The sequence below is a fragment of the Dehalobacterium formicoaceticum genome (assembly GCF_002224645.1).
Taxonomy (GTDB): Bacteria; Bacillota; Dehalobacteriia; order Dehalobacteriales; family Dehalobacteriaceae; genus Dehalobacterium; species Dehalobacterium formicoaceticum.
This window is the reverse complement of the sequence record NZ_CP022121.1, coordinates 2045245-2102915: the sequence shown is the minus strand read 5'-3', so window position 1 is coordinate 2102915 and position 57671 is coordinate 2045245. Positions and strand designations below refer to the sequence as shown.

The 57671-nt window shown below is 44.2% G+C and carries 54 protein-coding genes and 2 pseudogenes (2 of these 56 only partly in view); 14 read left to right on the top strand and 42 right to left on the bottom strand.

Annotated elements, in window-relative coordinates:
- The 7 genes from CEQ75_RS10190 to CEQ75_RS10160 form a co-directional block, all read right to left on the bottom strand.
- Positions 1-1942: the 5' portion of a PAS domain S-box protein gene (locus tag CEQ75_RS10190; RefSeq protein ID WP_089610356.1), read on the bottom strand. It extends 1430 nt beyond the left edge of the window; only the first 1942 of its 3372 coding nucleotides appear in the window; its start codon is at positions 1940-1942; its stop codon lies beyond the left edge, outside the window.
- A 919-nt stretch (positions 1943-2861) separates the two neighbouring features.
- Complete coding sequence (locus tag CEQ75_RS10185; RefSeq protein WP_089610355.1) at positions 2862-4769, bottom strand: tachylectin-related carbohydrate-binding protein; 1908 nt, start codon at positions 4767-4769, stop codon at positions 2862-2864.
- A 239-nt stretch (positions 4770-5008) separates the two neighbouring features.
- Positions 5009-5392: an aspartate 1-decarboxylase gene (panD, locus tag CEQ75_RS10180; protein WP_089610353.1), complete on the bottom strand. Its 384-nt coding sequence runs from the start codon at positions 5390-5392 to the stop codon at positions 5009-5011.
- 270 nt (positions 5393-5662) lie between these two features.
- Complete coding sequence (panC, locus tag CEQ75_RS10175; RefSeq protein ID WP_089610351.1) at positions 5663-6526, bottom strand: pantoate--beta-alanine ligase; 864 nt, start codon at positions 6524-6526, stop codon at positions 5663-5665.
- Between the two features lie 207 nt (positions 6527-6733).
- A complete protein-coding gene (panB, locus tag CEQ75_RS10170; protein WP_089610349.1) occupies positions 6734-7567 on the bottom strand; it encodes a 3-methyl-2-oxobutanoate hydroxymethyltransferase in 834 nt (277 codons plus the stop codon).
- Positions 7560-8441 carry a Rossmann-like and DUF2520 domain-containing protein gene (locus tag CEQ75_RS10165; protein ID WP_157677411.1) on the bottom strand — a complete coding sequence of 294 codons (882 nt, stop codon included), beginning with the start codon at positions 8439-8441 and terminating at the stop codon, positions 7560-7562. Before CEQ75_RS10165 ends, panB begins: the two co-directional genes overlap by 8 nt.
- A 427-nt stretch (positions 8442-8868) precedes the next feature.
- Positions 8869-10311, bottom strand: coding sequence for a TrkH family potassium uptake protein (locus CEQ75_RS10160; protein ID WP_089610346.1), 1443 nt, complete (start codon positions 10309-10311; stop codon positions 8869-8871).
- 420 nt (positions 10312-10731) lie between these two features.
- Between CEQ75_RS10160 and CEQ75_RS10155 the strand changes: the two genes are divergently transcribed.
- The 3 genes from CEQ75_RS10155 (at position 10732) to CEQ75_RS10145 (ending at position 12892) form a co-directional block, all read left to right on the top strand.
- Positions 10732-10917, top strand: a complete 186-nt coding sequence (locus CEQ75_RS10155) for a hypothetical protein (protein WP_089610344.1) — start codon at positions 10732-10734, stop codon at positions 10915-10917.
- A gap of 174 nt (positions 10918-11091) precedes the next feature.
- A complete protein-coding gene (locus tag CEQ75_RS10150; RefSeq protein ID WP_157677410.1) occupies positions 11092-11658 on the top strand; it encodes a zinc dependent phospholipase C family protein in 567 nt (188 codons plus the stop codon).
- Positions 11659-11677: 19 nt separating this feature from the next.
- Complete coding sequence (locus tag CEQ75_RS10145; protein ID WP_089610340.1) at positions 11678-12892, top strand: glycosyltransferase family 4 protein; 1215 nt, start codon at positions 11678-11680, stop codon at positions 12890-12892.
- A 272-nt stretch (positions 12893-13164) separates the two neighbouring features.
- On the opposite strand, the gene CEQ75_RS10140 is transcribed toward CEQ75_RS10145, so the two are convergent.
- The 9 genes from CEQ75_RS10140 to CEQ75_RS10100 form a co-directional block, all read right to left on the bottom strand.
- Entirely contained in the window at positions 13165-14403 is a 1239-nt protein-coding gene (locus tag CEQ75_RS10140; RefSeq protein ID WP_089610338.1) for a uroporphyrinogen decarboxylase family protein, read from the bottom strand.
- A gap of 325 nt (positions 14404-14728) precedes the next feature.
- A complete protein-coding gene (locus CEQ75_RS10135; protein ID WP_089610337.1) occupies positions 14729-15724 on the bottom strand; it encodes a hypothetical protein in 996 nt (331 codons plus the stop codon).
- 78 nt (positions 15725-15802) lie between these two features.
- Entirely contained in the window at positions 15803-17209 is a 1407-nt protein-coding gene (locus CEQ75_RS10130) for an MBOAT family O-acyltransferase (RefSeq protein ID WP_157677409.1), read from the bottom strand.
- A 100-nt stretch (positions 17210-17309) separates the two neighbouring features.
- Positions 17310-18026, bottom strand: coding sequence for a twin-arginine translocase subunit TatC (gene tatC / locus CEQ75_RS10125; RefSeq protein WP_089610333.1), 717 nt, complete (start codon positions 18024-18026; stop codon positions 17310-17312).
- Positions 18027-18256: 230 nt separating this feature from the next.
- Positions 18257-19027: a polyprenyl synthetase family protein gene (locus CEQ75_RS10120; RefSeq protein WP_089610331.1), complete on the bottom strand. Its 771-nt coding sequence runs from the start codon at positions 19025-19027 to the stop codon at positions 18257-18259.
- 267 nt (positions 19028-19294) lie between these two features.
- Positions 19295-19672, bottom strand: a complete 378-nt coding sequence (gene speD / locus CEQ75_RS10115) for an adenosylmethionine decarboxylase (protein ID WP_089610329.1) — start codon at positions 19670-19672, stop codon at positions 19295-19297.
- A 123-nt stretch (positions 19673-19795) separates the two neighbouring features.
- The gene (locus CEQ75_RS10110; protein ID WP_089610327.1) at positions 19796-22141 is read right to left on the bottom strand and encodes a hypothetical protein; all 2346 of its coding nucleotides are present in this window, start codon (positions 22139-22141) and stop codon (positions 19796-19798) included.
- Positions 22134-23336, bottom strand: a complete 1203-nt coding sequence (locus CEQ75_RS10105; protein WP_089610326.1) for a glycosyltransferase — start codon at positions 23334-23336, stop codon at positions 22134-22136. Before CEQ75_RS10105 ends, CEQ75_RS10110 begins: the two co-directional genes overlap by 8 nt.
- 164 nt (positions 23337-23500) lie before the next feature.
- On the bottom strand, positions 23501-23995 hold the full coding sequence (locus CEQ75_RS10100; protein ID WP_198306506.1) for a helix-turn-helix domain-containing protein: 495 nt from the start codon (positions 23993-23995) through the stop codon (positions 23501-23503).
- A gap of 243 nt (positions 23996-24238) precedes the next feature.
- Between CEQ75_RS10100 and CEQ75_RS10095 the strand changes: the two genes are divergently transcribed.
- From CEQ75_RS10095 to CEQ75_RS10080, 4 genes are all read left to right on the top strand, one after another.
- Entirely contained in the window at positions 24239-24736 is a 498-nt protein-coding gene (locus CEQ75_RS10095; RefSeq protein WP_089610323.1) for a helix-turn-helix domain-containing protein, read from the top strand.
- Positions 24737-24858: 122 nt separating this feature from the next.
- The gene (locus CEQ75_RS10090; protein ID WP_157677408.1) at positions 24859-25899 is read left to right on the top strand and encodes a polysaccharide deacetylase family protein; all 1041 of its coding nucleotides are present in this window, start codon (positions 24859-24861) and stop codon (positions 25897-25899) included.
- A gap of 239 nt (positions 25900-26138) precedes the next feature.
- A complete protein-coding gene (locus CEQ75_RS10085) occupies positions 26139-28490 on the top strand; it encodes an endospore germination permease (RefSeq protein ID WP_089610319.1) in 2352 nt (783 codons plus the stop codon).
- Positions 28487-29596 carry a Ger(x)C family spore germination protein gene (locus CEQ75_RS10080; protein ID WP_089610317.1) on the top strand — a complete coding sequence of 370 codons (1110 nt, stop codon included), beginning with the start codon at positions 28487-28489 and terminating at the stop codon, positions 29594-29596. The genes CEQ75_RS10085 and CEQ75_RS10080 overlap by 4 nt, the downstream gene beginning before the upstream one ends.
- 168 nt (positions 29597-29764) lie before the next feature.
- Here the strand turns inward: CEQ75_RS10080 and CEQ75_RS10075 are convergent, their stop codons facing one another.
- Positions 29765-30067, bottom strand: a complete 303-nt coding sequence (locus tag CEQ75_RS10075) for a hypothetical protein (protein ID WP_089610315.1) — start codon at positions 30065-30067, stop codon at positions 29765-29767.
- Between the two features lie 180 nt (positions 30068-30247).
- Between CEQ75_RS10075 and CEQ75_RS10070 the strand changes: the two genes are divergently transcribed.
- Positions 30248-30907 (top strand): ATP-binding protein, encoded by a 660-nt coding sequence (locus CEQ75_RS10070; RefSeq protein WP_420838527.1) that lies wholly within the window; start codon positions 30248-30250, stop codon positions 30905-30907.
- 298 nt (positions 30908-31205) lie between these two features.
- Here the strand turns inward: CEQ75_RS10070 and CEQ75_RS19650 are convergent, their stop codons facing one another.
- The 10 genes from CEQ75_RS19650 to CEQ75_RS10025 form a co-directional block, all read right to left on the bottom strand.
- A complete protein-coding gene (locus tag CEQ75_RS19650; RefSeq protein ID WP_089612589.1) occupies positions 31206-32216 on the bottom strand; it encodes a sensor histidine kinase in 1011 nt (336 codons plus the stop codon).
- A gap of 11 nt (positions 32217-32227) precedes the next feature.
- Positions 32228-32908, bottom strand: a complete 681-nt coding sequence (locus CEQ75_RS10060) for a response regulator (RefSeq protein ID WP_198306504.1) — start codon at positions 32906-32908, stop codon at positions 32228-32230.
- The gene (locus CEQ75_RS10055; protein ID WP_089610309.1) at positions 32895-34988 is read right to left on the bottom strand and encodes an FtsX-like permease family protein; all 2094 of its coding nucleotides are present in this window, start codon (positions 34986-34988) and stop codon (positions 32895-32897) included. Before CEQ75_RS10055 ends, CEQ75_RS10060 begins: the two co-directional genes overlap by 14 nt.
- Positions 34978-35757 carry an ABC transporter ATP-binding protein gene (locus CEQ75_RS10050; RefSeq protein ID WP_089610307.1) on the bottom strand — a complete coding sequence of 260 codons (780 nt, stop codon included), beginning with the start codon at positions 35755-35757 and terminating at the stop codon, positions 34978-34980. The genes CEQ75_RS10055 and CEQ75_RS10050 overlap by 11 nt, the downstream gene beginning before the upstream one ends.
- 179 nt (positions 35758-35936) lie before the next feature.
- Positions 35937-36812: an ABC transporter permease gene (locus CEQ75_RS10045; RefSeq protein WP_089610305.1), complete on the bottom strand. Its 876-nt coding sequence runs from the start codon at positions 36810-36812 to the stop codon at positions 35937-35939.
- A 74-nt stretch (positions 36813-36886) separates the two neighbouring features.
- Positions 36887-37435, bottom strand: a complete 549-nt coding sequence (locus CEQ75_RS10040; protein ID WP_089610303.1) for a hypothetical protein — start codon at positions 37433-37435, stop codon at positions 36887-36889.
- A gap of 49 nt (positions 37436-37484) precedes the next feature.
- Positions 37485-38006 (bottom strand): hypothetical protein, encoded by a 522-nt coding sequence (locus CEQ75_RS10035; RefSeq protein WP_089610302.1) that lies wholly within the window; start codon positions 38004-38006, stop codon positions 37485-37487.
- 160 nt (positions 38007-38166) lie between these two features.
- The gene (locus CEQ75_RS18670; RefSeq protein WP_198306503.1) at positions 38167-38304 is read right to left on the bottom strand and encodes a hypothetical protein; all 138 of its coding nucleotides are present in this window, start codon (positions 38302-38304) and stop codon (positions 38167-38169) included.
- A gap of 15 nt (positions 38305-38319) precedes the next feature.
- Positions 38320-38652: a zf-HC2 domain-containing protein gene (locus tag CEQ75_RS10030; protein WP_089610300.1), complete on the bottom strand. Its 333-nt coding sequence runs from the start codon at positions 38650-38652 to the stop codon at positions 38320-38322.
- On the bottom strand, positions 38649-39122 hold the full coding sequence (locus CEQ75_RS10025; RefSeq protein WP_089610299.1) for an RNA polymerase sigma factor: 474 nt from the start codon (positions 39120-39122) through the stop codon (positions 38649-38651). Before CEQ75_RS10025 ends, CEQ75_RS10030 begins: the two co-directional genes overlap by 4 nt.
- A gap of 395 nt (positions 39123-39517) precedes the next feature.
- Between CEQ75_RS10025 and CEQ75_RS10020 the strand changes: the two genes are divergently transcribed.
- The 3 genes from CEQ75_RS10020 to CEQ75_RS10010 all read left to right on the top strand — a co-directional run bounded on the left by CEQ75_RS10020 (position 39518) and on the right by CEQ75_RS10010 (position 41631).
- Positions 39518-39724: a helix-turn-helix transcriptional regulator gene (locus CEQ75_RS10020; RefSeq protein WP_089610296.1), complete on the top strand. Its 207-nt coding sequence runs from the start codon at positions 39518-39520 to the stop codon at positions 39722-39724.
- Positions 39721-40170: a hypothetical protein gene (locus CEQ75_RS10015; protein ID WP_089610294.1), complete on the top strand. Its 450-nt coding sequence runs from the start codon at positions 39721-39723 to the stop codon at positions 40168-40170. The genes CEQ75_RS10020 and CEQ75_RS10015 overlap by 4 nt, the downstream gene beginning before the upstream one ends.
- A 300-nt stretch (positions 40171-40470) precedes the next feature.
- The gene (locus CEQ75_RS10010; RefSeq protein ID WP_089610293.1) at positions 40471-41631 is read left to right on the top strand and encodes a HipA domain-containing protein; all 1161 of its coding nucleotides are present in this window, start codon (positions 40471-40473) and stop codon (positions 41629-41631) included.
- Positions 41632-41938: 307 nt separating this feature from the next.
- Here CEQ75_RS10010 and CEQ75_RS10005 read toward each other — a convergent pair whose 3' ends face one another.
- From CEQ75_RS10005 to CEQ75_RS09995, 3 genes are all read right to left on the bottom strand, one after another.
- Positions 41939-43465 carry a DUF4153 domain-containing protein gene (locus CEQ75_RS10005; protein WP_089610291.1) on the bottom strand — a complete coding sequence of 509 codons (1527 nt, stop codon included), beginning with the start codon at positions 43463-43465 and terminating at the stop codon, positions 41939-41941.
- 90 nt (positions 43466-43555) lie between these two features.
- The gene (locus CEQ75_RS10000) at positions 43556-43765 is read right to left on the bottom strand and encodes a helix-turn-helix domain-containing protein (RefSeq protein ID WP_089610289.1); all 210 of its coding nucleotides are present in this window, start codon (positions 43763-43765) and stop codon (positions 43556-43558) included.
- 14 nt (positions 43766-43779) lie between these two features.
- Positions 43780-44229, bottom strand: coding sequence for a DUF2975 domain-containing protein (locus CEQ75_RS09995; protein ID WP_089610287.1), 450 nt, complete (start codon positions 44227-44229; stop codon positions 43780-43782).
- Between the two features lie 445 nt (positions 44230-44674).
- On the opposite strand from CEQ75_RS09995, the gene CEQ75_RS09990 reads away from it, so the two are divergent.
- Positions 44675-45442 carry an acyl-CoA dehydratase activase gene (locus CEQ75_RS09990; RefSeq protein ID WP_089610286.1) on the top strand — a complete coding sequence of 256 codons (768 nt, stop codon included), beginning with the start codon at positions 44675-44677 and terminating at the stop codon, positions 45440-45442.
- Positions 45443-45720: 278 nt separating this feature from the next.
- Here CEQ75_RS09990 and saoL read toward each other — a convergent pair whose 3' ends face one another.
- From saoL to saoT, 11 genes and pseudogenes are all read right to left on the bottom strand, one after another.
- Entirely contained in the window at positions 45721-46209 is a 489-nt protein-coding gene (saoL, locus tag CEQ75_RS09985) for a MerB-like organometallic lyase SaoL (protein ID WP_089610284.1), read from the bottom strand.
- 271 nt (positions 46210-46480) lie between these two features.
- On the bottom strand, positions 46481-46729 hold the full coding sequence (locus CEQ75_RS19535) for a putative Se/S carrier protein (RefSeq protein ID WP_420838526.1): 249 nt from the start codon (positions 46727-46729) through the stop codon (positions 46481-46483).
- 71 nt (positions 46730-46800) lie between these two features.
- The gene (saoX, locus tag CEQ75_RS09975; protein ID WP_089610280.1) at positions 46801-48063 is read right to left on the bottom strand and encodes an ABC transporter substrate-binding subunit SaoX; all 1263 of its coding nucleotides are present in this window, start codon (positions 48061-48063) and stop codon (positions 46801-46803) included.
- Positions 48064-48328: 265 nt separating this feature from the next.
- On the bottom strand, positions 48329-48985 hold the full coding sequence (locus CEQ75_RS09965; protein WP_089610277.1) for an ABC transporter permease subunit: 657 nt from the start codon (positions 48983-48985) through the stop codon (positions 48329-48331).
- A gap of 5 nt (positions 48986-48990) precedes the next feature.
- Positions 48991-50163: a double-cubane-cluster-containing anaerobic reductase gene (locus CEQ75_RS09960; RefSeq protein WP_198306719.1), complete on the bottom strand. Its 1173-nt coding sequence runs from the start codon at positions 50161-50163 to the stop codon at positions 48991-48993.
- Between the two features lie 83 nt (positions 50164-50246).
- Entirely contained in the window at positions 50247-50579 is a 333-nt protein-coding gene (saoD, locus tag CEQ75_RS09955) for a DsrE-related protein SaoD (RefSeq protein WP_089610273.1), read from the bottom strand.
- A gap of 44 nt (positions 50580-50623) precedes the next feature.
- Positions 50624-51496 (bottom strand): ABC transporter ATP-binding protein SaoA, encoded by an 873-nt coding sequence (gene saoA, locus CEQ75_RS09950; RefSeq protein ID WP_089610271.1) that lies wholly within the window; start codon positions 51494-51496, stop codon positions 50624-50626.
- 17 nt (positions 51497-51513) lie between these two features.
- Positions 51514-52311, bottom strand: coding sequence for an ABC transporter substrate-binding (seleno)protein SaoB (saoB, locus tag CEQ75_RS09945; RefSeq protein ID WP_338031960.1), 798 nt, complete (start codon positions 52309-52311; stop codon positions 51514-51516).
- 26 nt (positions 52312-52337) lie between these two features.
- Positions 52338-52856, bottom strand: a complete 519-nt coding sequence (gene saoC, locus CEQ75_RS09935) for a Cys-Cys-COOH (seleno)protein SaoC (protein ID WP_089610267.1) — start codon at positions 52854-52856, stop codon at positions 52338-52340.
- Positions 52857-52863: 7 nt separating this feature from the next.
- Positions 52864-53967: an efflux transporter SaoE gene (saoE, locus tag CEQ75_RS09930; RefSeq protein WP_089610265.1), complete on the bottom strand. Its 1104-nt coding sequence runs from the start codon at positions 53965-53967 to the stop codon at positions 52864-52866.
- A pseudogene (saoT, locus tag CEQ75_RS09925) lies at positions 53964-54164 on the bottom strand (thioredoxin-like (seleno)protein SaoT); the annotation flags it as partial. The pseudogene saoT and the gene saoE, both read right to left, overlap by 4 nt.
- A 325-nt stretch (positions 54165-54489) precedes the next feature.
- On the opposite strand from saoT, the gene CEQ75_RS09920 reads away from it, so the two are divergent.
- Positions 54490-55659 (top strand): double-cubane-cluster-containing anaerobic reductase, encoded by a 1170-nt coding sequence (locus CEQ75_RS09920; protein ID WP_198306501.1) that lies wholly within the window; start codon positions 54490-54492, stop codon positions 55657-55659.
- A gap of 124 nt (positions 55660-55783) precedes the next feature.
- Here CEQ75_RS09920 and CEQ75_RS09915 read toward each other — a convergent pair.
- Positions 55784-56134, bottom strand: a pseudogene (locus tag CEQ75_RS09915) (DUF2975 domain-containing protein); the annotation flags it as partial.
- Between the two features lie 342 nt (positions 56135-56476).
- On the opposite strand from CEQ75_RS09915, the gene CEQ75_RS09910 reads away from it, so the two are divergent.
- Positions 56477-57671 carry the 5' portion of a citrate/2-methylcitrate synthase gene (locus tag CEQ75_RS09910; protein WP_089610259.1) on the top strand. It continues 194 nt past the right edge of the window, so only the first 1195 of its 1389 coding nucleotides appear in the window; its start codon is at positions 56477-56479; the stop codon falls past the right edge of the window.

The following is a 57671-nucleotide window of genomic DNA, read 5'->3' as shown; positions in this document are numbered from 1 at the left end:
TAACTTTCGGGAAGCCATTACGCACATAGTTATCTTCGATATGGAATGTTTTGCCGTCGTCGGTAATTTCGTAGTACATAACACGGTCAACTTCCAAATGCTCACCAATAATTTGCATTGCCGTTTCTTGGATTTCTAAGGCGTCAGACAGCGGCCGCAGTGCGTCAGACAGCTTCAGCAGGAACGTCTTTCGTACATCGCTCTTCCGCAGCGCTACTTCGGCACGGGCGTGTTCCAGGCGTATCCATATACGGTTAGCAATTTCCCACAACAGGGCAGCTTCGTTGTCACGCCACTCACGAGGTTTGTTGTCTATGATGCTTAACAGGAAGCGCCACTGCCCGTCGACGCTTATTGGAACCATGATGAAGGACATAATTCCCAGTTTGCCACAGGATTCGGCGCTTACCCGCGGATCCGTCTGCGTATTGCGGACGATGCTGAATTCTCCGGCGTTATGCATCGCTAACTGCTCATCCGTGAGGAAATCCCGCATCCGGTAATTACCTTTCAACGAAATAGCACCTTCTGCATTCCAGCCGTAAGAGGCTGCAAGGTATTCGGGGTCTATGATAAGTTCGGAAAACGTGCACCAGGTCACCCCGAAATATGCTGCGATCATTTCGCTGAGGCGGTCCATCGTTTCCGGTATCTGATCAAGCTTGGCAAGCTCATTCGAAATTTTTAAAAGCAATGTCTGCTGTTGTTCATGGCGTTTGCGTTCGGTGATATCTTTTGCTACCGAGGTTCCGCCGATTATCCCGCCCTCCTTTGAAAGCAACGGTGCTGCTGAAACCGTTATCCAGTGCTCCTGTCCATCTTTTTCTGTGTAGGTAAATTCTATTCCGGGAACCACAGTATCGCCCCTCAAAGCCCTGGCCCCAGGCCACTGGTCAGGCGGAATCTCATTACCTTCCGGATCAAGGGCACACCATTGTTTTATTCCCCGCAGGTCCTTCGAAGGGATTATCCGGGGCATGTATAAATCCATTAATTCATTTTTAAGCAAAGGCTTTCCGCCTTTATCAAAAACCGCCACCCCGACAGGCAGTTGCTTCATTATAGATAGAAGATGACTCCGCTGTTTTTCCGTCTCTGAAAAAAGCCATTCCCTTTCTCCCTCGGCCTGTTTGCGCTCGGTGATGTCTGAATGTGTTCCAATATATTTTACCGGTCTGCCTGCTGCATCATAAAATATTTTAGCTTGCCCCAATACCCAAATATAGCCCTTGTCCGTCTTCAGCCGAATCTCCATCCTGACCTTAGGCCTTTGGCTGCTGCACGCTTCTTTATATGCCCTTAGAGCTATGTCCAAATCATCAGGATGAATCAGTTCCGCGAATGATTCCGCTACCTGCTTCGGGGACAAATGCTCCATGCCCAGTCTCTTTTTCCATTCCCTTGAATAGTATGTTTCACCTTTTTCAATGTCGTGAATATATGTACCTTCTGCAAAGCTGTCTATGATCTCGAGATATTCTTTCTCCTTGTTCTCCAATTCCTCAGCGCGGCAGCTCAGGGCATTCTCCAATTTCTTGCGTGCCGAGATATCCTGGGCGATGGTAATAAACAGCTCTCCCACACCCAGGGGAAATATTTGAACCTCGTACCATAGGCAGTCTGTAGAGATATGCTGGACAGATTTAAAGCTCTCGCCTGAGCGCAGAGCTTCCCCGCATATTTCGATCCATTTAAGATAGGCATAAGGAAATAGTTCCGTAATATGCTTATTGATAACCTGATCCCTTTTAAGCCCAAATGCTTTTTCAAAAGCCGGATTTACATCCAAGACAAGATAGTTGATTGGGTCACCATGATCGTCAAAAACCATTTTTGACAAGCACATTTGATCCGGGGTGTTGTTCCAGATTAGCCTAATGAATTCTGTTTCTGCTTCTCGAAAAAGGCCGTTGATGTTACCATTCTTTTGGTTATTGTTCATAAGATATTTGTCCCCTCACTCTACATATGAGGACAACATTCGGCTATTTGGCGCAAAATCCCTTTGGAGATAATGTCAAATAATGTCGAAAGAGTTATTTTTTAATTATCCCCGACGGAAAAATGATTTCTAACTCTCCATTAATATAATCCAGCATATAATCCAGCATTCCAAACCTTTTCTATCCTCTTCCGTGGGTTATATTTTAATTTCCATGGACCTGTTAAAGTTGCCCCAAACCTAGGTTTTCAAAGGCAAACAGGGGACGGTTCCTTGCAAACAGGGGACGGTTCCTTGCAAACAGGGGACGGTTCTTTGTTCTGGCATCAGTAAATCTTATTAACAGTAAAATCAGTAAATCTGGATATCTGCGTCGAACAAAGAAGCCTCCCTGTTTCGCATCATACCTGGATGCAGCCTGTGTCCCTCTGTTAAAGTTCTCCTTAAATTGTACTTTCTGCTTTCTCCAAGATAAATAATTTCCTTTAGTTTCCCCATATCCAATTGTTGTGCACTCCTTTCATTTTTATCTAAACCTTTGCCAGCAAATTTAATAGTCTGCCTTATAGTTTCATTTTTCTCTATTATTCATATACCTATTATATCGCCTTTTACCCTGAAGCAACTGGGGAAGTAATGTTTAACCGGGACAAGGTGCCTGTCCCCGTGTCCCCCCAATGTCCCTCTGGGCAAGAAAATAGCCCAACAATCAGTGTTTATCTGACTGTTGAGCCTTTTTGAAAGGTACTTCATTTTATTTTTTTGATGAAAAGATGGAACTGCTTACGCAGCTAACTTTTAGTTAGTTGTGCAACAGCCTCAAAATGGCTCCTCAAGATGAGAATACTTTCATTTTATTGATAAAAATCTTTTTTATGCTCTTGGGACAGTTGTTATGTTGAGATTGAACTTATCGGTATCATCTGGGTCCTTGATACGGAGCATCCATCAGCGTGAACACTTTCCGGAAAGCAGGCAGGTTACGTTTAATTTCTACTGGACCTTCCCAGACAGTGACAACCGACCATGCGGTTGGCCCTCCCGTTCCTGCCGAGGTTCCCGCGCCTGCTCCCCCCGCGGTAGGAATTTTCCGCTCACCGTATCGGTACCATAGGACCCTGCCGTCTCGTGTAAAGGCATAAAAAACGCCATTCGCTGCAGCCACGACCTCCTGGAATCCATTCCAGCCCGTTCCGATCTGTTCGTAGGGGGCCCAGTCAAGTGAGCCGGTCAGGTAGCCACGATGATGGTAGCGAAGGAGTACTCCATCCTCACGGACCGCATAAATAATTCCATCCCCTCCAGAAAAGACCTTGGCAAAATGTGCCCAGCCATTTCCGACCTTGATTTGGCCGGTCCATGTGGTAACGTCGCCACCGGACGCGGCGGCATGATGCCGATACCAGAGCAAATCACCATTGGGCTGGATCCCATATACTACGTATTCGCCACCTGAAAAGATTGACTTGAAGCCATCCCAGCCCCAGCCAACCTTGTGCGGTCCTTTCCAGCGGGGTGTGCCATCCCAGTAGCCATCATGCCCATACCAAAGCAGGTCACCATTGGGCTGAACTCCATAAATCGCAACACCGCCCCCGGAAAAGACAGAGGTAAAGCCGCCCCAGCCAGTACCGACCACTTTGGGACCCAGCCAATCAGTCGAGCCGTTCGGTCTGCTCGCCTCATCGTTGCGGTACCAATGAAGCTCTTCGTTTTGTGCGATCACATAGAGAACTGCTGGTGGGTAAACCTCTGTGATAGGGAACTGCCCAATAAACTGCTTCCGGAGCGATCCTGTGGCTGCGATGTGGGCAAGCGTCTCAGACATCTCATGCAATAGGTCAACACCGGCTTCAACTTCCGCTTCAAGCTCCAGGGCGGGCGCTCCAAGGCTATTAGGATCAATCGTGCACAGAACGTTGCCGCTTCCTATGTACTTATCAAAGAAGTCGCCGCGCTTCCGTTCACCATTCATCCAGTTTTGAACATCGTAATAAAAATAGCATCTACCGTCCGTTGGATACTTATTGCTGGAAACAACGTATGCATGAATTCTCCATTTAATGTGCTCAGCGATAGATTTCGGTATACTTGTAATGTATTCAGACTCTTCGTCAGCATATTTGTCGAATATAGGACGAATGGAGACAGCAGCCAGATGGCGTTCAATCCGCCCTTTATCATCGTCAAGCCGCCCAACTTCATTCGTCCGCACGACCCTTTCACGTGCAGACAGCCAGGTAAGGACAGCCGTCTGGTATATGGGCAGCGTCGGCTGATTCTTAAATTTTCCTTGCGCTGGATAGAGTTCTTTTTCTACGTACCCAGTTTGTGGGTTAACAACGTTTCTAGCCTCTACGTCCGTCCATTTCCAGATATCATAGTCATTCCGAAGGAATTTATCGATTAAAATACCAGCGTCATTGGCAAGGCGTACTGCTGCGATCACATCGTCTGCTGGGGTATTGATCAGATCCAGACTGATTCTCTTTGCTTCGTCGTTATAGTCCATCAATCGGTTTATTGTAGCCCGGTTTTCTGCAGTGGCAATCGCTAGGGTTAGATCATTCAGCCTGTTTTTAACTCTTTCGAGAATGAATTGAATATCGTTGATTTGCTTTTGAATAGACTGCAATGCTTGCTGCATAGTTGTTTCTTCCGTCATCCAACCTATAACCTCTGCAACGAAAGCCACTGCTTTAATTCCTACTGCGATGGCTGGACCATAGGGCGGCGGGGCAGCGGCCGCGATCGCTGCCACTGTATCCACGACAGAAGTTTCTAGTTCGGCATCGCCGTCTGTAAGCTTAATATCTTCATCTGGCATGAAATATCCTCCTTACCTTTTAAAAAGATGTGTGATCAATTCATATATTTTTTTAAAGAATTTCTTTTCTTTTTTCAAAATAGGAATTGTGACCACATATTTAAATTTATGTGATTATACCACTGCAATCGGATTAACCCCTCCCTTTTTGGAAATAAATTTAGACGCGCTTCCATTAGCCCTGACTTTTTTTCATTACTCACTTTTACCGTCGCTTTTCACCCTCTTTCTCTCTTTTTCTATTCCGTAGTACCATGGACTTCTTCATGCTTGATGCGGACGATGCTGTTTTTTTCATCCAGCACCAGCACCGTGGGTTGAAAAGCTTTGGCTTCCTCTTCATTCATCATGGCATAAGCGATAATGATGACCCGGTCCCCTACTTGCACCAGCCGGGCCGCGGCACCATTAATGCACACAATTCCGCTCCCTGCCTCCCCTGGGATGGTATAGGTCTCAAAACGCTCCCCGTTATTGATATTGACGATTTGCACCTTTTCTCCGTGCAGGATTCCCGCCTGCTTGAGCAGGTCGGAATCGACGGTCACGCTACCCACATAATTGATCTCGGCCTGGGTAACCGTTGCCCGGTGCAGCTTGCTTTTAAACATGGTCAAATACATATTTCACCTCATTATATTTTCTTCATAGATTTTTAACATAAGTTAAAACAGGGGACGGTTCTTTGTTCTGGTATCGGTAAAACAAGGGACGGTTCTTTGTTCTGGACATAAAACAAGGGACGGTTCTTTGTTCACATAAATAAAACAAGGTAAAACAAGGGACGGTTCTTTGTTCTGGTATCGGTAAAGTAAATCTTATTATCAGTAAAATCGGTAACTCTGGATATCTGCTTCAAACAAAGAACCGTCCCCTGTTTTATGTTTTACCCCCTAGATTGACAGCACTCTGTTGTCCAGCAGTCTCGCTTTGCTGAACTTCACGGCCACAGCCGCAAGAGCATTTTTTCCCGGCAGAATCTCGTCGATATCCTCCAGGGTTTCACCATCAAAAATTTCGCAATAGTCAATACAGGCGAGCGGATGACTTTCGATCTCCCTTTTAATGATTGACCTCAATTTATCGATCACGGCGTGGTCGGGAGTGTCCGATTTAAAATAACTCTCTGCCTTTTGCAGGGCATTGTTCAGACATACAGCCTGCTGCCGCTCCTCCGGGGTGAGATAAACATTTCTGGAGCTCATAGCCAGGCCGTCAGCTTCCCGGACAATGGGACATACCACAATCTCCACGGGGAGATGAAGCTCCCGCACCATTTTTTTGATAATCAGGGATTGCTGGGCATCCTTTTGACCAAAGTAAGCCCGGTTCGGCTGCATGATATTAAACAGGATATTCACCACCCGGGTCACACCCTGAAAATGGGTGGGCCGAGAGATGCCGCACAGTTTCCTTGTGATCCCCCCTGTGACCGTTACTTCCGTGGAGGCGCCGGGAGGGTAAATCTCTTCTACAGCGGGCACGAAAACCACATCTGCTCCCGCCTCCATGGCCAACTGATAATCACGATCCGTGTCCCGGGGGTAGCTTTCATAATCTTCCCCCGGAGCAAATTGAGTAGGATTGACAAAGATACTCACTGCAACCAGGTCATTTTGATCTTTTGCTGCTCTGATCAGGGATAAATGGCCTTCGTGGAGGTAGCCCATGGTGGGCACAAAACCCAGTGTCTTGTTTCTGCGGTCTGCCTGCTGAAACCAATCCTGTAAATCTGCAGTTGTTTTAATGATGCTCATAATCTTGTCTCCTTTATTCTAAACCAATATCATCAAACATCTAAATGCTGTCATTCTGGGATAAACAGGGGACTGGGATAAACAGGGGACGGTTCTTTGTTCTGGCACCTGTAAATTTATTTTCAGTAAAATCGGTAGGTCTGGATTTCGATGTCAAACAAAGAACCGTCCCCTGTTTTACCCTACCCTGTTTTACCCTGTTTTAAATTAATAGAGCTTCTCCAGGACATCATCGCTGATGGAGAAGGTATGCTGTTTTTCGGGAAATTGCTCTGTCTTTACATCGCTGATATATCCGCCCACGGCATCGACGATGGAGTTCTTCAGATTGGCGTACTTCTTGACAAACTTGGGTGTTAAATCGGAATACATCCCCAAAATGTCGTTCACCACCAGTACCTGCCCGTCGCAGTACCGGCCGGATCCAATGCCAATGGTGGGGATAGTCACCTTTTCGGTGATGATACGAGCCAAGTCTTCCGGTACGGCTTCCAGCACCATCGCAAACGCACCGGCTTCCTCCAGGGCCAAGGCATCTTCAATCAGGGCCTGGGCAGCTCCCTCTTCCTTGCCCTGCACCTTGAAGCCGCCAAAAACATTTACCGACTGAGGCGTAAGGCCAATATGCCCCATCACCGGGATTTGCGCCCTGACGATGGTCCTTACCGTATCGGCAATGATTTTGCCCCCTTCCAGCTTAACACTGTTCATTTTACCCTCCTGAATGAAGCGTCCCGCATTCCTGACCGCCTCTTCTCTATTGATCTGATAGGTGAGAAAAGGCAGATCCCCCACCAGCATGGCATGCTTTGTTCCTCGCGCCACACATTTACAATGGTAGATCATTTCATCCATGGTGACCTCCATCGTGGATTCTTTGCCCTGCACCACCATCCCCAGGGAGTCCCCCACCAGAATGGCATCGATTCCACAGCCGTCCAGGATTTGGGCCATGGAATAATCATAAGCGGTTAACACGGTGATCTTTTCGCCTTTTTGTTTTGCGGCGGCAAAGGATTGGGTTGTAAATTTATCATTCATGATCTTGATCCTCCAAAATCATTTTTATTTTTTCCGACTGTTCCGGGGTCAGCCGTTTTCCTTCAATCATTTCAACAGTTTTCAGGCCTAAAGCCTTGTAGAGATCCAACTCTGTGGGCAGCTCTTTTTGTATCCTTTCCATATGAAGGTGCACCGTATTCAGATCCCCGCGCACAATAGGTCCGGTCAAGGCAGAAACTGTGCCCTGCCGCTGTATATTGGACCAGGTACCTTCCACGAGAGGCTTGATCGCCTGCAGGATATCCTCCTCTTTCATGCCCACGGCGGCAAAATATCGCATCCCGCTCGCAAGCAGAGTGACGAAAAAGTTAGAGATCACCGAAGCCCCGGCATGATATAAGGGCTTCCTTTCTCCATCAATCAGGCTGTAATGGCCCCCCGTCACTTCTAAGATTGTTTTCCCCGCTTCCAGGGCTTCTGCGGTTCCCTCCAGAGAAAACCAGGCCTCTTCCAGCCCCTGGGCACCGGAGACAGGATCCCCTAGGCTCTGCAGGGGATGCATGCTGCCCACACTGCCCCCTGCCCTTTTGATCCCGGCCAGAATATTCGCCGGGTGGGCGCCGCTCACATGAAACCAAATTTTTTCCCGATCAATAGATTTTTGCTCGATCAGGAGGGCGGCATGAGCATCAATTTCCGCCAGCACCTGATCGGGCACGGTAATAAACAAGATCTCACTGACTGCGGCCAAATCATCCATATTCAAATATGCCCGGGAACCTGTGAGGTCTGCCCCTGTCCGAGCCGACTCTATCGTCTTGCTGTAATAGCCGGAAATATGCAAGCCGTGGTTTTTAAAATAAAGCCCCAAGGCTTTCCCAGCCTTACCGGCACCAATAAATCCAATTTTCAAAAGCATCACCCTTTGATTAAATGTGCAGTTCTTGAAAATAAAAAAATCCTCTTCATCTGTCCTGTTGCTTAACTTAATTTTAAGCATACCCCGCTGACAGACGAGAAGACCTCTTGCATGGCTTAATTGGATCATAACTGTCTCTGTCACAGGGATCAAAGCAGATTTTATGATATTTTCATGTATTTATTATGTCATTATTTCATATCACTATTTCATGCATTTTTTCATGCATTTTTTCATGCATTTTTTCATGCATTTTTTTGTGCTTTTCTATCCAGAGTATCATCCTTAAACTTGCGTGTAGTTCATCAAGATACCACCGCTTGACGGTTCTAAAAGAACCTGCCACATTTATTTTATTTCAAACCACGGAATTTTTCAATATTTTTTTTGCATTTAGCACATTTAGCATCAATTAGTTTTACTAATTCTTACGCCAAATATTCGGAAAAAACAGGACCAAAACAGTAAATATCTCCAAGCGGCCAATGAGCATGCAAAAACTAAGCACCCATTTACCGGCTGCGGGTACAGCGGAAAAATTGCTGACCGGGCCCACTGCTCCTAATCCCGGCCCGCAATTGCCCAGGGTCGTCATCACTGAGGTCAAGGCTTCGAGCAGGCCTAATCCGATAGCGCCCATGGCCGCTGTTCCCAGCCCAATAATCACGATGTACAAAAAGAAAAAGAGCATGGTATTCATGAGTACGTCACTGGTGACGATGCGCTGGTCAACCTTCACAGTGCGCACGGAGCGGGGATGAACCAGTTTAAACAATTCAACCGCCGTATATTTAAAAAGAATCAGGATCCGCCCTACTTTTATTGCCCCGGCAGTAGATCCGGCACAGCCGCCGATCAGCATCACCAGCAGCAAAATAATTTTAGATAAAGGCGGCCAAAGGTTAAAGTCCGTACTCATCATCCCGGTCGTGGTGATCACGGAAGACACTTGAAAGGCTGATGCCCGCAAAGTTTCTTCAATTCCGCCGGGCTGATGGTGCATCAGATCAAGAAAAATCACCAGGACAGCACCCAAAACAATAAAAAGATAAAGCTTAAACTCTTCGCTCTGCCGGAAGCTATTGATCTTTTTGGAGAAAGCCAGATAATACAATGCAAAATTTGCCCCGGAAGCGAACATAAAAATGGTCAGCACCCACTGAATATAAGGATTATAAAAGCCGGCACTTAAATTTTTGGTAGAAAAGCCACCGGTAGCCGTAGTACCAAAGGCATGGCATAGAGCATCAAACAAGCTCATACCGCCCAGGAGCAACAACACCACCAGGATCGCGGTAATTATTACATAAGTCCCCCAAAGAATTTTGGCCGTTTCTTTGATCCTGGGTTTAATTTTCTCCGCCACCGGTCCGGGAGATTCCGCTTTAAACATCTGCATGCCGCCACCCCCTAACTGGGTGAGCAGGGCCACAAACAAGACCATAATCCCCATGCCCCCCAGCCAGTGGGTCAGGCTGCGCCAAAAGAGAACCCCATGGGAGACAGCTTCGATATCCGTCAGCACACTGGCCCCGGTGGTGGTAAATCCGGACATGGTTTCAAAATAAGCATCGGCCAGGGAAGGCAGTGTGCCGGAAAACAGATAAGGGAGAGCACCAAAAAATGACACCAGAATCCACCCCAAGGTAACAATGGCGTAGCTTTCCCGCTGGCGCACGGTTTCCTGGGATTTAAAAGAGCAGTAAAGAACTCCCCCGGCAAAGAGGGTGCAGATCATGGCATAAAAAATCGGCAGAGCATCTTTTTCCTGATAATACAAAGACCATAAAAGGGGAAAAAACATGGACGCGCCGATAATCAGCAGCAGCTTGCCTAAAATATTAAATACTAGTTTGATGCGCATAGCACGCCTCCCAATTTTTGAGCAGTTCATCTTATTATCCCGTTATTATCCCACGTCCAACATCAATCATTATCTAATGAGAAAAATGGCCTTTCGAGAAAAGTTTATATTCAATGCCATTTTTTCTATGCAAGGATTATAATCCCAACGATGCCTTTGAGCAATCTTTTGCCAATATACAGCCTGTGCACAAAGCAATTAACCGGTTCCTCATTTGATTAAGCCTCCTTTTTAAAAAATTTGTGCCTTTCCCTATCTCTCAGACGTTTTCAACCCTAATTGGTTCCCATGATTGAGAGAAAACCATCAAACATCCCAAATGCTTACGGATTATTTTCCTCTCAGAACAGAATGATAAAAAGGCTTTTTTAACAAGCTTTTAATGTTCCTATAAAGCTAATTTAATAAAAAAATCGTACTATGAAACAAAGAGAAAGTAACGGGCAAAAAATCGTAAAAAAACAAGGTTTTTCATCACATTATATCGAATTTATAGCTAAGAAAATGATGAAAATCACCCTAAAACTTAAAGAAAACTTGGCTTATGCCAAGCCGCAGGCTGCGCACGCCAGAATTTCTAAGCCCTGTGTTTTTGGCAAGGCGTAGAAATTCCAGTCTTTTAGGGGAAGCCTTAGTTGCACTTATACTTTCACCCTTTTAAATTAAACTTTCTGAAAGTAAAAAAAGTTTGTCAGACCTGTATCATTTGCCCGAATCTGCCATATATTAAAATTCGGCGGACTTGTTCACAAACCACAGAAAATGAGGTATATTAATCATATGGAAACGAAAAGTCATCTTCTTTTAGCTAAATATCTGCTGAAACAGCTCCCCCATTTTGATTCAGCCCTCTATCAAAAAACATTTATTTGGGGTTGTATTGAACCGGATGTCAATATATTTACTTATTTGAAAGGTTCTCTTGCATGTCAAAGGCTCAGAGGGCATAATTATAACAATACACGAAAATACACCGCATCATTACTGGAAAAGCTGCAAGGCAAAAGAAGTTGGAGCCTGGGGGAGTTCTTCCGGCTGGGGAAATTAATGCACTATCTTTCCGATGCCTTCACTTATCCCCATAACGAGCATTTTCCGGGAACTATTTGGGAGCATTGTGCCTACGAAGCGCGGCTTCATGAGTACTTTACAACTTACTTGCTGAGTGACCAAAAGAAACCTTTGTTCAAGGATCTCCCCGGGGATATGGGAGAATATATCGGTGAGGCTCACAATCAGTATCTAAGAATATCCGGAGATATTAAGAACGACGCGAAGTTTATCACTCAGGCAACGAGTCGGGTCATGGCCGCTTTGATGCACAGATTACCGATGGTATGCCGCTAGAAACGTGAGGTGCCTTATTTTGAAAATCCTGCTTACAACTGACTGGTATGCACCGACAATTAACGGAGTTGTTGCTTCTGTCTTGAACTTAAGAAGAGAACTGATGCTGCGCGGGCACGAGGTCCGCGTTCTGACCTTGTCCCAGACCACCCATTCCTATCAGCTAGGCGGCGTCACTTACATCGGATCGATAGGAGCAGGAAAAGTCTACCCCGGTGCCAGGATCAAAACTGCTTTTTCCTCCCGCCTTGTGCAAAATCTTGTGGAATGGCATCCTGATATTATCCATTCCCAATGCGAATTCTCCACCTTTATGATCGCGCGCAGAATTGCAAAAAAACTGGATATTCCCATCGTCCACACCTATCACACGGTCTATGAGGACTATACCCATTATTTTTCACCCAGTAAACGATGGGGCCGGCGCATGGTCGCATCCCTGACCCGCTGGATCATCAGGCAGACCGATTGTGTGATCGCGCCCACGGAAAAGGTGCGCACATTATTACTCGGCTATGGGATCGACCGGGAGATCCGGGTCATCCCAACTGGTATCGACCTCAGCCGGTTTACGGAAACACCCCGGCCGGCTAAGCTCCTTGCCATCAAAAATAAGTTAGACATTCCGGAAGAAAACCTTATTATGCTCTTTGTCGGCCGCCTCGCTAAAGAGAAGAACCTGGAGGAATTGCTCCGTTACTACGCCAAGCGTCCTGCAGAGAAACTGACTTTCCTCATCGTAGGCGACGGCCCCCACCGGGGTGCCCTGGAGCATCTCGCGGCAGATTTGGGTATCGGTGATTCTGTGCGCTTTACCGGCATGATCTCACCGGAACACATCGGCGCCTACTATCATCTGGGAGACATCTTTGTCAGCGCATCCGTCAGTGAGACCCAGGGGCTTACTTATGTGGAAGCTATGGCTTCAGGCTTGCCTATCCTTTGCCACCGGGATAAATCCTTGGACGGCGTTATTGTTGAAGGCAAGAACGGTTGGTTATATGAAAACGAACAAGAATTTTTTGCTAAACTTGATTTATTCCTGAGCAGCAAGGAACTGAGGCAAACCATGGGCAGGAACGCCGCCGAGATCACCCGGCAAATGTTTTCCGCCGCTGCCTTTGCGGAAAAAGTGGAGGGTGTCTATTTCCAGGTCCTGTGCGGGAATGAGGAAAATAAGACCATGAGCTGCCCGGCGGAGATATCGCAACAAAGAGCTTTCCCAAGAAATTGATCAATATTGGTAGCCCAATCATATGCTCCTTTGCAATCATATAAATTTATCTTTCTGAACGCATAAAGAAAACTTATACTTTCAACCTTTAAAATTTATACTTTCTGAAAATAAAATACAAAAATCCCGCTGCTGATAGCGGGATTTTTTATTGAATTTTATTTTATAATGAATATTGAATATAGAATATTATCGAATATCTGCTTTCAAATTCTGAAGAAAAACACAGCCTGCAAACACAGAAAAAGATGGAACCGGAAACTGAAATTCAATTAATATTTACCATAGGTCCTGGTGGTTTCCGCCCAGGCTTCCATGTTCTCCCGGTTGGCATTATCCAAGACGATGGAACAGTCCATAATAAAGCCGCCGTCACCGGCGCAATTATCAATTAAACGCTTGGTTTCGTCAATTACCTTTTGCTTTTTGCCATAAACCAAAAGGGAGGTCGGCAAATTACCGCAGATACAAGCTACCTGACCGACGGTCTTCTTCGCTTTAACAATATCCACCTCATCAAACATATAAATAACCTTTCCCTTCGGCACATCAGAGATGACTTCTAAACGGGTGTTGTATTTCCCTTCGCAGAACACATAAGGGGTAATATTAATATCAATCAAAGCCATGATCAGTTTTTTCAAACCGGGCCAATAAAATTTTTCATAATTAGCCGGACTCATAAACTCATCCACACCGCCGTGGAGGGGAATAAAGACAAAGTCTACGCCCAGAGCTTTGGCTGTTGTGGTCGCTCTTTCAACACATACCTCGGTCATATAATCCAAGACGGCCATTAATTGCTCCGGCCTCTGATAAACATCATTGGCCGTATTAAGCAAGCCGCGAATATTGTCGGAAAACATATCATAAGGACAGTTTTGCGCCGTGGCAGCACCCATGGGATAACCTTTCTGAATAATATGTTCAACAATAGAACCCATATGTCCCAGCCATTTGGCTGCCGCTTCCCCCCCTCGTTTTAAAGCTTCCAGCGCCTTCTGCACATCAGGCTGGGCAAAGGTGCTTAATTCGATATAAAGAGAGTATTCGATGGGATTTCTAAATACCAGCTTGGAAAGGGGCTCAAGATCCTTGAATTTTCTGGGATAAACCTTGGTCAGGAAAAAATGCGTGGGATCAAGTAAAAATTCTTCATATTCATCATCATGCAAAAATGTTTGGTCACCAATCTGGAAGGAAGTATTTAAAGGAAGATTGTGCTCGGGGCCAGGCCATTTGATGTAACCACAATTCATGGCCTCCATCGGGGGAATCGGATACAAAACTGGTGCCCAGGCCATATCCGGCTCAAAATCATCCAGAAAACCATCTACGCCAGGCAAAACATTCCTGACATCCATCATGGCATCATACATGGAAATATTATATCCATTGGCATAATAATTGCCAACCTTAGGTACAAAAGGAACAGTATCCGGTTTTTTTAGTGCGATAACATCCTTAATACGGTTGGAACGAATTTGAAACATTTCCTGTGCATTTGTCATGGTAGAACCTCCCCATATTTGTTATTTTATCATCTTATCATTCACATGATGCTGGGAATTTATACGGCCAGAAATCATTTTGCGCCCATATCTTATAATTTCATTATAAGACAAACTGAAAAATTAAGCAATATATTTGTATTATTTCAACGTTTGATCAATATATTCATATTTACATTTCTCATTTAACAGGTTGTCATAAAATTCTTCACCTGGGGTTCAAATGATATTGGGGTTCTTCATTGCCATGACTTTTTTGCTTTCCCCTTTCTGATTGCTGCATTCCAGATCCTACATTATACATCCTACATTCATATCCTATATCCTACATGCTTTCCAATATACGCCCAATCTGAGGGGCCAGGATCCGGGCTCCTTTGTAATTGACATGATTAGCATCCCGAAAACAATCTCCTCCCATCAGGGTCCAGTCCCGATAGAAGCTAAACTGATAGAGTTTTGCCAAGTGATTGAGATAGCGGATAAAATCCTGCTCCTGCTGGGGATATTCCCGGCGGATCATTCCTTCCAGGAGAGGAGTTTTAGGGAGGTGAATAAGAGCCACCGCCAGTTCCCTTTCCTTTAATTGATCCAGGATTTCTTCCAAGACGAAAGTCTCCGGTTCTCCCAGACGAAAATCCGTCATCCAGGAGGAAGCCAGTCTCCGGGCATAATCATAGCTTTTTCCCCCGGCTGCTTCCTGAGTTACGGGGGGAAGCCCCCCAATGCCCTCCTGCTTTGGTACTGAAAGTCCCCCCGTCCCCAACTCTGACCAGATATACTTAATTGTCTCCCACCATTGTTTTTCCATGCCGTAGGTATAGAAAATTTTACTTAACAGCAGATCCGCCTGACGCTCCGGTCCGGGAACCATCATACGCTCCTGAAAGGAGGCCAAAAAGCGAAATTTGCCATCAAATCTGATGCTCTGGCGGTCAAAATAGTGTTCATTGACAGAAATCAAAACCCCCTCCAGATGGGGCAAGCGGGGCAGAACTTCCTCCAAAAAATAGGCAAAATCCGTAGGTTTCCCGGCGTTAATGCTGAGATTTAAAATACTTTGGGGAGAACACCCTAGTTCCTTGGCCACCAGACGGGGTCGAATCCCATCCCGGCTTTGGGAATCCCCCAGCACCAGCCAGCGGATTTCTGCCAGTTCTTCATCTGTTTGTCCGTCAATGAGCCTCTGGACAGCTTGGAGCTGCCCCACACTGCTGCCGGGGACAAGGCCGTAAAAAGAGAGATTCCGGGCGACACCCCACTCAAAGAGGGTGCAAAAAATCAAAAACCAGATCAGTCCATAAATTTTTTTCATCCCCAAACCCTTGCCTCCTTTCCGGTCATAAACAGAGTATCAGGAAAAATTACGCTCCCAGATGATGATAAATTTGAATTTAACTTAAAAGCGAAAATAGATAAAGGACTGCTGACCCTGGGTCAGATAAGCCAGAATCAGAACCATGATCAGAAAATATCCCAAACCCCGCATGGGGGCAGGAAGCTTGCGCCAGCGCTCCACCCAATGGGGATGGTTTTTTAAGAAGCGGTCTTCCCACAAGTGAAATAGGAATAAGAGCAGCACCGGGAAAAGTGCCTTTTTATTGAAAATCAGCTGATAAATATTGAAATTCTGAAACATATGAGAAAGATAAATCCAGGCTTCGGTCAGGGTTTCGGCCCGAAAAAAGACCCAGCCGATGGTTATCACCTGGAAGGTGAGAAAGACAGTAAGAATTGGCGGGATATTTTTAAACTCCCTTTTACGGCTGTGCCTCTGAAATTGGTGGTAAAGCACGAGGACCACCCCGTGATAAAAGCCCCAAAAAAGATATGTCCAGGCAGCACCATGCCAAAAACCGCAAATGGTCATGGCCAGGATCAGGTTTCTGCTCCGCTTCGCCTCTCCTCTCCTGGAACCCCCTAAAGGTATGTAAATATAGTCCCGCACCCAGCTGGAAAGGGTCACATGCCAGCGGCGCCAAAATTCCGAGGGGTTCAAGCTAAGATATGGGGTATGAAAATTTCGGGTCATGGCCAGTCCGAAAAGTTTCCCCAAGCCGATGGCCATATCGCTGTATCCGGAAAAATCCAGGTAAATCTGAAAGCCGAAGAGATAAGCTCCCAGCCAGCTTTGAAAACCGTAAATCCAGGCAGCCCGGTCAAAATGCCAGTCCACCAAAGGGGAAATGGTATCTGCCAGCACCACTTTTTTCACCAAGCCCAGGGTAATCCAAAAAACCCCCCATTTAATGGCGGTTAAGTCCTTGTCAAAAGTGATCTTTTCGATTTTTTCAATCTGGGGCAGAAAATCCCGTCCCCGCATAATGGGCCCGGCAATCAATTGGGCAAAAAAGGAGATAAAGACCCAAAAACGCAAAAAACCGGGCACTTTGATTTCTCCCCGGTAGACATCGGTCAGATAAGCCATCAATTGAAAGGTGTAGAAGGAAATACCCACCGGCAGCACTAATTGCCCCATAATACTTCCGGGGGGCACCAGCACCAGCCCTGTTAAGCCGGTTATTTCCCGGAGGAGGAAAAGGGCATATTTAAAGAAAATCAAGTTTCCTAAATTCAGGAAAAGGCCAAACAGAAACCAGCCTCTCTTTCCCGTCGCCTCCAGGCGCCAGGAACAGAGATAAGTAGCTGCGGCCATTAGAAAAAAAAGAGCCAGGTACCCGGTACCGGCCCAACCGTAAAAGATAGCGCTGGCAATCCCCAATATTAAAAGGCGTCCCTGAGGCAGCATCCAGTACAGGAGCGCCGAAATGATCAAAAGAAAAAAGAATTCCGGAGTTTGAAACAACAAGGAAACCACCCTTTCAGCCTTTTCAGCCTTTCTGTCATTCCAAACTTTTCTGTCATACTGAATGCAGCCCGGCGGAATGAAGAATCTGGCGATGCACCTAGCGCTTGCGAAAGAGCCAGGTAATGAAAACGGAAATCTCATAAAGGAGGATGATGGGCAAAGCCATCAAAGACTGGGTGACAATATCCGGTGTCGGGGTCACAATCGCGGCAATGACAAAGCTAAGCACAATGGCATATTTTCGTTTTTGGCGCAAGGTCTGATGGGTGATCAGTCCCATTCGGGTCAGAAAGAAAGCGGCCAGGGGCAGCTGAAAAACAATGCCAAAGGGAACCAAAAGGGAGGTAACAAAGGATAAATATTTGGAGGCTCCCAGCATGGGAACAAAGCCGGATCCGGCGGTGAGAATTAAAAAATTCAAAGCAGTGCCCAACACAAAATAATAGGAAAAAGCTGCTCCCCCTAGAAATAAGAGTACCGAAAAAGGCACGATCACGATTAAATATTTTTTTTCTTTGGCCTTTAGGGCCGGGAGAATAAAACGCCACACCTGCCAGAGAATCACAGGCAGGGAAATAATCAAGCCGGCAAAAGCGCAGGCCATCAGCTTGGCCATAAAGCCTTCAAAGGGGGTGAGGATCACCAGCTCCAATGACATTTGCTGCAGGGGATAAGTCAGAAAATCAAAAACCTGATCCTGATAAAGAAAAAAAGCCGCCCCTGTAAAAATCAGCCAGGCCGAAAGAGAAATGATCAAAGTTTTACGCAGATCTTTTAAATGCTCCACCACCGTCATGGGTTGATCCTTTGACACTTGCCTGCCTCCCGCGTTCGTAAGTGATCAAATTCCAGGGCTCCCCCTTCGATAAGCGGGAGTTCCAAAACTGGGATTTGTAATTTTACTTACCGTTTTTATCCGATAAGTAACTGCCACTAACACCCCCGCTTCTTGACGCGGTGGGATAAGCGGCACTAATTTCCTGGATAACGATTTCTAAACATCAGATGGAGTAAAACTCCACCTGATGCCAAGAAGAACTCTGTTTACGTCGCCAGCGCTCCAGGGACACTGCCTGTTGTCAGACGCAATTTGATTGACATTTGTTCCAACTCATCCACGAAATCCAGCAAAGCTTCCCGTCCTTGGGAAAAAGGAAAAGAAGCTAATATTTCCCGCCCTTTTTCCAGGAATCCCTTGGGATTTATGGGATATTCCTGTTTCATCATCCCCCAGGCCATCCCGATACGGAGGCCAAATTGTGCTAAATCCTCCTCTTGTTCCCGGGTGCATCCGGCCAAGTGCCCGCCGATTCTGCAGGACAGGCCGGTTAAGAGTCCGTATTCCAGTTTCAGCACCTGAAGGTAGTCTTCCTCCCGAGGGGACCCCTCCTCGATTAAACGGCGGCGCGCCATGCCTCCTTCGTTCATGCGGCAAATGACATCAGCCAGCGGATCGAGCCATTCCAGTAGATCATGTTCATATAATTTCTTGCAGAAAACAGCAAAGAGATAGTCCCCCACCAGCACCGGAAACTGAGGCACTGACTTGGGGCAGTCATCTGTAATCTTATTATGAATCTCCTGGGCCATAAATATCAGCTGAGCAATCCCTCCCATCACGATCTGCCTGGAATCAAGGCTGTGCTGGGGGAACAATTTCCCGGCCAAAAGCACCAGAGCCGGACGCAAGTGCTGATCAGCTTCGGAAAGTCTAAAATCCGGAACCAGTTGTGCCAAATGGCCGGATTTGAAACGATACAGCTTTTCTAAAAAGACTGTCACTTGATTTAATTCTGACTGTACCGATGCAAACATAAGGGTCCTCTCCTTAATTGGTTGGTTAGTTGGTTAGTTGGTTAGTTGGTTAGTTTTTGGTTGGTTAGTCACGACAATTTGGGGTGACGTCCGTTAAACCGTATCATATATCATACCGTATTTTTTAACATTGTACAAGGATACTTTTTTGGAAAAAACTTTTATGGAAATAAAATAAGCCTTCAACGTTTTATTGTTGAAAGGCTTATAATAAGGTTTTTCGGCTATATTTCTTTAACTTTATGCCTGGTAAAATAAAGATCCCTCCTAAAAATTTACCGCTACCTTATGGAGGGGAACATTCATACCACGGGCAATTTCCTGGGCTTCTACACTTCCGGCCTGGAAGCTCTCCTTCAGGATCTTGCATGCATCCCAGGGATCAACACGATCTCCGCAGGTAAAAACATCGACGGATGCATAGCCCAATTCCGGCCAGGTGTGAATGGCTAAATGTGATTCAGAAATCACCACAACTCCGCTCACCCCTTGGGGGCTAAACTTATGGAAGACAAATTCCCTCACTTCTGCTCCTGCATCTAAGGCAGCCTGCACCATGTTTCGCTCAACCTGTTTCAAATCATTAAGTACTTCAAACGGACAATCATAAAATTCTGCCAACACGTGACGACCTAGAGCCCTCAATTATCATTCCTCCCTGATAGTCTTAAATTTCCTCTGTTTGCCGAGGAAGACAACTTATAACGCTATAATTCTAGCACAAAAATATTGAAAGTCAAGATTAAAATCAAATATTTGCCACGCACTTTACCTGCTTGACTCTTGCTCTTTCATGACCACAAAAATCAACGGTGCGGCCAAAAATATACTCATGGTGGCCGCTGCGACAATCCCGGAATCGTTTAAGATTAAAGCGGCGATACTGCCGGCAACCACCCCCCAAAATCCTTTGGCCAGATAGGGATACTGGGCCATGGCTTTTTTCATCACTCCCACCGGCCGGTAAAAAAGGAAAACCGTGGCCGCCAGAATCACCAGGAAAACTCTGCTCCAAATCGTCCAGCGGATCAGCTTCAGGTTCATGGCGCTTTTTCTTACAATGATATCATATGCTTCGGATAAGCCGTTGGTTCTTAATGCATGGATAGTCCGACCAAAATGGGATTGCTGGCTGACACTCTGCCCCGCATCCCACAGGGCAAAACCAAAGAGGAGGGCAAGAAGGATCCCCCCCAGGAGCAGGAACCTTTGCCGGGAGATTTTTTTCGGGCAAAGGAGATAAATCAGGACTCCAAAACCTACCAGGGCCGCCAGGGAACCACCGGCGTTGGTGCCCAGCCGGGGAGAGGCCAGGATAAAGGTGATCAAAGCAAAAAAACATAAGGAGAAAATAAAGGCGGCCTTTTTGCGCCGGCTGATCTCTAACAAGGTGGCCATGGCAATCATAGCCGCACCCAACCAGACCCCCATATATTCATTGCCCACCCCATAATAGCGGGAGCCGCCCATGGGATCGTAACCTAAAACAGACCCTTGCATCAAAGGAGAACCCCAGAGGCTATCCAGCAGAATGGCGGCGGCGGTAAGGCCGGAGAGGAAACAAAATGGCGCCAGAGGATGAATCTTAGCCGTCCTTAAGGCTAAGGCTGTCAAAAGAAAAGTACAGATCAGCGCCAAGGCAACAAAAACCCCGAGGGAAGGGCCGGGATAAGCACCCATGATCAATAAGGTTAAGGGTACGGCGGACAAAGCCAGCAGGGAGACCTTGATCAGGGACTGTACGAAAAAGAACTTAGGTGTCTTTGTGGTTACCTTCACCCCAGGCTGATGTTTACCCTGATTCATCAATAGAGTTACTACCGCTCCCAAGACAAAGATAATTTGTCCCAGAACGTAACCCTTGACCAGAAGGGGCCGATAAAGGTTAACAAAAACCATTTCTTCATTTAATTTAGTAAGCACGGGGACGGTTCCGTTGCTTCCTTGCTTGATGCCGGAATACACCGTGCTGTCGGAGGGAACCTGCTGCCCAGAGGATTCGGGCAGGATCGTGATCCTTCGTCCGTTCATTTCATCCGGCACGGGGATATGAAAAAAATCCAGCACTGTGGGCGCAATGTCCGTATTGGCCACAATCCCCTCCCGCCGGGTGGTGCCGGAGGTGAGAAAGCCTGACGGCCCGCCCTTTTGCCAGAGCAGGAGGGGCGTGACTAAATTCTTTTCCTGAATTCCTGTGCGGGAGGGTGTGGGTGTTACCACCAGTACCATCGTTTCATAAGGCTCTGTTCTTACCAGCACATCGGCCAAAAATAAGTCCAGCTCTTTTAAGATCGTTTTTTTATTTTCCTGAAAAACTTCCTCCCGGACCTTCTCCTTTTCCGCCATCAAACGCACCGTATCCCCAGTTTCCAGCACAATAAAATCTGCTGCTGTCAGGGCAGCAGAAAGAGCCCCGCCCAGGGCATCATAATTGTCCCCATCAGGAAAAATACTCCTTTCTTTTTTTTCCAGAAATTGTTCTCCCACCAGGGCAAAATCCACCCGGCCCTCCCGGTCCATCGCCACCGTCGCTCCATGACGCCGATAATTCAGGCCTTCATTTGTTTTTTGGTCCGCCCCTCCGATATAGGCGGTGCTAAGGCCATCCTGATGAAGTGTTTCCCCCAATAAACCCGGTAAACCCACGGAATTGTTTGCTGCGAAATTGCGCTGGATGGCGGCAATATCCAGGTGCAGTAAATTTGATTCCTGCCCCGGGGCCGGAGCTTTTTGCCCCGTGCGCCGGTAGTATACATCCCCCGCCGCCTGATCCAGGTATTCTTCTTCGGGCAAAAGGGCGAGACCGCTGTCATCACTCCCCAGTGCGACCCGTCCGGCACCGATGGTGACCATACTGTGGGCACGCACCCGCCCGCCTGCCGTGTTGGCGTTCATGAGGCCTAAGCCCCCTTCCCGGATCATCCTCCCCAGAGTGGTCATTTCTCCTGATTCCAGATCTCCCAGAGTAAGATAATCGATCAGCACCAGGACTACCTTTTGCTCCCTCTTTTCCGGTACACTCCCTGATACATTTTCTTCTGCGTATGTCACGGTATCAGACAAAATCATGAACATCAGCAAGAATAATGAAAAAATTTTGCACTTTTTAAGCACGGGTCCACCACCCTTTTGACCTGATTTCATCTTCATGCCGGATGCGATCTCCGATTACCTGATACAGATCCTCGGTTTGACGTACCATTTCTCTTTCCGAAAACTGATTCCGGGCCACCTGTCCCGCAGCCTTACCCAGCTTTGAGGCCCATGTACGCCGGGTCAGCAGCTCCATCATCCCTTGGGTCAAAGACGAACTATTTCCGGGCGGTACCAAAAGGCCTGTTTTTCGATGATGGATCAGCTCCGGAATTCCGCCCACCCAGGTGGCCAGGATCGGTCTTTGGGCGGCCATGGCTTCCATCACCCCCAGAGGCAGTCCCTCGGACAAGGACGGAAGGACATAGACGTCCAGGAGCGGATAAATCTCTCCCGGCCGGGGATGATGACCGATAAAATGAACCTTTTCCCTCAAACCCAGGGCCCGGGCCTCCTGTTCCCAAGCAAGGCGCAGAGGACCGTCCCCTGCGACCAAAAATTGCACTTCATCTAATAAACAGCTTAACTCCTGAGCGGCGCGCAGAAAAAACTCCCCCCCTTTTTGAGGAGCGCAGCGTGCCACCATCCCCACCACCGGGAGATCAGGATTTAGGCCTAGACGGATTTTGGCCTCGGGCAGTGTCGGCCGGGGAAAGTGGGGAAAATCCGCCGGATTGATGCCGTTATAGATCACAGAAATTTTGGCTGAGGGGATTCCTTCCCAAGTCATAAGCTCACGCTTCAAGCCGTGAGAAACGGCAATAAAACCGTCGGTATAACGACCAAGAAAGGATTGGGCCTTGCCGATAGCCCAACGCTTTGATTTGGGCATGGGGTATTGATAGATGGAATTATGTACGGTAGCAAGAAAATAAGGCTGGGACTGGGGCCTAAGGCCGCCGGTCATGAGACCGGCCATGCGCCCTACTAGTCCAGCTTTCATCCCATGGGTATGTACCAGATGAATTTTTCTCGTTTGGATCAGGTGCTTCAGCCGGCGCATTCCCGCCAGATCGGACCATGGAGCGAGGTTTCCTTTCAAAGGCAAATAAACCACTTCCACTTTGGAACCGGCTAAAATCTCATCCCATTCTTCCTTATCCGGACCGGCCAGGATGATTTGGTATTTGCTTTGATCCAAATGACCCAGGAGGGAGAGCACGTGTTTTTTCATGCCTCCGTCCATGGGGCGCACAACCTGTAAAACATGCATCATCTTTTTTTCCTCAGTGCAAAAAAAATTTGTAATTATTTGTCGAAAAAATTCGTCCAATATTATGAAGGAAATCCGTTCACAGCAGTAGAATTAATCAGTAATAATAGCTAATAGCCTCTTTAAATCCGACTGATCCTACCTTAGTTTGGCACTCCTGGGGAAAATTATACAAAACTAATGCCGATCACCTTGCCCAAAATAGCTACCTCCAGCATATTGGCCAGCACCACTTCATAATCGGGATGTTCGGGAATCAAGGCCACAATATGATCCTTAAGAACTACTTTTCTGATCAAGGGCACCTGATTATGCATGGTCAATAAGACAATGTCTCCGTTTTCAAAGGTATCCTGTTTTTTAATCACGGCCATGTCTCCTTCTAAGATGCGGGCATTTTGCATACTGTTATCCTTGACCGAAAAGAAAATAAAATTCTCGTCCTTCAGGTCCATCTTCCTCCGCTCCGGTTCGTGCCCCAGTAATTCATCAATGGAAACATCAAAGAATTGGGCAATTCTGATTAAAGTTTGCAGATCAGGGGTCCGGGTTCCCCCTTCATATTGAGCAATGGTGGAACGACTGAGCTGGAGCGCCTCGGAGAGACTTTTTTGGGAAATCATTTTATCTTTACGTAATTTTTTTAAACATTCATCAAACAAACGCATCCATCCCCTAATCACATAATCACTAAATATTGTTAATCACAATCAGTGATAATTTGACATATCTTGTCACAATAAGAAACAAAATTTTTGTTGACACTGTTTCTTTTTGTGACTATTATTAATTATAAGCAAATATGACAAATAAACTATTTTTTTGAAACCTAACCAGCAAATTCTAGAACTTTTCGCCAAAACTTGCCGGCTAATTAAAAATGAATAGTGAAGGGAGATGTGCATTTGAAAAACAATCTGATCACTTTAAGAAAACAAAAAGAGGGGGAAATGGCTGTTCGTCTGACCCAGCAAAAGGTGGCAGATGCCCTGCAAATCTCCCAGGGCTATTATAACATGATCGAAACCGGGAAGCGTGAGCCCAGTTTGCGCTTAACCAGGGAAATTGCTGACTATTTTGAAGTATCCATTGATGAGCTTTTCTTTCAACCCTGCTGCCTCCAGGAAGATTTAAAAAATGAACAAGAAAGGACTCAAATCGTATCACAAGATGGTCAGGAGCTTAACGACATTATAAGCAAATTAGAAGAAAAAAGGAAGGCTCTCAATCTTCATTCCGCCCAAGCTACTCGTGAGGTGGGCAGTTATCATCATGACAGTTTGGTGCGGATCAGTGAGGAAATGGATGAGCTAATCATAAATTATTATCGAAATACCAAGAAAAATGACAAAACCAAGTACCGATGTGATATAGTATATAGGAAAGAATCATCCTTAGAATGACAATCAGGGCGAAGTTTGAATTTTTCATCGAAAAATGAGAACTTTTCTTGTTTTAAGACGTCTAAAGATATATACAGAAGATGATTGGATACTTTCTGATCTATAAATCGGGAGGCTTTGTCGTGACACAAAGAAGAAGAAAACTCAAAGGACGAAAACGTTCTTTCCCTTCAGCAATGATCTGGATCTCCTTAATCCTGGCCCTCTTATTCGTTGTTTTTGTATATCCAAAAGGCCATTTTCTCTATGCCAATACCGAAAAACCAGATGAGAGCATCCCTGTAACAACGGTGGACAAGCATCACCCGGAGCCGGATAGGGATACAGAGCATGAACCGGATTCGGATTCGGATTCGGATTCGGATCCGGATCCGGGACAAGGATCAGAGCCCGTTACAGATCCCGGAGGGGATAGTGGGCTTGAAACAAATCTACCTGAAACGCAAAAGCCTGAAGAGGATGAAAAAATTGCTCAAAATGAAAAAGATCAGCAGCATCAGGAAACAGACAGCACCACCCCACCTGCGCCTCCTGCCGCTAACCCTCCTGTCTCCCAGCCTTCCGCCTCCCCTAAGAAGACACCTATTTTCTCGGGCAACAGCGGAGCAGGGAAAAAAGTAGCCATCACTTTTGATGATGGTCCTGTACCTGGTTTTACCGCGGAATATTTAGGTGTTTTAAATGAACATCAGGTGCCGGCCACCTTTTTCATGGTGGGCACACAGGTGAAAAAATACCCCCATCTGGCGCAAAAAATCGCCGACATGGGCTTTACCCTGGGCAGTCACTCCTATCAACACAGCAGATTGACCTTAAAATCACCTGATATCATCCAGGAGGATTTTCGTAAGACTGAGGCTGTCTTTGCTTCCTTAGGTGAGGTCAGGTTTTTCCGTCCCCCCTATGGGGATTACAATGACCTGATCACGAAAACTGCCCAAAGCTTTGGTCTCACCTCCATTGGATGGAATGTGGACCCTAGGGACTGGGATTCGGAGGATTCCACTCAGATTGCGAATCACGTGCTCACCCACGTCAAAGACGGGGCCATTATTCTCCTGCATGAAGGAAAACCCAGCACCCTGGCTGCTTTACCTAAGATTTTCAACGGTCTTACCGAAATGGGTTACCAGGTGGTGCCGGTGGCGGACCTTCTCCCCTGAAAATACTGAAATAATTGAATTACAATCTACCAAAAAGGGACAAGTCTTGATCTTTCAGGATTTGTCCCTTTTCTTTATGTTCCACACGGGGCACTGATAAATGCTGAAGGATGGATATTTTTATGGGGAATGGAGAAAATGATAGAGCATTAAAAATGCTGATGAGCAAGAATTCTAAAAATAAATGATAATGCTGCCGCTTTGTTGATGCTAATAAATTGAGAAAATGGTGATAAGATTTGGCTTTTCACTTCTTTAAAAAAAACAAAGATGAAAAAGATGAAGGACAGAAGCAAAAAATCAAAAAGGAAATACCGGCAGAGTCAGAGGCAAAATCAGAGTCAGGGAATAATTCCCCGATAGATTCCTTTCAGGAGGAATTTGCCAAGGCGACCCTGGTTGATGTCCTGCCCCGTGATTTAGAACAAATAACCCGGGGGTCAAAAAGAAAATTTACCGAGGAGCTCACCTATAATCTGGCCCTGCTTAAAGAGCAGCTGCCTGAATCAAATCTTGTATTTGAACAGTACCAGGTGGGATCAGTATCTAAAAAAAATGTGGTCATCGCCTATCTTCAGGGTGTGGCAAATGAAGAAATATTAAGGGAAATAAGAAGACGTATCGGAGCAATTAAGCTGCCGGCAGTCTTAGAAAGCAGTCAAATTGAACGAAATATCGAGAATTCAAATATTAGTCCCTTTCCCCAGGCAGAAACGACCGAGCGTCCCAATGTAGCAGAATCCGCTCTGATCCAGGGGAGATTTGCTATTTTGACTGAGGGGAGTCCTACAGTTTTATTGGCTCCCGCCACCTTTTTTGAGTTAATGGATGTACCGGAAGATGCTTACGCCAGATGGCCTATTGCCACCAGCTTTTTTCGCATTGCCCGGTACATTATGTTTATTTTTGCGGCGGTTCTTCCCGGATTCTATATTGCCCTAACCTCATTTAATCCGGAATTTATCCCCACCAAGTTGGCTTTATTAATTGCTGCCAACAGAGAATCGACCCCCTTCCCCATCTATTTTGAAACCTTTTTTATGATGGGGATCGCGGAAGCTGTCCGGATGATGATGGAGAGAATACCGTCAGTCTTTGGTTCAACAATTGCCTTATTTGCAGGCATCGTATTGGTGATTGCCGGAATGGACACGGGAATAATCGGAGGCCCGGTAGTTATTATTGTAACTCTGACCATCATCTCCTCTTTTGGGATTCCTAATAATGATCTGCGCATGTCCCTCCGAATTATCCAGTTTTTTACGATGATCGCGACAACCTTCTTAGGCCTTTTTGGCTTCGCGGTAGCTTTCTTTTATATTGCCATTCACATGGTTTCCCTGAAGTCCTTTGGTATTCCCTATATGGCTCCCCTTGCTCCTATGGAAGGGAGTGCCTGGGGGCATACGATATTGCGAGAGAATACGCGCATTATGCCTCGGGATGAAACATATCAGCCTCAGCATGACCAGCAGCAAGGAAGGGTCCAGCCTAAGACAAGGGATCCAAAAGCAATAGATCCTAAAGCATTAGCGATCGTGTTAATCTCGGCTATCCTGGAATTTGAATTATTCACTTTTACCAAGCGTATTGTTCAAATTGCGGAACAAGACGCTTGGATTTCAATACTCCTTGCTATTCCCATTGTTTCCCTATTTACTTATTTGCTGGTGAAGCTTATTTCCCGTTTCCCCCAGGAAAGTTTCTTTGAATTCAGTAAAAAAATCTGGGGCAAGGTTTTAGGGGTCACGATCATTATTGCTTATCTGGGCTTTTGGATGATATTTGTGGGCATGTCCTTCCAGAATTTTGGGTCAGTTAATCAAATGATATTTCTGCCGGAAACCCCCATGATCGTGCCTCTCGGCTTATTAGCAGTCGGTGCCATCAGCTTATCTCTTTATGGGTTCGCACCTATCGTAAGGTTCTTCCAGTTAATTTTCCCTTTTATGATCTTACCCCTGCTCGTGGCCGCCGCACTTTCCTTGAGATCAATTGATCTGCAAAATTTTTTCCCCATCCTTGGCAGTGGGTGGTTACCGGTCCTGCAAGGCACCTTGTTATTTATCGGGGTGTTTCAGGGTATCGAGCTTATTTTATTTATCGGTCCTTTTTTCAAGGATAAAAAAGCATTGATGAAGCCCGCATTAATTAGTGTGAATTTTCTTTTGGTCCTGATTTTACTGCAAACGATCATGGCGATAGGAATCTTTGGGGTGGAGAATATCAAGGAATCAATTTTCCCAGGGGTTGATATATTAAGCGGGATTACTCTACCCGGGTTTCCTGTGGAACGGTTTGAGCTGTTTTTAACCCTGCCCTGGTTAATGGCCATGTTTACCACTATTGTCATCTACCTTTACCTTATCACCGAAGGACTGCTGCATCTGCTAAAGAAACAGCGCTACAGGAAGGCGCTTACTATTTTCGTCACAGTCAGTTTACTGGCAATCATTTATCTCATTCCTGGTACCTCATTGGCCATTCAGCTTCGGAATTTGTTTCATTATCCCAGTTATCTCTTTCTCTACATCATCCCTGTACTGACCCTTTTGGTGGCGGTAATAAGAAGGAAGGGGTCTTTAAAATGAAAAAAATGCTTCTTTGTTTAACATTAATATTTTTTTGTCTGACGAGTGTTGGGTGCTGGGATATTCATGATATCAGCAATAGAGCGCTCATTACCGCCATCGGTATTGATAAAGTGGAAGAGACAAGTACTTCCTACACCTTCACATTTGAAATTATCAATCCGGTAAATATCATCGAAGAACACCATGAAACAGCTAATATTATCGAGACAGTGGAAGGTACCAGCCTTAGGGAGGCCATGGAAAAGCTGCAGGTGAAGGTATCCCGCCTTAACTTTCTGGGGTATTTACAGGTGGTTTTGATTGGTGAGAATGCCGGCCGGAAAAGCGTTAAAGATATATCTGACATGATTTTTCGGGAGCCTCAAATTGCGTCAAGAACCCGCCTGATGTTTGTGCAAGATGGAGAGGCCAAGGATATTCTGGAGGCAAAACCAAAGCTTGCCAAGTATGTGGCAGCAGAACTAGTGGCCATGACCCAGCTTGAATATGAACTCTCTTTAGCAAGAAACCAGACCTTCTATCAATTTCTTAATGAGCTGAGAAGTACTGACGGCAGAGGTTTTGTTTCCCGTGTTTTAGCGACAGAAAACAATAAAACCATAGTCCGTGATGGAGGGGCGGTATTTAATAACTGGGAATTAATTGACTGGCTGAGCAGTGAAGAAACACAGGCTGCTAATTGGCTTGTGGGTAAGTCTGATGCTACAGTGGTTGGACACCTGGACCAAGGAATTTTTACCTATCGCAGTGATGAAAAGAAGTTAAAAATTAAGCCTTTGAAGCAAGGAGAAGGTCCCAGGGTACAGATTTCCCTCCATACCAACGGGCAAATTTTATCAAAACAAGGCAGTAATATGGAACTGACCAGACCCGGCAACCTCAAAAAACTGGAAAAATTATTTTCCGATGTGATCGCTAATCAAATTCGATCCGCGGTGCAGAAATCACAAGCCGCAGGGGTGGATTACTTAGGTATTGGCACTGCTGTCAAGGGCAAGAATCCGAAACTATATCAAAGTATGGAGTGGGAGAAGGCCTATCCGACTATTCCCATTGATGTCATCGTAACTACAGAAATAGAGGACGTCGGTCTTTTGGAGTGATATATATTAAGTTGGTGATCATTTGCCTCACCGTGTCAGGGTATTCCCACCCCACTACATGGCTACCACAACGAAGTTATCTTTGATAGTCAAGCGACGTTAAGAAATATACCAGGGGGACAAGGTACCCTGTCCCCCTGCTGCTGCAGAATCATTTAATGCCTTTTTTCAATTTTTCCCATCCGGGTCATTCTGAGGGTTAGTAGTAGCAGGGTAAACCAACTCCAGGCATTGGCGGGAGATTTCCACCTGCCCTTTCAGAGATTCTTTCCCCGCCTTTAGTTCCTCCAGATTTATTTCTGAGAAATTTTTATGATGAAAGGTACATTTGACCATATATTCCACTTCACCGGTAATAAAACCTAAGGACCTCAATTCCTTTTTGATCTTTTCAATTTCTTTCCATTCTTTTTTAAGAGCATGAGCTTTAAACTGAAATTTTTTTGAAAGCAAGCTGTAAATTGAAGTCACAATAGATCCTCCCGATTTAGGATTTAGGATTTAGATAGTTGCATCAAGCATCGCATAATATAATATATTATTCGTCAGTCATCAGCTTTTTATGTCCCGTTCTTATGTCCCGCGATAGGTAATATTTGGCATCATAAAGGGAAACTCCTTATTCCTTAGAACAAACACAATGTTTTCCGTATTGACGGTATAAAACGCGATACCTCAAAAATGAGGCTGCTGCTTCGCTCTCTTGCGCGAAATGAAAGTACTACAGTTACCAACAAAACCTTGAAGAACGACATCAAAGCCGTAGACGATGAAGACATCAATGTTGAAACGGTTGCTTCATATCTTGATATTTTTAAGAGACTGTTCATTACCGACAACCAGCCGCCGTTTTCGTTTAATATCCGTTCCTCGGTACGCATCAAGCAGGCAGAAAAACGGCATTTTTCCGATCCGTCTCTTGCCTGTGCTTTGTTGAAAGCAACATTAGAAGGATTAGTGGGTGATCTTGAAACGCTTGGATTTTTATTTGAAGCTTTATGTGAGCGAGACCTGAAAATATATGCAGAAGCATTTGGCGCAAACCTGTATCACTATCAAGATTACAACAATCGTGAGTTAGATGCGGTGATTGAGCTCCCAGACGGGAAATGGTGTGCCTTTGAAATCAAACTCGGAGCAAACCAGATCGACACTGCGGCTGCGAACTTAAAGAGAATTAGAGATGAAATCGCTGTCGACGAAAAAGGGAACCCACCATCTATACTGTGCGTAATCTGCGGACTTTCAAATGCCGCATATCAACGAGGGGATGGCGTGTTTGTGGTACCAATTACGGCTTTAAAAAACTAATTCGGAACTACAACAAGAAATGCCGGTAGATTTAGAAGAATAACGAACTGTCCCAAGGCACAATTTCAATGCTGGCAAATGGGTGTTGATCGAAGTGGTTCTCGGGAACCTTGTTGTATTCACAATAAGGTGCGGCGGCATATTACAACCGACGCAAATGCGAACAATTTATCACGCACTAACCCGTCAGTAAGACCCCCACTTCTGTAAGTGGGGGATAACGGACGCTAAGTTCATGATTGGTTCAACTAACTATCAGTAGGGGATGAAGAAAACCCCTACTGACAGAAGTTTCACTTTATATAACATGCGGGAAAAGCAGTTCAATGCCAAACCCTTTGTCAGATGTCGATATTGGTTCAATATTTACCTCAACCGATAATGCTTCGGCATATTTTTTTACGAGGTATAAGCCCATCCCTGTTGCGTTCTTTCGATCTGGATGACTTCCGGTAAACCCCTTGTCAAATAAGAAGGGCATATCTTCAGGTGGAACACCCTTGCCATTATCTCGAACGGCAAGATGTATTTTACCATCGTCCTGAGTGTCCGACCAACTTACGACGCAGACAACACCATTGTCAGACGCCGTGTACTTAAAGGCATTGCTGAAAAGCTGCGAGAGCATGAAGGCAAGGACTTTTTTGTCGCTTATAATTTGAAAAGATGAAAGATTTAGCTGAACATCAATTTTCTTTTCATCGGATATAGCTCGAAAATCTTCAAGGCACTCCTGCACACAGTCACTTAAATTCATTTTCATGAATTTATAATCTACATGTGAAGACTGAAGCCGAGCATAGTATAATATTCGCTCAACATCATTATTGATAGTAGAGCGTACATGCTCCATCCGATTATAAACATACGGTGACATTTCTTCTCTATGGTTGGCTAAAATCAATGTTGCAAGAGACAGGGGTGTTTTGATTTCGTGAGTCCATGCCTCGATAAACTCCTGATAATTTTGCAATTCCAGTTGTTTATCTTTTATAGTTTGGGATTGCTCTCTTATCTGCGCTGACGCCATTCGTATAATGGAGTGCCAAGAATCATCTACCGTTGCTAATAAACGTTGTTCCGCTTCTTCATCAGGACTGTTCAAAAAAAGTTGCAGCATCTCCATCTGTTTTTTTTGTTTCATTCGATCAATCCGGTAACCTGCAAGAACAATAAAAGCGGTAAAAAGAAAAATAATTACAATAATACTTCCAAAAGAGTCAGCGCCCGTCAGCCATGCCAGAAAAGCAAAAAACAGGTCGGTTAAAAGCAGTAGGACAAGCCACTGTTTTTCGGCTTTCAAACTCATATTCTGTCGCCTCACGGCTTGCTCACCTCCAGACGATAACCTTGCCCACGCACGGTTTGTATCATATCTCTAAGGCCGATGGCATCTAAACTTTTTCTCAGCCTGGTCATATTTACTTGAAGAATGTTTTCGTCAACATATTCATTACCGCCCCAAAGTACAAGAGACAACGTTTGTTTCGAAACAACGGACGGATGCTGTTCAATCAGGACTTGCAGGATTTTTCCTTCTGTTTCGGACAAGACAACGTAAGCGTTTTTCCAAATCACTTTGTAGGTATCAAGGTCTAATACAAGGTCTCTTGCCTGCACCAAGCTGCGCACTTTTCCATATGTCTGGAGCAATCGCTCCACGCGGGCTATCAGCCGGTCGGGGTGGCATGGCTTTGTCAGATAATCATCTGCACCAAGCCCCAATGCGAATAATTCATCTCCGAGAGCGTCACGTGATGTTAAAATAAGAATCGGGAAAGACGCCCTCGCTTTCAACCATTTGCACAACTCAAATCCAGATTTGCCCGGGAGGTTTAAGTCCAGTACAGCCAAATCGGGATTGCTGTCAAGAATTTCTTTCTCAGGAGTATCGAAAGAAGAGATACTTGATACCGAGTATCCCTTCTTTACGAAAGTATTGACGAGTTCTTCCCGCAAGTAAATATCATCTTCGATGACTATGATCTTACTCAAAAGCATTACCCCTATCTGTTACCTGCAATGTCTGTATTTCTCGGTTGCTGGTATGTTCTATAATCTTGATATAAATGAATTCTATCACAATAAACAGTATGAAGGCGATCCCTGCAAGTAAAATCACTCTAGCAAACGACATTCCTGCTGGCAATTTTAGAAAGCTTGTAAACATCGACCATATTGCAAAGGCAGAACTGCATACCGCTATGCCAAGCACCATAGCAAAAAAGATTCGGATTTGTGCTCTTGCCGATTTGCAAAGATCATTTTCATTGGCTCCAAGCATAAGCAGTGTGAGGTAACGGTGTTTATTTGCCCGTTGCTGTATCAAGTATTTCAATCCGATTACTGTGTTTGCAATGACCATGAATAAGATACCAAGATATATTGTCAGGTAACTTGCAGCTACAGTATAAAAAAGATTTCTACCAATGCCGCCTATATAGCTTTCGTATTCCAAGCCTGTTCCTGCCAGGTTCTGTTCCATCAATTGAATTGCTTGCATCAAGCCCTTTTCATTTACAACCTTCTGACTTAGCAGGACATTCCAGCAGAAAGGGGTGCTGCTATCAGAAACCCAATTCTGGTAGTCTTCATCCGAAACGATTAAGGCGCTGTAGAGTGTGATTTTGCGGTCGGCAACCACATTATCTTGGTAAATACCGGGCAATAGTTCGTATTTTTGACCGTCAACTTCAATGTAAGCGCCAAGCTTTAGTGCGCCATCTAGATTGTTGATAAAGTCACCGCTATCCTTCATTGAAGTGTACAGCGCAACTTGATTCTTCCCCAGTCGAATCTGCTCTTTACCGATCGCCTGTAAGAGCTCGTTGTAGCTGGTTTCTGAGATTAGATACGGGCCTGATCGGCCAGAAATAATTTCAATCATATTGTTTCTCAAATCCGTTTCAGGCAGGTTTGCGAGGGCAGCACTGAACCCTGCCCAAGAGAAATCACGGGCATTTGGCTTGCTTGTCAGAACTGCACCGGTTTTATCGTATAGGTTTGTATTCATTGAACTCAGGAACATGGGATAGTACACAGAAACCATCGATTTGCTTGCTTCAGAATCCAAAACCCCGCGCACTTCCTGTTCGCTTCCATCAATAGAAAAATCCACTGTTCTGACATCCATCGATCCTCGGCCTGAAGCAACACCAATACCAAAAGATACGCAGGCCAACGCCATCAATAAAAGCAAAGACGAAATTGCCAGCGCTCTGTACTGATGAAGCACATTCTCCTGAATCTGCCGTCCTGTAAAGGTGAATAACCCAGATCGCGTTGGACTTTTACGCTGAATCTTATGCCCGATAAATACACCCATACCATGGTACAGCAGAAAGGTTCCGCTTCCGCCGAGGGCAAGAATAAGCGCAACGATATTGAAATCAAAGCTTCTCAGCATGGTAACTCCGATCGCATATGCCAAAACCAGGAAAATCAGGCCGAGAGCAAAGCCGAGCCAGCCTTTTTTTCCGGAAAGTGACACTTGCTTTTCGGGGGAATCCGATTGTAGCAGCTCCATTGGTTCTTTGCGACTGAATTCAGCGCTCAGGAACAGCATGGCTATCATTTGTACTGCGATAAACCCGACAACTGTTCCAAGAACAGCCGATATGGAAAAGGAAATTCTATGCCCGATTATCCCAAGTCCGACTAGTTTTGCCGTTGTTAGGCTGATCCCCTCCGTAAGAAGTAAAGCTATTGGTAAGCCAAGCAAAATGGATATCAAGCTGTTCCAAATGGTCTCACTCATCAGCATGGCAAAAAGCGCGCTTCGTTTCATACCAAGCATCAGATATAGCCCAAATTCTTTCTTGCGGTTGTCCAACTGATAACGGTATGCAAAGTAAACCAGAAAGAAAACGAAGAAAAGTGAAATCATGTAGACGATTGGAATCAATAGCATAAGTTTGCTAACAGCGTCGCTCTCTATTGTTTTCAAAAAGCGCATGACATCCTGATCACTCAAAGACAACAACGTATAGAATGCGACAATTGCAACCACTAGGGAGCTGAAGAATAATCCGTTGTTCTTTCGATTTTTTGCGGCATTACTCCGAACCTGCTTAAAGAACATTTGCGCTTCCTCCTCCCAGTTGTGCCATGACTGTAACAATGCGCTCGTAAAAGCTGTCGGGGTTTTCTGTTTCAATGTTCTTCCTGAGCTCATGGAACAGGCGGCCATCCTGGATAAAAAGGATGCGGGAACAATAACTGGCGGCATTTGCATTATGCGTGACCATGACAATTGTCTTCTTCTGTTCCATGTTGATAGCAGAAAGCTTGTCCATGAGAACCCTGGAATTTTTACTGTCAAGCGCGCCTGTAGGCTCATCTGCCAACACAATGCTCGGTTTTGAGATGAGAGCCCTGGCTGCCGCTATGCGCTGCTTCTGTCCGCCGGACATCTGGGAGGGAAATTTGCCCAGAACGTCCACAATATCAAGACGGTTTGCCAATTCCTGAAGCTCAGGTTCAGCTTGCTTGCCTGTCACACTATGGAGCAATAACGGAAGAATAATATTTTCTCTTGCCGTTAAGTTATCCAAAAGTTCAAATTCCTGAAACAGGTATCCGATTTCTTTGCCGCGATAGTCAGCCAACTGTATTCCTTTGAATGAAGAAATATCCTTGCCTTGAAGCAGGATTCTTCCTGAACTAGGTTTAATCATGGTAGCAATACAGTTGAGCAATGTTGTTTTCCCGGAGCCGCTGGCCCCCATAATTCCAAGAAACTCGCCTTCAAGCACGTCAAAGCTGATTCCTCTGAGGGCTTCTGTCTTATTGTCGCCCTTACCGTAGACTTTTGTGATGCTTCCGACTTGTAAAACTCTATTTGAATTCATTTTATAACCTCCTGACTTGCTTACTCATAATTATAGCAAGTACCGCAGAATAATAACACTTACAGTTGGTGTAAGGATGTATTCATGTTGTGCTACTATTCTTTACATCGATGAGGGTATCCAGAGAAGGAAAAAAGACACAACAGCTTAATAAGGACTGTGCGTCTTTTTTCCTTTTATCACCCGGCGATTCTCAGGCGTTCCACAATGCTCTGCTTATTCGTTGCATGGTACATGATATACGAGACCAAAGCTCCCAGCACAAACAGCAACGGTAAAATAAGCGCCAGAGGCCAAACAATAAAATGATAGCTCATAAACCAGATTTGTCCGCACATCGGGCGCACAATCAGCAGCGAGCAGCCAAGGCTCAGCAGGGTGGAGCTTGCCGCTGTCAAAGCTGCGTAACAGACCCCTTCCCAGCAGAGCATCGTCACGAGCTGCCTACGCGTCATGCCGACGCTTTGCAGCATGGCAAATTCCCTATGGCGTGTCAGGATGCTCGTCAAAATGGCATTGATAAAATTAAGTACGCCAATAAGCCCGATAATAAGTGCCAATACGCCGCCGATCAGAACAGCTGTACTCTCTATACCCTCAAGGCCCGCCAACGCAGTGAATTTGGATTTATAGTTCATGGTGGGTTCAACACTGTCGGTATACTCTTTCAAAAAGGTTTCCGTATCGGTTTCTTTGCCGTCTGCCACGTTGAAAGCGTAACTCATGGCGAAGGTATTGCCGGTGAGCTCCTTGTAAACATCCCCCGGCAAAAAGAAGGTGGAGCCCACCCAACTGCCGTCTGTATTGGTGTTCGGGTTTGCGATCACATGCCCCAGCACGATCATTTCCCGCACGCTGCCGCCGGTGGTAAGGGTAAGCACTTCGCCGGCTTTATGATTAAAGCGATCAGGTGATTGCGAATTTCCATAATCATCCACCGTCACGCCCTCCAGAATATATTCCCCTGTGGCGAGCTTGCCCGCATCCAGCTCACCGTCCACAAGGCGCAGACGGGATAAGGGAAATTCATCAAAATGGAATCCTACTGTGTGCATTTTTCACTTCACCCCATCCCCTTCCGTAGCTTTTCTCTATAATTGACGCTCATAATTGAAAGCGCAGACAGAATTCATAACAACCCCTTTAAAGATAAAATCTCCAAAGGATCAGCGTTGGTTTCTTCCCAATCTCCAAGTTTTAAGAGCTCTATTATAAATTGTTCAGATAGTCCCTTAGCGGAGCATATTCCTTCGTGACTCACTGTGCCAAAGAACAGTTCATCTTCATGAAAGAAACATAAATCCTCCAATGTCATCAGAGTTTCTTTTTTCTCAAGTCCTAGGAAAAGAGTATTCGTATGACTCAATAATACCTGCTTTGCTCCATCTGATGCACGGTATATGAAAATATTCATTATAGGAACTTCAAATTCAGAATTTTCAGGAGGAGCACCGTACCGATACCAATGATTGATTTTTAGGTGTCTTACTTTATAAGGCTCCAATGCCTGTTCCAATTGTTTGTCGATAGCCGCTGTCCAACGAGCCCATTGTAATGAAAAATAGGTTGCATGGGCAAAACAAAGCTCTATCAGCTTTTTATATTTTGCACCCTCAATGGTATGAGTATTGTCACCACTCAACTCATACCATTGCTTAAATTGCCATCTCTTTTCCAACAGAAATATCCTCCCGGTTCAATTCAACAGTTTGGTGATGAATTAAAATTTATTTCTCTATTCCTAATGTATCGTAATATTCTTTAGAATATGGGATCGTTGAATAGTCAAAATCAGCTTGTAAGCTTTTCACATATTGATACGCATTTGAATGGGCTTCAATTCCAAATTCCGTACACAAGGTATTCAGCGCAGCATCTTGTGCTGGCCAGCCATTCTCTTCCTCTGATTTCAGTAGCTCTGAAAACTGCCTTTCTCCTATCCAGCAAATTTGCTCTAACGGGCTGGCACCTTTACAGAATAGCACAAGGGACAAAAACTCCTGAAAGTTACGGGCAATAGGCTCAATATAATGTTCACCGCACGGCATAGGGCTAACAGCAAATACCATATCAGAGCTGATTGATGGAATGAAACAAAAATGTATCCCCTCAACACCTAACCAACCGATAACTTCTGTGCCAACTGAGGTACAGAAATATGCCACATCACTATCGTTCCATCCTAATCCTATTGCATCCTTTAAAAATGACAATGAACGGAAACGATGAAATAGATCATTATTTATCATTTCATTAACCTCGTTAAATTCTGATTTACATTATTGATTATAAATATTTACTAACTCCTACCCTTCTTGTTGCACACTTTCTGCTGATATGTAACATAAGAAGAATGTGAAAAAACTCAACTACACATTATGCTAATAATCTCCGCATAACAGCTATTCTTCAATGTTTGAATGAACCGTTTTTACCAACCAATCCGTAGATTTCGCCCTTCTTCACACGAATGGAAACATCCTGTAAAACTACATTTCCGTTGTACTGTTTTTGGATATGCTCTGCTGCTAAAACGTAGTGTCTCAAGTTATTTTCCTCCAATCAATAGGGTTTGGGCAAAATCCTAATATCCATAAAGCTATAAAGAAGAAGAGCAATAAGGACAATGACCAAAATAGTGGTTAGAATGCCTTTCAGTAGCGATTTCTTCATTCCTTTCTTCCACCTCCGTGACAGTTTTTTTACCGCTTCGGCTTCGTTCAAATTCTGCTCCGCATTATTAATAGGTAATCCATCATCCATTGCCTGCAGCTCGGCTTTGCAGCTATCACATTCAGCAAGATGTTCCTCAACCATCGTTTTGCTATCGTTACTGCAAACGCCATCATGATATAATGGCAGCAAATCTTTAATGATTCCACAAGATATTTTCATTTCATCGCCTCCTGCAATTGTCTCTTTGCTCTATAAAAAATCAACCTTGCCCAACTATCGGTTTTCCCGAATAACTCACCGATTTGAGAAAATGACAGTTCTCCGAATATCCGTAAAGTAAAGACCTCTTTGTATGGCTCATCCAAATTATGAAGCAGAACGTGTAATCGCATTGCCGCTTCTTTATCAAAGTAATTCTTTTCTAAGTCTGTTATATCTGGAAAATCCGCATCTATATCCGGAGCCATCCGCTTTTGCTTCTTGGAAAGTGAGAAATAAGTATTTTTAGCAATCTGGCAAAGCCAAACATATAATTTGCAGCTTCCATTGAACTGATCTATATGCCGCATGGCTTTGAAAAAGGTTTCCTGAGTAACCTCTTCAGCAATGGCTTCGTTCCGGCATAGAGTCAGCACATATTTATATACACCAGAAAAGTGTTCTGTATATATTTCTCCGAAATCCGTCACTTTCTCACCTCCTATCTATAAGACTCCGCTTTTATAAAAACGTTTCAAGGTTTTTTATTTTCTTTTTGTCTGGCATCTTCCGGTTTGCTTATATCTTTTAAAATCAACCACCTTTTCTGCATGAAATTATCACAATTATAAACGGTCAACCGAATAATAGCGAAGGCTTCTTCAAATTAGGGCTAAATTCCAATTATGCTCACAAATAGATAAAATACCGTATCACAAGAAATATCTGCATAGGGTTATTCATACACCTGGTCTGCCATATAACACTTATCCGCCAAACAGGCTAGTTTTATTATAATATAAGTAAGGTTTACTTGACACAAAAGATGGGTTTTGCTATCATTACGTGTAAGGTATACCTGACTTTATGTTGCGGAGGAGTGGAATTGAAGAACAGAGTTAAAGAACTGCGTGAGAAGCAAGATCTTACACAAAAGCAGCTTGGAGAGCTGGTCGGTGTATCTCGCCAAGCTATAAACGCTATTGAAGTAAATAAATTCGATCCATCGATCTGGCTTGCTTATGACCTGGCAAGCTTCTTTAATATTACGATTGAGGAACTATTTGATTTTAAGGAGAGTGAGAGAAAATGACCAAACATCCTGCAGTAAACGCTTTGTTTATATCTTTGCTATCAGCCTTTTATTCTTTCCTGTTCATTTTCATATCTGACCATATGGAATTTCAGCGCCTGGTTCATCCCAAAGGAACACTTCAAATTCCCTTTATAAATGCCTTCACAGGCTTCATCATAGGAGGCAACATAAAGTATGTCGGTTATGCGATAATCTTGATAGCGGCTGTAATACTCGTAATTACCTTACTCAGACGAAAAAAATATGATGAATATCAGCAGAGTATACAGACAAGATGCGCATTAGCAGTTGGTATTTTGACCATCGTTATGGTGCTGCTACTCCTTTTGTTTATCCTGACTGATCCAAACTACTCAATAGAGTTTATCTTCCTGTTTATCATCATCCACTGGTTTTGTGTTTTGATAACAGACTTGATATATGTCGTGAAATATTCACGGTAATAGTAACCAGGAAAAACTGTTAAGCAGGACTATTCTGGGAGGCTTAGAGATTTTCTCCGCCCCGTCCCGCGTTGGTCTTATCCAGTCCACAGGTGTTACGAGGCCACCCCTGCCGAAAAACCCGACACAAGGGCACATAAGCGTGAACAAGGCTGTATGAAAGCGTCGTTCTGGTCTTAGGTTTTTGCAGTGCTGCGGGTTTGGTTATAATTTCCTTTTACATGTCAAATTCCTTGCTAGAATTGCAGAAACGAGGTATAATATTATATTAACAAAAGTGCCAGAAAGGAGGTAAAATGGATGAAATATACACTCATGAATAAGTATACGCCAGTTTTGGAACTGAGCATTGATGAGGAAACTGCCTCTATCGTTAAGGTCGGGCAGGTACTACATCCGGATTACCTTCCTGTGGGTATCCAGTTCACCAGAGGAATTCCAGACAGAAAGAGCCTCAATGATTGGTGGCGCGGACGTTCCATTCCCGCCAGTCGTTCCGGCATCCGGGAAGCGCTCACCATCCTGAATGTGTCCTGCACGGAGCAGTTGCTCACCAAGTGCTATGACTTGAGCCTTTCCGACCAGTATTGGATCAACCCAATAGACCACCCTTTGAAATGGGAGGACATAAATTTTTTTGATAACACCTTCTCAGATGATGTGGGGAATGCCCTCTTTGGCCAGGCGCCGGAAAGCGGTGAACTGGATCTGCTCTCGCCCTGCAATACTTCCGACGGATTGCTGAAAAAAAAGTGGAAGATTCTCAACGGGGAACGGGTTCTCATCAAATCCGGAAGCAATCCGTTCCAGCAGGAGCCTCTAAACGAGGTCATCGCTACCTCCCTGCATAAACGGCTGAACCGTGTGGCCTATGTCCCGTATCGTCTGATATGGGAGAATAACATTCCCTACAGCGTCTGCCCGAATATTGTCACACCGGATACAGAACTATTCAGCGCTTACAGTATTTTTAAGAGTCGAAAAAAACAAAACCATCATTCTATATATGAACATTTCCTGTTAAGCTGTGAGCACTTGGGCATACCGGGCATGAAGGAATTTTTGGATTATCTGCTGGTTTTTGATTTTCTGATTGCAAACACTGACCGGCATTTCAATAATTTTGGCTGTATCCGTAATGTAGGAACCTTGCAGTGGCAAGGCCCTGCACCGGTTTTTGACAGCGGAACAAGCCTGTGGCACGACCAGGTGAGCAAAGCCATCCAGCCACAAAGTGATGTGCCCTGCCAGCCTTTCAAAGCTGCACACAGTCAGCAGATTGGCCTTGCAGGCAGCCTTGATTGGGTGGATTTTTCTGCCCTCCTGGATCTGGATGAGGAATTCCGAGCATTGCTTTTATCCTCTCCCTACATTGAAGAACCGCGAACCGATGCATTATGCAGAGGACTAAAGGACCGCATCTTTCAGCTGGAAAAACTCGCCCTCGAACAGAAAATGTAGATTAGCGCATCGGCACCCCCGGCACCGGATTCTCCAGGCCTTGAACTGAAGCTGTATGCCTCGGGGTGGTGCCTGACACCAACTTATCAACCATCATAGCTTTGCGCCACAAAAGGAGAATGAAAATAGGGTATAGATTATCTACTTTCGTGTGAACTTATTGACATTGACATTCAACAAAACAGTCTTTGCGGACTGGGGGGACTGACGGAGAGATATGCCTGGCTATCAATGATATCTCAAGGAAATGGACGGAGAAAAAAGGCAACCTACCGTCCAAAGCGGTAGGTTGCCAGCTATCAAATAGTTAAATCTCCGTGGTTTTTTGCCTGGCTCGTACCTTCTGTAAATTATCCCCCGGCTTTCCGAGAGACTCTGCGGCCAGTTCCCGCTGAGTTAAAAGATAAGCCTTCAGCGCATCTTTCAAAACCGGATCATCCGTTTTCTCATAAACCTTCAAGGCAGGATCAACCCCCGCCGGTCCAGAACGATATAGAATGGCTGCATCGAAGTCTTGAAGGGTTCCGGAAAGATAACGGTCAGCATTATAGCGGGCAACAAAACTATCCGGGTCGGCTAAGGAAAGGGTACAGAGCATCACTACGCCTACCCCTAGCGCCAACCGTACAATAGAAAACTGCCATTTTTGCAGGGCAACTATCCCACCACAGATAACAGCCAAAAAGACCATAAACAAACAAGGGAGCAGTCTGCGCACCGATAGTCCGTAAGCCCCGATATACATCGCCATTTTGCTAAGGGCAGTGGCGATCAGCACCAGAGTAAGTACCGCCAATAGGGAGTTTAATACCTTAAGCACAAGACCTCCCCGACCCGTTTTTTTGCTGAAAATATTTGCCCCTGCCAACACAGACAGGTTGATGGCGGCAATACGGCAAAGCTCAAAAAACCCGCTTCTCGCATATTCTGAATAAACCTGCCAGCCTTCCGGCCGTTCTCCGACAAATGGGGAGAAGAAATAGGGAGCCTGACTGCCCAGGAACACCACATATAAGGTACATAACAAACCAAGCAAAGTATAGACAGTAGCCAAGGGCAGCACCCTGAGGGCGGAAAGAGCCTGCTCCACTCCCTCCACTTGGAACGCATCCCAACCTCTCTTATGGGCACTGCCGGCTACCAGGCCAAAGAGATAAGCAGCGACGGGAATGGCAAGAATGCCATGAAAGATCAGCTGGGCAAGATCCTGCCCCATTCCATAGAAGTAAGCCGTAACTCCCCCGGTGATTTTGGCAAACCCACCGCTGTCTGCCTTCATCAAAAGGGGTAAAACCATGCTCACAACAATCAGCGTCAAAAGAAGGCCCAGTACGATAGAAAAGATTTTCCGTCCCTCGGCTCTTCTATCCCGCCCAAGAAAGGCAATGCTTTGATACTGACAGCCGAAATTCCGAAAAGGAATTACAAATAAACCGTTGATACCGTCCAGTATTAACCAATTGCTGGTTTTACCAAGTAAAGGCAGTCCAGTGACATTGATTACCCAATATACCGCGCTTAAAAATAAGCATATACTGCGCCAGGGCTCCAAACCCTTATTTGACCAAAGAGAAAAGCTTACTCCTGTAAGTACCACAACCGCCAGCCAGAACCACCCGGCCCGGGTAATATGTATCCCTTTTTTTAGAAAGTATCGGGTAACGACTGCGGAATAACCAAGGGTAAATGCCGTTACCCCCCAGCCCTCCCAGGAAAAAAACACCCAGCGTATGAAAAAAAGCCCAAGATAAAAGCAGCCAAAGCAAAAATTCCGTCTTTCCTGTCCGCCTGAAAAGGCTCTTTTCTTGGTCTCGCCGAGGGTATTCCCTCCCAAAATGCCGTTCCCGAAGCACCCGCCATTTCTTTTCCCGAATAATCCTCATGCATTTTAAACCTACCTCCTTTTGTCACTCTTCCTCTTTTGTCACTCTTCCTCTTTGTATTCCAAGATGTCCCCGGGTTGGCAATCCAGTGCTTTACAAATGGCCTCCATGGTGGAAAACCGAATCGCTTTGGCCTTCCCTGTCTTTAGGATGGAAAGATTCGCCTGACTTATGCCGATTTTTTCCGCCAATTCCCCGGAGGAAATTTTCCTTTTGGCCATTACCACATCCAAATTTACTATGATTGGCATGTCTTCCCCTCCTTTTACACGGTGTAGTCCACTTCGTCCTGCAGGTCTACAGCTTTTGCGACCACATTTTTTACCACACGGACGATCAATCCCATAAAGGCAGCAGCCACAAATACAAAAACCCAGGGTAAATAATAAAAAGCAGAAATCAATGAAACAGCTGCCCCGACAAAACAACTCCAGGAAATACGCCTGAGAAGCTCCACATTCTCTTTGATGAATACTTGCTCCCCTTCAATCCGGCCAAGTAACCTTAAGAGACTGTAAAGGAGATAAGCCGCAGGAAAAAATCCCGTATAAATGGTAGCAAGAAAGAAAGGTGCCACTCCTTCAAGTTCCGCCCGGGAAAAACCGATAAACCACCGGATTAGCCAAGGACCGGTGACCGCTATGACCATCAGCACCCCCATAAAAATCAGAATGCACAACTTACTCAGACTGATGGATTTCTCTCCATTCCACATAAAAACACCCTCCTTAAATTGGGTAGGAAATACCCCCTTATTGGTTGCAGTATAGCACAGTTTTTGTTGGTATACAATATATTTTTATTGTTTATCGATAAATTTTATTCGTATAACATGATAATAATTCTTAAGAATGCTTCAGCGGAAACCAATGCTGCTAAAAATTAAAAACAGGAACATGCCTAATGCATATCCCTGTTTTTTAAAATTCGATTGAAGGCAGTTTTTTAATTTTTCATTATAAAATAATTGCCTTTAACGATAATATCGGAAATTTTTTGGGGCATATTCCATTTTATTCCGGTTTTTTGTAATCACCTGGGCATCTAATAAATATTTATAAATATATTTTATCGCCACAAAAAACTACATAGATAAATTCTATTCCTCTTATCCATACTTTTCTTATATAATTGTGAATTAGAAAGGTAGGAGATGCAAAATGTATTTTACTGGGATTGATATTGGTTCAACCTCTGCAAAAGCAGTAGTTTTAAATGAAACCAATAATATAGTATACAAACTTGTCATGCCCACCGGCTGGAGCAGTTTGGAAACTGCCAATGTAATCAAGGAAAAACTTGCCGAAACAAATATTAATTATTCCGACAGCAAATTTGTCGCAACCGGTTATGGGCGAGTATCTGTTCCCTACGCTGATAAAACTATCAGCGAAATCACATGTCACGGCAAAGGTGCCGCTTATTTATTTAATGCAAAAGATTGTACTGTAATTGATATTGGCGGACAGGATACAAAAATTATTTCTATTGCCAAAGGACAAGTTGTTGATTTTATTATGAATGACAAATGCTCTGCCGGAACCGGCCGGTTCTTGGAGATTATGGCAAATACCCTAGGCGTTGGTTTATCTCAGCTGTTCGAATTGGCTAAAACTGGTTCCGGTATCAGTATCAGCTCTATGTGCACGGTTTTTGCCGAATCTGAAGTCATTAGTTTAATTGGAAGCGGTCAACCTAAGGAAGATATTGCTTTTGGTGTGGTTGAATCCATCACTAATAAGGTAAAATCTCTTTGTGGCCGGCATGCGTCCTCCAATACAAACTTCTATTTGACAGGGGGCTTATGCGAAAGCGATTACATTATAGAATCTTTATCAAAAAAGTTAGAAGCTACAGTGATTTCAAACCCATTAGGACGGTATGCCGGTGCAGTGGGAGCTGCCCTCGTAGCAAAATCATTAAAATAGAACCATAAAACGAAACATGACCCGCTAGCATCTAACGGGCCCGTTCCGAAACAATCACCCTACATTGAGGTTTTTTCAATGATCTACCCCATTGTCTTACAAAAGGGACAAGTGGCATAAACATGCACTTGTCCCTCGATTATTTAAACTAAAAATGTTTTTTTTGCTTCACTAACTGCTACATCTATATCTGCCTTTATCACAATACTCATATCCAATTCCTGGGCTTCCGCATAGGCGGAGAATTCTTCTTCAGTACAGAAGAAGTTCATTGTATTTCAGCAAGAACTCGCCCAGTTTGCAATCTCCTCAAGCTTAAAGGTCAAGGCATGAAGCTTTTCTGGATAATGCTCCACAACCTTCTCTCCTTGCATCTTTACATATACCTCTTCACCACATACACTACAGGCAGAGCGAACCTCAGTATCCTGGTGAAAAGTAAATGCGGCCCCTATGGCATCAATGGCGCACATTGCGCAAAAGCTTCGTCCATCTGCCAAGGTTACTTTATGATTTGTTATCAATGCAGATACTGGATAAATGAAGTTGACATTCTGCTCTTCATCAGCTACCAAACCGTCCCTTGAAGCCAATGTCTCCATTATCCCTGTGAATTCACCGGCTGTTGAAAGCTTTATATCGCTTAAGGCCAGGAATCCATCATTAGTTATGTTGAAGGGTCTCCCTTCATTAAGGATAAACTCCATAATGGCCAATCTGATCTCGTTTTCCGCAGCATTGAATTTGTTTTGTATATTCTGACCCATCTTTTTCTCCTCTATAAATACTGCATAATAACAGAGAATTATATATTTCTATGGCTTAGTACTATTTTTGCCCTCTGTTTTTCTAAAATCAAATTGAAGCAAGTTCTTATTTCAGATGGAGATTCTTTTACTCCATCTGAATTCTGACGCAGGTTTTTTACTTGGTAAGTGGTTTTCTTACCAAGTAAAAAACCTGCTAATGCATGACTTAGTTGGCATTTGACTCCCTCATAATGAGGCGGGAGACTTACGCCAAGTGAGTCAGGTGAAATCAGCCAATCTGGGATACCTTATATTTTCCCATATTAGTTTCCACCTTATAAAATTGATGTAATGATGGTTCAATGCTCATTTCATAAACAGACTTTTGTATATTTGAGAGTTCATCAGAGGAAAATCGTATAGAAAGACCACAACCCGCGGCGATCTTCCTCAGAGTCGGCATCATGAAAACATTGAAACCTCTTTCGTTAAGAATCTTTTGAACCTTCATTGCCACATGAGTGTTACCACAGGCAATTACGACGCAATATGAATTCTCTAAAGTGATAACACTCCTTTACATGGTCATGAACAAATAGTTCCCGTTCATTACATTTGATCCAGCTTTGTGACAACTTGGTTATTGTTCCACTTTTCTACAGTCTTACCTAAAGTACTGGAGTGATCAATACCGTCAATAGACTCTGCCTTTTCCAGCCATGTCAGATAAGGATCGTCTTTCGGGAATTTTTCGTTAATTTTGTTGTCTTCCATAAAACTTTCAAAACTCTCTATACCGCAAGCTTCCATGTACGAAAGGTCGAGGAAGGACGGTATATCCTTTACATATGGTATTTCTTCTTCCGGTATGCCAAAGCTATACCAGTAATCTGTGTAGTTTTTAATGTTGGTTTCATCGACATCCCAAGATAAAGTACGTCCTTCAGCACAGAGCTTGAGATACATGGTACGAAGGCCTACCGCCGGGTCTACTCCAAAGTCATCGGCAAACATCATCCCTGCATTGTAGGGATGCTGATACATATACTTAATGGATAGGCAGTGGGCCAATACCAGCCTAGTGGTCAATTCAGGATGTGCCTTAGCAAAATCCGAGTTGATAAAGTATCCGCAGTGCAAACCCCAGCCAGACTCTAAATCCTCCGAAATGTGCCCGCCCCACTCAGTACCGATGATCTTGCCGATACCTTCCATCTCAGCCATTGAAGCAAAGGGATCACAACACATAAAACCATCCAGCTGACCGGCTTTCATCGCAACGATCGCATCGTTATCATCCATGTCAACGCCTTGATATAGGGTGTAATCCTTTGGTATGCCCACCTGTTCGGCGTAGCTTAGCCAGTAAGGAGAATACATATCATCCTCAGTAATGGTGATCCGAGACCCGATTATTTCTTTAGCAGAATTAATATCTTCTCTAATGACAAAATACTTGGAGCCTCCCAGATGATTTCCTGCCGGCATAAATACCGGCGCCCCCTTGTTAGCAGCTTTTAGCATCGAGCTGAAGCCCGAGTACCCTGCCACCATATCACCGGCACCCATGGCAGAGGCAACCTGACCAGTCTTGGTAACAACGACATTTAATCCCAGAGCCTCGTATAAACCGGTAGTTTCCCCGATAATGGCCGCGACCATGTGATCACAGTCGTTATACCCCATTTGGATCACAAATTCCTTGTCGGCCTCGGGAATTTCCGGAAGATTATCCAGATATGGGGCAATCTCTTCATTGGGATCATAATCTGACTGACCAACATTTGACTGCTTGCTGCTATCTGTGCACCCGGTCAATGCTGCGATGAGCATCGTAGTCACCAGGGCACCAATAATTACTCTTTTTTTCATTACACTCTCTCCTTTTTAAATTATTTTTGTATACTTCCATTTTTATTTCCTCACGGGAAATCGTCATTGCAACCTAATAGGGAATACTTCCCTATTACTGTTTCCACCTTAACAGGACCGACTCAACAACGAGCAAAACCCTGTCTTGTAAGAATCCAAAAACCCCAGCCAGTATCATGTAGGCGATAACCTTCTCGGTTAACATCTCTAATTGCGCCTCCTTGATTAAATAACCAAAGCCGGAATTTGTTGCAATGAACTCAGCTCAGACAACGGACATCCAGGCATGACCCAGGGCAATTCGTATCCCGGTAATAAGTCCGGAAAGAGAACCGGGAAGCACCACATCTTTTACCAAATCCAAGGTGTTGGCGCCCATACTGCGGGCTGCATTGTAAAAATCACTTTGGATACTTTGCACCCCTGCTACCGTATTAAGAATGATTGTGAAAATTGCATTAAACGTAATCACAAAAATCGTGGGGCCGTCCCCTAATCCAAACCATATGATCGCCAGGGGCACCCAAGAAGTGGTGGGAATCTGACGTAGTGAGTTGATAAAGGGGGCGATGGTTTGCATGACCAGGCGCGAATAGCCCATCAGCATACCTAAGGGGAATCCAAAGAGTGTTGCATAACATACCCCAATTAAGACACGACGCATGGTGATGCCGAAGCTCCTAATAACATGCAGGTCTGCCAGGGCCGTAACTAATTCATATATAACACTTTCCAGATATGGGAAGGTAAAGGGTTTGTCGACCCTATGAGCTGCAAAATACCACATGGCAGCCAGAACCAGTAAGGCTATCACAAAGGAAAAATAGTAGCTTTCCCCCACCATATTTCGGAAATTACGTCTGTCTGTCATCTTGGTCGATTGCAGCATCCGATCCATATCTCTGTCTGCTTTATTAGCCATTAATGTTACATTAGTCTCCTTTCCAGGACCATTTCCAGAAATGCCTCAATACGCGTGCGTATTTGTCCCGCATCACCGGTAGAAAAATCCGTTTCGATGTGAAGATAAGGAGTATGGCATTTCTTGCAGACTTTTTCGATGTTACACGACTCAATACCAAAGGGCAAGCAGGAGTGCAGTGTAATATTAATCAGACCTTCCACCTGCCATTCTGCGATGGTTGCCTCAATCTGACTCATGCGATTGTGATTGGGAGACATCACCGCACATGGTACCTCCAAGTATTTTTCTGCAATGCAGGTAATGGGGTCTCTCTCGTCAGATTCATCGACGAGGCGTCGGCGTGAAACGATACCGCTGCAGCCCTCATAGCAAACAATTGCTCCCCCCAGTTCTTCAATAACAGCAATAGTCTTATCTACAACGCCCCCCAATCCGGCACCTGATATCAAAATTCGTGGTGGTTTTGCATTCGGTTTGTAAGGGCCATTGCCATTTTTCCAATTTTCTTCACATTCATCTAAAATCTGTTTGAGCTTTTCATATTTTTCATATTTATTGAACATATACTGTTCGCCATCCATCACATTGCGCATATCCAAGCCGGTAATGGCAGGTGGGTCATATCTGCCAAGCTCATAGATGCGTGCCGCCTGAATGCGCTCCTTATTGCACCACTTTATTGCTTCATGAAGTTTTTCATCTGTGATTTCCACATCAAATCGTTCTTCCAAGGCTTCCTTAAAATGCTTGATTTCCTTTACCCAAGCATCTAATGAGCGCTCTTTGTCCGGTACGTTGGGTAAATGAATGACTTGCATCGGTTTGAGCTTTCCCAGCAATTCATACATTTTCTTTTTCCCATCGCAGGTGGTTTCACCAACCACAACATCAGAAAAATAGGCATATGGACAACTATCTTCCAAGGCATGACCATAGCTTGCCTTGATCAGGGGACACAAATTTGCCGGTAAATGGGTCTCTGCTGTTGCGATGGGGGCGTTGCTCTTACCACAAAGACTGACTTTGTAAAGTCCGGCAGCGTAAATAACCTCTGCTGGGGCATACTGACAAAAGCTGCCGCAGATATTGGCACCGCTCTCCTTCAATTCCATGACCTTTAAAAATCCGTTACGCCGTGCCTCCGCAAATTCATCAAAACGTTCAGGTAATGTCATCAAACAATATCACCCCTTAAATCTTGTTTCATTATTTACAACCTAATTGTAAAAAAGGTAGGCATAAGCCCTGCCCTCTTTTACTAGAGAGTGATAACCTGATCAATGTTTGCTCCGCTCAAGGCAGCATACAAATTAGGGAAACAACCGATTCCAGCAGGTTCTATTAACTTGTCGTCAATCTCTCTTTGATAACAGCACCTATCACAAGCCATCAGAAGCATTCCTGACTTTTCGCTGATGGCCGACAGTCTCTTAGCAATATCGCTGTCCTTTTGCAGCATATATGTGTTATCAAAAAAGAACATCATACCTGCTACTTCAGCCCCATGGTCACCTTTCTCCAGTTGGGGAATAATCATGTTTTCCAGGATCTCTCTTGCGTAAACTGATTCAAATACATAGGCCACTCTCATTCTTTCTATCTCCTTTTTTATAATGGATTTGGCAATTATAACCTTTAACAATTTTCAAGCTTTTTGCTTTGATCTAGCCTGGTTGTTGCATCATCACTTTTATGCTCGTTCTTTTTTATGAAGTCCATTAGATCTTCATCCTCTTTATTTTTAACATCACCATTTAATGCTGATTTCAGTATTTCTGTCAATTGACTCATATAGTTATGATACATATCACAGTTCCTATCTCTGGGTCGGGGCAAATCAACTTTAATATCTCCTAAAAGCCTGCCATGATCCCTGGACATGATGATCACCCTGTCACTTAAATAAATTGCCTCATCCACATCATGTGTTACCATCAATACCGTCACATTTTTTTTCTGTAAAATAGTCTCCAATTGCATTTGCAGAAGCTTCCTCATTTGAAAATCAACTGCCCCAAGAGGTTCGTCCATAAGTAGTACCTGAGGCTCACAAGCCAAGGCACGAAGCAGGGCAACTCTTTGCTTCATGCCGCCGGATAATTCATGAACAAAGTAATTTTCATAACCTTCTAGCTGCGCCATCTCCAATAGTTCTTTTAGCTTATTTATCCTATCCTTTTTTGGTATCTTCCTCTTTTTCATAGGATACATAATGTTTTCTCCCACTTTCATCCACGGAAAAAGAGCATAGTTTTGGAATACAAAAGCCCTGTCCGGACCTGGTTTGTTAACCACATTCCCATTGATCAATATTTTTCCTCCATTATATTTCTGAAAACCTGCGATAATGGTTAGTGTTGTTGTCTTGCCACAACCGGAAGGACCGAGCAGGGTAACAAATTCCCCCTCCTCCACATCAAAAGAGATATCCTTTAATACAAGTTGACTTTTGTTTTTTTCTCTTTTGTTTTTAAATTCTTTTGTAATCCCTCTAACTGATATTGACATTTCATACACTTCCTAACTTATAATTCTAAGAATTTTAAGTTAACCATATCCCAAAATTCTTTGGTCATTCCCATGACTGAAATCATTGTTTCTTTTTTATTTAATTCTTCTACTGCTTTGTTATAACTAACAAGAAAATTATCAAAGGCTTCTGTATCGATTAAATCCTTTCGTACTATCAGGCTGTATGAAATATAATCCTCCTGAGAAATAGGAGCGAAGTTGTATTTCGATAATAGTGCCGCTTTGCTGACATCAATAGCCGCTATATCTATCTGCTTATTTTCTAAGGTATATCCCAATGCTGCCACGACCATTTCCTGAGTTTCCTTGATATTGGGGTAGCTTTTTCGTACCTGCTCCCAGATATGTTTTCGATCCTGGCCGATGCCCAGCACTTGCTGATCCACAATGTTACCCTTGTAGGCCAGCACCTCTGAATTCATGATGACCGGCCCATAAATTACAAAACGATCATTTGCTTTGACCATATGAATAGCTTTATGATTGCAGTAAAAGCCCATATCGATTTCGTCTGAGCTCAAGGCCCATTGGGAGGTATTACTTCAACAATCCAAGAACTTATAGCCCTCCATATTTAAATCATTATAAACAATCTCAGTTTTACTGCCTGAATCTCTACCAATCTTTCCAATCTGATCCAGAAGCAAACCGCTGGTATCATCACCTGCGCCAACACGTAAGACATTTCCCCGATCACTTCGACCGGTATCACTGGGCAGCAAGGAGATTGTGAAAAAAACAGCAATTAGAGCTGTGACCATGACAAAAAATATCCTCTTATTTATACTCATCTACTTCTCACTCTCTATCTATCTATTTAACAACAATCTGCCATTCCTTCTCCAAAGAGATCCTTGATTTCCCCATCGATCATACGGTAAACGGCATATCCCACCGCTCCTTCTTTTTCTCCGGTAATGATAAACTCCATTTCTGCCTCTTTGTCGATATTCTTGAACCGTATCGTCTGATTTTCTATGGGGGCCGGTATCTCAGGGGATATATACCAATGCCCCTCCCCTTTATCGATCAGGGCTGCCAGCCTGGTATGTTCATTTTCCCGATAGATGACCAGCAGATCCTGCAGTTGATCATCGGTAATGTCTTCCGCACAAGCCAAAATCACTTCCCGGGCAGGAAATTCTTCCTTGAAATACTGCAAGGCTCGGTTATCCTCCGGCACCATTACCGCAAAGTCTTTTCCTTCCCCTCCCATCCAGGCTGTTTGATCCTGATATTTTCTTTCTTCCCTGGCTTCCAGATATTGCTTTGCGGCAAAGGCCACCGCCACCACAATAATAATCGATAAAATATTTTTCAAGAATTTATTGTTCATATTCTCCTCATCTTCCTGTAGGCAGATGTTTCGCTGTTTCTCCTTTAATCAATTTAAATAAAGAGTATAATGCGTAAGCTACCAATATAGACGTACACGCATATTGCAACCATTCCGGCTGGACAAAAATCAGCTTATTGGCTGTTTCTACGGTTCGGGAGGTGGCATCAAAATCCAAGACTGGTTCAAAACCTGGCATTAACAAAAGGTTGGTAATATATCCGGCCACATTGGATAAAACCGCAAGGGTTATCAGAAAAATAATCATTGCTCTTTTGCCAATAGTTTTAGATATCGTCAAAAGCTCCGGAATATTTGTCGCCGCTCCTGCCATGAGAAAGGTAATAGCTACCCCCGGTGCCGCACCGCTGGCTACGATAGCTGCAATCATTGGAATATGACCAACCGCACACACATACATCAAGGCAGCAACAAGGGTGATGCCCAGGAGAGATATAAACCCGGGATTCCCTAAATAAGTCTGGATGAAAGATTGAGGGACGATGTTAAAAATCACCCCGGCGACCAAAAGGCCGGACACCATATATTTAGAAATGGTTACGGCCAGTTCCGTATAGGACCACTTCAGACCTGCTTTGATCTTTTCAAAATGTGAAGGTTCATCAAAAATAAGGGTTTTTCTTTCCGTCCCATCAGGCAAGTCTTTGATATGAAGTTCTTCTCCGGCAAATTTATTGCCAATGATTCCCACAATCACCGGAACCGTAAGTCCGGTGATAATATTAATAAGCGCAACTTCCTTCCCCAATAATCCCCAGGTCAGGATAATAGCCACAGGATTAAGCACCGGCGTGGAGGTCATAAATGCCAGGGTGGGGCCTAAATAAGCACCAGAATAATATAAGCTGATGCCCAAAGGAGTACTGCCACAGCTGCAAATGGGTACGGCCGTGCCGGCAATCGTTGTCCATAGAACACCGGAAAGCCTTGTGCTGCCGACACTGCTTTTGCGCATCCTTTCCGGACTCATATACGCATGGAATATTCCAGCAATACCAAAACTCACAACCATCCATACAGATGCACTGTTCAACATATTGATAGTAGAATAGAAAATACTGACTAAGAACTCCCAGAACTCCAGGATCAATCTTTTAATACCTCCTCAAATGCTTTTCGTATGGATTCCTTGCTTAACTTTGTTACTACTCTTGATTCATTGATGATCAACATGCTCTTGGTAGTAGGGCCATATTTTTTTATGTAATCAAAGTCTTCTCCGACTTTATAGATTGTTACTTTAATTTGTCCTTGATATTGTTCTGCGAGAGATTTCACGAATTCTCCGAATACTTCACATCAGGCACAAGCACTGATATATTCAATAAAAGGTTTGCTCATCGTTATCTCCCCCTTAAAATTTATTAATACAAATCCAAGTATTATTGCTTTAATCAATATAGCATACAGGAAATATTGGTTCTATATATATAGATAAATTTCATGGATAAGCATTCTTTTAAAGAAATATTTTATAACAGTTATTAAATATTTCGTATATAATTAGCAGGAGAGAGGTAGTAGATAAACAGAGTTCTTGGCATCAGGTGGAGTTTTTATTCCATCTGATGCCAAGAACTCGTTATACAGGAAAAGTATTAGGAGGTAAGTCATGTCAATCGTAAATTTGCCAAATAAATTTGAAGAATTTGCTGATGCCAGAAGGCAAGGATTTCTGAAGGTAAAGGAAATAAAAGAAAATGGAGGTAAGATAGCAGGCGTTTTTTGCACCTTTACTCCATCTGAAATATTAGATGCAGCAGGCATTTTCTCTGTGGGATTATGTGGAATGAGTGAAGAAACTATAATTGATGCCGAAACAGACCTTCCAAAAAATTTGTGTCCCTTGATCAAATCCAGTTACGGTTTTGCATTAACCGAAAAATGCCCTTACACTTATTTTGCCGATATTATAATAGGTGAGACAACTTGCGATGGAAAAAAGAAAATGTATGAGCTTTTAGGTGAAATCAAAGATACATATATTATGCAATTGCCTCAGGGGGTTGATAGAGAATATGCTCATAAAATGTGGGAAAGTGAATTACATCGTTTGATCAAGACCATGGAGGAAAAATTCCAAGTTGATATCACAGAAGAAAAGCTTAGAAAGGCTGTATCTCTCAGAAACAAACAGAGGAAAATATTTAACGAGCTTTTTGAATTGAGTAAATTGGATCCACCTCCAATCAGGGGCTTTGATGTGTACAAGGTGATTGAAGGCTCTGGCTTCAGCTTTGATGTGGAAGAAACCTGCATAAAACTTCGTGAACTGATAGATAACACAAAAAATGCTTATGAAGCCGGCGACAGACCGGTTGCCGCGGAAGCAAAAAGAATACTGGTGACGGGCTGTCCCATAGGTGGTGTTCTTGACAAGGTTGTAAATACTATTGAAAACAATGGCGGTGTAGTTGTTTGCTTTGAAAATTGTGGCGGTGTCAAGCCTGTAAGGCATCTAGTGGATGAAAATACAGAAGACATTGTCAGTGCAATTGCTGACCGCTATCTGAAAATAGGCTGCTCTGTCATGTCACCTAATCCAAGACGAATGGAAATGCTTCCTGAATTACTTAAAGAATTTAAAATTGAAGGTGTAATTGAAGTCATTTTACAGACTTGTCACCCTTATAGTGTAGAAACGAAAACAATCAAGGAGCTTGTTAATGATGCCGGGCTGCCACACATGTCCATTGAAACAGATTATTCAAAATCCGACCTGGGCCAGATTAAAACAAGAATATCTGCATTTATTGAAATGGAACCTGCCAGATGGCTTTAGGTGCCCGGGAAAGCACTGGATAACTTTAATTTCCCTTATTCATTTAATAGCCAGCTGATTGAAAACAGCTGGCTATTTTACTAATTATACTTAATAATATTAGGACAGTACCGAAAAATACTTGTTAGCGGGAGTATCTATAATTTTGTGTCAATTCTTTAAAAAGATACTCAAAGGCAAAAGGCAGTAACTTGTCTCTCTGAACGGGCCGGTGCCTGACAGACGGGTAGGTGCCTGACACCAACTTATTTTTCACCACACGGACGATCAATCCCATAAAGGCAGCGGCCACAAATACAAACATCCACGGTAAATAATAAAATGTAGAAATCAATGAAACAGCTGCTCCGACAAAACAACTCCAGGAAATGCGTCTAAGAAGCTCCACATTCTCTTTGATGAATACTTGCTCCCCTTCAATCCGGCCAAGTAACCTTAAGAGACTGTAAAGCAGATACGCCGCAGGAAAAAATCCCGGATAAAAATAATTCTTAAGACTGCTTCAGCAGAAACCAAAGCAGCTAATAATTAAAAACAGGAACGTGCATAACGCATGTCCCTGTTTTTTAAAATTCGATTGAAGCCCATTTTCGTTCCTGGCTGCGTAATTCAATGTACTTCATGTACTTTTATTATAGCACTCCATTTTTTAAAAAAATATCCACCAAACCAGAATAAATAAATATGCAATGTCTGGGATATAGTACAATATGACCAGGCAAGCCAATATGGACGCAAATCACAAACAGTTTCCCAAAAAGAGTTTATAATGTATAATTAAAGATATCTTGAAATAATGAAAGGCGTGAATCCATAAATGACCAACCGTTTCTCACAGATAACTCCTGAAATATCAGAATTTTCGGCCTTGTTTGAAAAAAATAGTAAAATTGACCCGAAGCTTTACGATAAATACGATGTAAAGAGAGGACTTCGTGATTTAAAGGGCAAGGGTGTGCTGACAGGATTGACGAAGATCTCGGAAATCGTCTCATATGAAATTGTTGATGGAAAAGAAAGCCCCTGTGAGGGGAAACTTTATTACAGAGGTATCGATGTAGAAAAAATAGTGGCAGGCTTTTCAAAGGAAAATCGCTTTGGTTATGAAGAGGTCGCTTACTTATTATTGTTCGGTGAGTTGCCTGATGTTGGCCAACTAGACAAGTTTAACAGCGTTTTGGCTGACTATCGATCCCTGCCGACAAGCTTTGTACGTGATATTATTATGAAGGCTCCCAGCAAGGATATGATGAATACACTGGCCCGAAGCGTGTTGACGATGTATTCCTACGATGATCATGCCGATGACACCTCGCTGCCTAATGTATTGCGCCAATCCCTGCAGTTAACGGCGCTGTTTCCCTTGTTGTCTGTGTATGGATACCAGGCTTATTGTCACTACCATGACAATAAAAGTCTTTTTATCCACCCGCCTCAAGCCGAATTATCCACCGCCGAAAATATTTTGCACATCCTGCGTCCGGACAGCCAGTATTCTCAATTGGAAGCAAGGATCCTAGATTTATCCCTGGTATTGCATGCAGAGCATGGCGGAGGTAATAATTCTGCCTTCACCACTCATGTGGTAACCTCCACAGGGACAGACACTTATTCGGCTATTACTGCGGCACTTGGCTCTCTTAAAGGGCCCAGGCATGGCGGTGCTAACATTAAGGTTGTGCAGATGTTTGAGGACATGAAGGATAACATATCCGATTGGACCGATGAAGACGCCGTTGCCGACTATCTCGGCCGGCTGCTGGACAAACAGGCATTTGACCGTGCTGGCTTGATTTACGGGATGGGACATGCTGTATATTCCCTGAGTGATCCTCGTGCCAACATGCTTAAAAAATTCGTGGAAAGTCTTTCCAAAGAAAAGAACCGTGTCGAAGAATATAATCTTTATGCGCTGGTCGCAAGGCTGGCGCCGGGGATAATCGGGGAGAAACGGCGAATTTATAAAGGTGTCAGCGCAAATATAGATTTCTACAACGGCTTTGTCTACAATA

What these genes read in the sequence shown, in the direction of transcription:
- CEQ75_RS10155 (WP_089610344.1), top strand. Translation starts at nt 10,732, where the DNA reads ATGAAACAAAGAGAAAGTAACGGGCAAAAAATCGTAAAAAAACAAGGT.
- CEQ75_RS10150 (WP_157677410.1), top strand. Translation starts at nt 11,092, where the DNA reads ATGGAAACGAAAAGTCATCTTCTTTTAGCTAAATATCTGCTGAAACAG.
- CEQ75_RS10055 (WP_089610309.1), bottom strand. Translation starts at nt 34,988, where the DNA reads ATGTTCTTTAAGCAGGTTCGGAGTAATGCCGCAAAAAATCGAAAGAAC.
- CEQ75_RS10030 (WP_089610300.1), bottom strand. Translation starts at nt 38,652, where the DNA reads ATGAAAATATCTTGTGGAATCATTAAAGATTTGCTGCCATTATATCAT.
- CEQ75_RS10140 (WP_089610338.1), bottom strand. Translation starts at nt 14,403, where the DNA reads ATGACAAATGCACAGGAAATGTTTCAAATTCGTTCCAACCGTATTAAG.
- CEQ75_RS09995 (WP_089610287.1), bottom strand. Translation starts at nt 44,229, where the DNA reads ATGTGGAATGGAGAGAAATCCATCAGTCTGAGTAAGTTGTGCATTCTG.
- saoC (WP_089610267.1), bottom strand. Translation starts at nt 52,856, where the DNA reads ATGAACAATAAATTCTTGAAAAATATTTTATCGATTATTATTGTGGTG.
- CEQ75_RS09920 (WP_198306501.1), top strand. Translation starts at nt 54,490, where the DNA reads ATGTCAATCGTAAATTTGCCAAATAAATTTGAAGAATTTGCTGATGCC.
- panB (WP_089610349.1), bottom strand. Translation starts at nt 7,567, where the DNA reads ATGAATGATAAATTTACAACCCAATCCTTTGCCGCCGCAAAACAAAAA.
- panD (WP_089610353.1), bottom strand. Translation starts at nt 5,392, where the DNA reads ATGTATTTGACCATGTTTAAAAGCAAGCTGCACCGGGCAACGGTTACC.
- CEQ75_RS10000 (WP_089610289.1), bottom strand. Translation starts at nt 43,765, where the DNA reads ATGCCAATCATAGTAAATTTGGATGTGGTAATGGCCAAAAGGAAAATT.
- CEQ75_RS10015 (WP_089610294.1), top strand. Translation starts at nt 39,721, where the DNA reads ATGACCAAACATCCTGCAGTAAACGCTTTGTTTATATCTTTGCTATCA.
- CEQ75_RS10045 (WP_089610305.1), bottom strand. Translation starts at nt 36,812, where the DNA reads ATGCACACAGTAGGATTCCATTTTGATGAATTTCCCTTATCCCGTCTG.
- CEQ75_RS10060 (WP_198306504.1), bottom strand. Translation starts at nt 32,908, where the DNA reads ATGCTTTTGAGTAAGATCATAGTCATCGAAGATGATATTTACTTGCGG.
- CEQ75_RS10050 (WP_089610307.1), bottom strand. Translation starts at nt 35,757, where the DNA reads ATGAATTCAAATAGAGTTTTACAAGTCGGAAGCATCACAAAAGTCTAC.
- CEQ75_RS19650 (WP_089612589.1), bottom strand. Translation starts at nt 32,216, where the DNA reads ATGAGTTTGAAAGCCGAAAAACAGTGGCTTGTCCTACTGCTTTTAACC.
- panC (WP_089610351.1), bottom strand. Translation starts at nt 6,526, where the DNA reads ATGAGCATCATTAAAACAACTGCAGATTTACAGGATTGGTTTCAGCAG.
- CEQ75_RS10120 (WP_089610331.1), bottom strand. Translation starts at nt 19,027, where the DNA reads ATGTTTGCATCGGTACAGTCAGAATTAAATCAAGTGACAGTCTTTTTA.
- saoX (WP_089610280.1), bottom strand. Translation starts at nt 48,063, where the DNA reads ATGAAAAAAAGAGTAATTATTGGTGCCCTGGTGACTACGATGCTCATC.
- CEQ75_RS10080 (WP_089610317.1), top strand. Translation starts at nt 28,487, where the DNA reads ATGAAAAAAATGCTTCTTTGTTTAACATTAATATTTTTTTGTCTGACG.
- CEQ75_RS10010 (WP_089610293.1), top strand. Translation starts at nt 40,471, where the DNA reads ATGAAATATACACTCATGAATAAGTATACGCCAGTTTTGGAACTGAGC.
- CEQ75_RS09990 (WP_089610286.1), top strand. Translation starts at nt 44,675, where the DNA reads ATGTATTTTACTGGGATTGATATTGGTTCAACCTCTGCAAAAGCAGTA.
- saoL (WP_089610284.1), bottom strand. Translation starts at nt 46,209, where the DNA reads ATGGGTCAGAATATACAAAACAAATTCAATGCTGCGGAAAACGAGATC.
- CEQ75_RS10160 (WP_089610346.1), bottom strand. Translation starts at nt 10,311, where the DNA reads ATGCGCATCAAACTAGTATTTAATATTTTAGGCAAGCTGCTGCTGATT.
- CEQ75_RS09960 (WP_198306719.1), bottom strand. Translation starts at nt 50,163, where the DNA reads ATGACATTACCTGAACGTTTTGATGAATTTGCGGAGGCACGGCGTAAC.
- CEQ75_RS10035 (WP_089610302.1), bottom strand. Translation starts at nt 38,006, where the DNA reads ATGATAAATAATGATCTATTTCATCGTTTCCGTTCATTGTCATTTTTA.
- CEQ75_RS09965 (WP_089610277.1), bottom strand. Translation starts at nt 48,985, where the DNA reads ATGGCTAATAAAGCAGACAGAGATATGGATCGGATGCTGCAATCGACC.
- saoD (WP_089610273.1), bottom strand. Translation starts at nt 50,579, where the DNA reads ATGAGAGTGGCCTATGTATTTGAATCAGTTTACGCAAGAGAGATCCTG.
- saoA (WP_089610271.1), bottom strand. Translation starts at nt 51,496, where the DNA reads ATGTCAATATCAGTTAGAGGGATTACAAAAGAATTTAAAAACAAAAGA.
- CEQ75_RS10185 (WP_089610355.1), bottom strand. Translation starts at nt 4,769, where the DNA reads ATGCCAGATGAAGATATTAAGCTTACAGACGGCGATGCCGAACTAGAA.
- CEQ75_RS10105 (WP_089610326.1), bottom strand. Translation starts at nt 23,336, where the DNA reads ATGATGCATGTTTTACAGGTTGTGCGCCCCATGGACGGAGGCATGAAA.